This is a genomic window from Candidatus Binatus sp., from assembly GCF_036567905.1.
GTDB lineage: Bacteria > Desulfobacterota > Binatia > Binatales > Binataceae > Binatus.
The window spans coordinates 1-57671 of the sequence record NZ_DATCTO010000094.1; the positions used below are offsets into that span (position 1 = coordinate 1).

The following is a 57671-nucleotide window of genomic DNA, read 5'->3' on the forward strand; positions in this document are numbered from 1 at the left end:
CTCCGTTGTCGCGCGCGGCCCCTGCCACCGGCTTAATACTGCGCTGCCGTCGCCACGGCCAGGGGTGACCCCTGCACGCGGTGAAAAGTGACAAGTGATAAGTGACAAGGGAGGATGCGGGACTTCGTCCCTGTTAGAACAGGTAACGGGGGAAAGTAGGGCGCGCGATGTCTTGGTCCGGTGGCCTCACCTTGTCGGGTCAGAGAAGGCCCCGCAAGGTTCCCGATCGGGGCAGGTTCGCCATCATCCGATGATGTCGGCTTTTCTCGTTCTCACGATTCACCAAGTTGACGGAGCGTAGAACTCGACTAGTCGTCGTCGATCGCGCAAGATTGAAATCCAGCAGCGCCCGACGATGCCTCAGCGAATTTACGAAACTTCGAAACGGCTCGGGCCGATTAGTCATGACCAGCTGAGCCGCGCGTTCGCTCGGTTCGACTTGGGCGATTTGCTCGCGGTCGAGCCGGTGCCATTGGGCCTCTTCGGGCAAAACCTGTTTGTCACCTCGAGCGCCGGCGAGTTCGTGTTCCGCGGAGCGCCGCATGGACCTGCTCAGTTTCCGACCGAGCGCTTCTTCACTCGCCTGCTCCACGAGCGGACGAGCGTGCCCGTGCCATGGCCATATCAGATTGATGATTCCTGTGACTTTTTTCCCTGGAGCTACGTGATCATGCCCCGGATGCCGGGGCTGCAGGTCACGGATCGCAAGCTGCGACGCGAGCTGACGGGAGCCGAGCTGCGCGCGATTGCGCGGGCGATGGCATACAACCTAGTCGCGATGCAGCAGGTCACAATGCCTTACTGCGCGCGCTACGATCCGGACCGGGATATCGTCAGACCGGTGCCGGTAAAGGATCACGCCGATTGGCCCTTCAATCACGGCTACGGTGAAGTGATTCGGCCGCCGTCGCATCGCGAGCTCGTCACCGCGCGCATCCGCCGCATCCTCGAACGAGCGCATACCGCAAGCGATCGCACGACAACGGCTGATGCCGAGTGGGCCGAAGAATTGATCGAACGCGCGAACGCCGCGTTAGCAGCACCTTTTACACCGTGCTTCACGATGGAGGACTACAAGGAAGGCAATGTAGTACTGAGTCGGACACCCGATGGATGGCAGGTCAGCGGAGCCTTCGACTTCATGGGATGCTATTTCGGCGACGGCGAGACCGATCTGTCGCGGATAACGGCCGAATATTTCGATCAGGATCTGGAGGTGGCGCGCGAGTTTCTGGCCACTTACCTGCGGCTCCGCGCGCCGCGACCCGGTTTCCGCGAACGCTTTCCCCTTTACATGCTGCTCGACCGACTGATCATCTGGGAATATATCCAACGCCACGAGGTCGAAGCCGCGGGCAAGATGGGAACCCTGCGCGACTGGGCCGAACGATATACGCAGATCGCGGACACGCTAGGATTCGATGGCTGAGCGAGGTTCTTTCTAGCGACCTTAGAATGCTGATTTCAGGAACTTCAGCACCAGTTCGTTGACGTGATCGGGGCGCTCCTGATGCACGAAATGCCCGGCGCCCGGCACGACCTCGATCTTCAATCCCTTCGGGAACAGCTTCTCCATCCCGTCGAGCGTTTCCGCGCCGATGCATCCGTCGTCGCGCCCGTGAATCATCATCGCGGGCACGTTGATCGGTATGTTCATCGCAGGCGCCAGAGCTTTAAGATCGACCGGCATGCTGAGCACCGGCCCGAGCGTGGCGCGATAGTAGCCGAGGGCCGCCTCGAGCGTGCCCTTGGCGCGGAAGCATCGCTTGAGCGCTTCCATGTCCGCGGCCGCCCATTTCCAGCCCGGCGACCAGTCGGCCCAACACTTTTCCAGGAACGCGAAGTCGTTGAAACTCACCGCGGCCCCGGCAATCGCAGTCTGGAAAAAGAACATGTACCAGGAGCGGCGCTGCTGCGCATAGCTGGTCACCAGCGCCTCGAAAAATTTCGAGCCATAGGGGACTGCCGACGTGACGAGCCGGCTTACGCGATCCGGCGATGCAGCGGCGGCGCCGTATGCCGCGACCGCGCCCCAATCGTGGCCGAACACGATCGCGTCCTTGTAGCCGAGCGCCGCGATCAGCGCGAGCGCGTCCTCCGACAGCGCCGCTGAATCGTAGCGGCCGTCGGGCGCGGGCTCGGTCGGCGAGTAGCCGCGCATGAACGGCGCGACGCAGTGGAATCCCGCCGAGGCCAGCGCGGGCATCTGATGGCGGAACGAATGAGCAGTGTCCGGGAAGCCGTGCAGGCACAGCACCAGCGGACCTTCCGGGTCGCCCATCTCGAGCACCGTGAAATTCAGGTTCGACGCGCGCACAACTCGCTGCTTCACTGGTGATGGCATAGTGGCTCGATTCATACCGCAGGCTTTCGCCAATGACAAAGCACGCCTGCTTGGAATACGCCCGCGATTCGTGATCAGCTAGTCCGCAGTTTCATGGACGAATCGATTCCCCAAATCAGCGAGCCGCCAACCGCCGGCAATCCCCCAATGCGCCGCGATGCGCTGCGGGATCTCGCCGCGCTGTTTCTTCGACTCGGCACGATCGCGATGGGCGGTCCGGCCGCGCACATCGCGATGATGGAGGACGAGGTCGTTCGTCGCCGGCGATGGATGACGCACGAGCGCTTTCTCGACATGCTCGGCGTCTGCAACCTGATTCCCGGCCCCAACTCGACCGAGATGGCGATTCACATCGGTCAAGAGCGGGCAGGATTGGCCGGCCTGGTCGTCGCCGGCGCGTGCTTTATTTTTCCAGCCGCCGCGATCGTGTTGATTATCGCATGGGCGTACGTGCGATTCGGCGCGATGCCCCAGGCGGCCGGTCTCCTCTACGGCGTCAAGCCCGTGATCATCGCGGTCGTGTTGCAGGCGCTGTGGGGACTCGGCCGCAGCGCGATCAAGTCGCGCATCCTGACTGCGATCGCGATCGTCGGGCTGGCCGCGTCGATCCTCGAGGTTAACGACATGATCGTCCTGCTCGGCGGCGGAATCGTTATGCTGGCGATTCGCGCCTTCGAGGATCGAAGCAGTGCGCGCGCGGCGATTGCCGCAATCCCGGCCGTTGCCACGCGTGCGTCCGCCGTGAAAGGCGCCGCGCTCGCCGCGACCGTGGCCGGCGTGCCGTTCAGTCTCATCACCCTGTTTCTGTTCTTCCTGAAGGTCGGCGCGGTGCTGTTCGGCAGCGGCTACGTACTGCTGGCGTTCATCCGCACCGACCTGGTCGATCGACTGCGATGGCTCACCGAGGCGCAGTTGCTCGACGCGGTCGCGGTGGGCCAGGTGACGCCAGGGCCGGTGTTCACGACCGCGACCTTCATCGGCTACCTGCTTGGTGGATTTCGCGGCGCCGTGGTCGCGACGCTGGGCATTTTTATCCCGTCGTTTTTCTTCGTTTCGATCAGCGGGCCGCTGATCCCTCGCCTGCGCCGCTCTGCGCTGGCCGGCGCGTTTCTCGACGGGGTCAATGTCGGCGCGTGGGCGTTGATGGCGGCGGTGACGTTGTTTCTTGCCCGGGCCGCGATCGTTGACCTCACCACGATGATCCTCGCGGTATCGAGCGCGTTCATCCTGATTCGTTATCGTCTGAATTCCGCATGGCTGGTGCTTGGCGGCGGACTAGTCGGCCTCGCGATGATTCCGTGGCGGTAACCTTCGCGTGTTCATGCAATCGGACGTAGCAGACAACGTCAGTATCCTGTAGTGTGGTACTCCGCAACGGCTAGCACATTCCGCTCTGCGCCTTACAATCGCAGGGCGTTGCGGTGAAAACTGAAAAAGTGAAAATGTGTTGATGCTGGCGGCATCCAGGAACGCGCATGCACGCGCGCCCGACGCCCGAAGCATCATCATCCGTGCAGCCAAACAGGCGTGTGCGGTGGTGTGGGCAAGTACGACAGGTGGGGAGACGAATGGCAGCAGCTTTCACGACGACGAGCACGACAGAAGCCGAAAAAACCACAAAGATCGCGCCGTGGGAGATGCCGTGGTGGCACGCCTCCTCGGGGCGCGACCTTTCGATCCTGTTGTGGATTTGCCTCATCCATATTACCGCCGCGATCGGACTCGTGCTTTATCCGATTCCCGGATGGCGGGTGTTGCTCGGCGCGATAGCGCTGGTATTCATCGGCGGATTGGGCACCACGGTCGGGTACCATCGCGCGATCGCGCATCGCTCGCTCACGCTCAATCCGTGGGTGCGCGGAGTGTTGATTTTCTTCGCGATGTTCAACGGTTCCGGTGCGCCGACCACCTGGGCTGCGGGCCATCGCCTGCATCACGCCAAGGCTGACACCCCGGAAGACATCTCGAGCCCGATTTGGGGTGGTTTCTGGTGGGCGCATCTACGCTGGCTTTGGCAGGCTGACGAGCCGTCCGTCGATCGTTACTGCCCCGATCTCAGCGGAGTTTCGTATCGGGCCTGGCGATGGTTCCAGACGCCGATCCTCGCGCTGTCATACCTCGGCGGTTTGTATTTCAGTCCGGCCGCATTTTTCTGGCTGGGAGCGATTCGCTTGTGCTTCGCACTGCACGCGCAATGCTTCGTCAACAGCGTTTGCCACACCGAACCGGGCATCACGGTGGGCCAGGATTCCAGCCGCAACGTAAAATGGCTGGCGCTGATGCATCTGTTGCAGGGCGAGAACTGGCATCGCAACCATCACGCGCGCCCCGGTTCTGCCCGTCTGGGATGGAACTGGCGCCAGCCCGACGCCGGTTACATGGTCATCCTGGCGCTCGAGAAGCTCGGCCTCGCCACCGACGTCCGCCATGGCACGCCCAGCGGCATCGCCAGCCAGGCCGGCGCGAAAGATCTGCTGGGCAGGCCCGATATCCTCGATCCCGCCGCATAATCGTCAAGCGGATAAGGGCTTTTGTTCGCGTAACCGACGGTCACGCGGTGCGTATTCCTTGTTAGAGGAATACACATGAAAACCGTCGGCTTCATCTTTGCCGCGATGCTTTGCGCAGTCATCATGCTGGGAACGGTAATGGCAGCAACGAACGCAGGCATGACCCAAATTGCATCGTCGTCTGTCGTAACGACGCTATAATTCGATTCAGAACGTCGATATCCCCTCAGGCGACTTGTCCTGCTCAAGGGCACCTGCCGCGCCTGAGCCTTGCGGATTCCCTGTTAGAGTCATAATCGGACACTCCGCAGTCATCTTAAGACGGATTGCGGCGCATGCCGTAGCGATCAGAAGACAAATTTGACGGCATGGATGGTGCTTTGCAGGAGGAATGCACATGAAGACCGCCGAGTAGCAACTTTATAGCTCGATCTTGCTGTCCTGGGGGGGCAACTCAATGAGAGAGCATTTCAAAGGCGCGAGTCTCAGCGCCATCTCCGCCCTGATACTTCTGACGTGCGGCTGGACCGCTATTAGTGCCGGCTCGCGAACGGCGCCGATGATTACCGCCGCGATCGACGAGAATGCGCTGATCGCGCTCGCGGGCAATACGCGCCCGGAAGCGACGGCGGCCAATGATCGCGGCGCGGTTGCGGACGACGTTGCGATGGAGCACCTGATGCTCCAGTTGCGACGCGCGCCCGAGCAGGAGCAGGCACTCGAAAAATACCTCGATGAACTCGAGGACCCCAAGTCGCCGAACTACCATCACTGGTTGACCGCGCAGGAGTTCGGAGACCGCTACGGACTGGCCGGCCAGGACCTCGCGAAGATCACGGGCTGGCTTCAATCACACGGCCTCACCGTCAATGCGGTGTATCCCAATCGCATCGTGGTCGATTTTTCCGGGACGGCCGGCGAGGTGCGGGAGGCCTTCCATACCGAAATTCACAATCTCGAGGTAAGCGCAGTGGCGCATATCGCCAACATGAGCGACCCGCGGATTCCCGCGGCGCTGGCGCCGGCGGTGGTTGGCGTCGTGTCACTCAACGACTTCAGACCGCGCGCGATGAATCAGCCGCGTCCCGCGTACACCGTCGGTAGCGACACGCAACTGGTCGCACCTGCGGACCTAGCCACCATCTACGACTTCAACCCGCTGTTTGCGGCGGGTTATTCGGGCCAGGGGCAGACGATTGTGGTGATCGAGGACAGCGACCTTTACCGCACCAGCGACTGGACGACCTTCCGTACAACATTCGGCCTTGCAAGCGCCTACCCGGAGGGCTCGCTGAGCCAGGTTAATCCCAGCGACTGTACCGACCCAGGCGTCAATGGCGACGACGCCGAGGCGGCCATCGACGTGGAATGGGCGAGCGCCGCGGCGCCCAGCGCCACGATCGAGCTGGCCTCGTGCGCCAACACCGCCACCACGTTCGGCGGCTTCATCGCGCTGCAGAACCTGCTCAACGCCTCGGGAACGCCACCGGCGATCGTGAGCATCAGCTATGGCGAGTGCGAAGCGGAGAGCGGCGCGGCGCAAAACGCGTCCATCAATTCGTTGTATCAGCAGGCGGTTGGAGCGGGCGTATCGGTGTTCGTGTCGTCTGGCGACGAGGGCGCGGCCAGTTGCGATGTCGGCTCGAACCATGCGACCCACGGCATAGGAGTCAGCGGATTAACCTCGACGCCGTATAATGTGTCGGTGGGCGGCACCGATTTCGGCGATGGTTACGCGGGCACGAACAGCACTTACTGGAGCTCCGCGAACGGGACGGCTTATGGCTCGGCGCTCTCCTACATTCCGGAAATTCCCTGGGACGATTCGTGCGCCAGCACACTGATCTCCGGCTACCTCGGTTATAGCGCCGCGTACGGCTCGAGCGGCTTGTGCAACAGCTCGCGGGGCGAAGCGGATTTCCTGAACACCGTCGCGGGCAGCGGCGGCCCCAGCGGCTGTGCCACTGGAAAGCCGTCGAGCAATGGCGTCGTCGGCGGTAGCTGCGCCGGATATCCCAAGCCTGGCTGGCAATCGGTGCTCGGCAACCCGAGCGACGGCGTGCGCGATATCCCCGACCTCTCGTTGTTCGCCGCCAACGGAGTCTGGGGCCACTACTATGTGGTTTGCTATTCAGACGTGATGGATTACGGATATTCCTGCTCGGGTGCGCCCGATACCTGGGGGGGATTCGGCGGAACCTCGGTTTCCTCGCCGATCATGGCGGGGGTTCAGGCGCTGATAAACCAAAAGACCGGGAGCCGTCAAGGTAATCCCAATCCCAGCTACTACGCGCTGGCCAATGCCGAGTACGGCACGACCGGCAGCGCTTCGTGCGACTCCACGCTTGGCAACGGTGTCGCCAGCTCGTGCATCTTCTACGCCGTGACCCAGGGCGATATGGACGTGAACTGCACCGGCACACAGAACTGTTACACGCCATCGGGCGCCAATGGCGTGCTGTCCACCTCGACCTCGGGGTTTTATCCCGCGTATCCGGCGAAAGCCGGATGGAATTTTGCCACCGGGATCGGGACCGTCAATGTCCTCAACCTTGTGATGGCATCGCGCACGGCCGCACCGACGCCCACTCCGACTGCCACACCCAAGTCGTCGGCCTCCCCGACTGCGACCCCCACTCGGACGGCGACCGCCACTGCGACTGCCACCCGGAAAGCAACGGCTACACCGACACCCACCTCGACGCCAACCGGGGTTCCCAAGTGGCTGAAGGTCAAACCGTCGGCGGGGAATTTCGGCAAAGTGAAAGTGGGGAAGGTCACAAGCGTAACACTGACGCTCAGCAATCCGGCCAAGAAGGGATCGCCGATCGCCTTCGGGAAGCCGATGATGACGGTCCCGGCGACCAGCCCGCAGGTATTTGGGTTTCCGGCGAGTGTCACCAACTGCCCCCCGCAACTGCGGCCGAAGGAAAAGTGCATGCTCAACGTGGAATTCGCTCCGGCATCGCAGGGTGCGGTGTCCTCGACGGTAACCATCTTTGACGACGCGGGAAATGCGAACCAGGTGATCCAGTTGCAGGGCACTGGGAAATGAGCCGGACCCGAGCTTGAGCCATTTTACATCGGCGCGCCGCGATGCTTTTGTAAGCGAGGCTGCTCACCAATCTGAGCGGCTGAGGGAGGACGCATCGTGTCGATACTCTCGGAGTTCAAGCAGTTCGCAATCAAGGGCAACGTGATCGATCTCGCGGTCGGCTTCGTAGTCGGCGCCGCGTTCGGGAAAATCGTCACCTCGTTTACCAACGACATTCTGATGCCGCCGATCGGGCTGGCGCTCGGCGCAGTCGATTTCGCAAACCTGTTCATCAATCTTTCGTCGAAGCATTACCCGACCATCGCGGCAGCCAAGGCTGCGGGCGCACCGACGCTGAACCTCGGATTGTTCATCAATACGATCATCGACTTCGTGATAATCGCGTTCGCGGTCTTTCTACTCGTCAAATGGGTGAATCACCTCGTCGGCGAAAAGCCCGCGCCACCCACCACCAAGCAGTGTCCATACTGCCTGAGCGCGATTGCGCTGGGCGCCACGCGATGCCCTCAGTGCACGTCGGAACTGAAGGCGGCGTGAACTGGGAACAGCATTTCCCGGCAGTGAAGAAGTGAAAAAGTGAAAAAGTGAAAGATGCGGAGGCGCACGCGGACTTGCCGCGCGGCGCCTCCTGCACTGCGACCGCCGATGCTTGCCGCTACTCGCCGGCCTGCGCGACGTCGGCCATCGCCTTCGCCGCGCGCGCGCAAATCTCGCTCAGGACTTCGTCCGTGATTACGGTTGACAGCGCGATCATCCCGCTGGGCGCGAAAAACAAACCCTGATTGAGCGCCGCCAGATGGAAGTTGGCGATCGCGCGGGCGTCCTCGCGTGCGATCGTCGCGGGCGGCGGCTCGTTGAGCAGGAACACGTTCATCAGCGATCCATAGTGCCGCACGGAAAACAGCAGCCCCACTTGGCGCGCCGCGCGCGCCAGCTCGGCGGCCAGCCGCTCGGCCTGCTTGGCCATTTTGTCGATTCGCGCCTGCGTGAGTTCGCGCACCGACACCACGCCGGCCGCGCAGGTGACCGGATTGCCGTTGAAAGTGCCTGAATGAAAAATCCTGCCGCGATTGCGCGGGTCGAACGCCGACATCACTTCCTCGCTGCCGCCGATCGCTCCGACCGGGAATCCGCCGCCGATGATCTTTCCGAACATCGTCAGGTCCGGCTTGACGTTGAAAATCTGCTGCCCGCCGCCCTCGGCCAGCCTCAGCGTGATCACCTCATCGAGGACGAACATCGCACCCGCGCTATGCGCCGCTTCGGCAACCCGCCCGAGAAATTCGGCCGGCGGCTCCACCACGCCCGCCGAGCCGAGGATCGGCTCGAGAAACACCGCTGCAATCTCCGAACCGCGCTCAGACAGCAGCGCCTCGAACACAGTCGCCTCGCCGAAGTCGGCGAGCATGGTGCGCTCGCCGTCCTGGCCGATCAGCCCGACTTCCAAATCGTCGTACGATCCATGATAGCCGTAGCGCGCCATCAGGATGAGCTTGCGGCCGGTAAGCCGCCGCGCGACGTGTGCCGCGAGCATCCCGGCCTCCGTCCCTGAATTGCAAAATCGCACGCGATCCACAGATTCGACCCGCTCGCACAGCAGAGTCGCCAGCTCGATCTGCGCCTCCGATCGCGCCGGCCACGAACTGCCGTCGCGAACCGCCTTGCTCACCGTCTCGACGATTGGCGGATAAGCGTTGCCATGAACCAGGCTGGTGTAGTTGCCAATCAGGTCGATGTACTTGTTGCCGTCAACGTCCCAAACGAAAGGACCTTCGCCGCGCTTGAGCGTAAGCGGGTAGGGCCGATAGTAGGTGGTGGTGCGGGTGTCCCCGCCGGGCATCACGCGCTCGGCGCGCTTGGTGAGTTGCGCGGATTTTTCGGTCGCCGCGCGATAGTGTTCTTCGATACTGTTCATCGTCTCTTCCCCCGACTCTTCATCGTCTCATTCCCCGATGAGATATAATGAGCGTTCGCGCGTCTGCCGACAGCATATTACTCCATCATTTGCGGGTATCTCACCGCCGCGAGTCAAGCTCTCCACCGCCGCCAACGCCGCGGCCGCACACTATCGTTGACCCCGGCCGTTCGAGTGCATCCTTCTCTCCTGGCCGAAGGTTGAAAAACTCAGCTCAACTTTTCGATTTCGTGTCGCCATATTGTAGTACCTGCACCTTCTCGACTGTGATCAGTCCCGAGCCCATCATCTCGTCGAGCACCGGCATGAACGCGTCGATTTTCGCCTGGCTATCGACGATCTCGATGACCATCGGCAGGTCTTCCGACAGCCGCAGAATTTTCGCCGAATGCAGATGGCTGGATTTGCCAAAGCCCATCGGGCCGCGCAGCACGGTCGCGCCGCCGAGCTGAAGTTCGCGCGCCTTGAGCACGATCGCTTCGTACAGCGGCTTGCCGCCCGAGCGTTCGCTCTCGCCGATAAAAATTCGAAGCAACACCGCATCGCGTGGGATTTGCATCGTTACACCCCCCGGTTAAGCGCCGTGGCCGCTATGAAGCCCAGCCATACCGACAGCACGCACAGCAGAACCGAACCGGCGGCGTTCAATGCCGCCGGCATCCACTCGCCCGCGCGCATCAAGTAAAACGTTTCGAGCGAGAAAGTCGAGAACGTCGTGTAGCCGCCGCAGATTCCCACCATCACGAACTGCCGCGCCGGCGTGCCGATGAGCAGGCGCCCGTCGGGGCCGCTCAGCGTCGCGAAAAATCCGAGCACCAGGCACCCCGTGACATTTACCAACATCGTGCCGTACGGAAACGTGCCGCCGGTGAGCGTGGTAACCACGCCCGAAAAAAAATACCGCCCCATCCCGCCGAGCGCACTGCCAATCGCAATCAGGAAATACGCGAGCACCCGCAAACCTCCTGTCTCTCAGACACTTACCCGGCCGCCGATCTCGACAAGTGGCCGTCGTCGGCGAGTCCGTCCACAATCAGATGAAGATAGATGAGTCCGGCGTACCGATGCCACCGCTCGAGCGCCGCCGACAATGGTTACGCCTCGTTGCCGCCGATGCCGACGCGATGCTCCAGCGCGCGCATTCGCCGAATTATTTCGGGCAGCCGCGTCAGCACGGTGGCGTAGCGGCGGAACTTGCGCACGTCCACCGCGGGGATGCCCCCGACGACCGCGTCGTCTTGCAGGTCGTGGTGGATGCCGGCTTTCGCCATGACCATGACGCGATCGCCGATCGTCACGTGGTCGGTGCATCCCGCTTGTCCGCCGAACAGGCACCATTTGCCGATTCGCGTCGAGCCCGAGATTCCCACGTGGCCCGAGAATCGCGAGTACTCGCCGATTTCGCAGTTGTGCCCGATATGCACCTGGTCGTCGAGCTTCACGCCGCGATGCAGCACCGTCGCTCCCATCATCGCGCGATCGACCGTGGAATTCGCGCCGATCTCAACATCATCCTCGATCATTACGCTGCCGACTTGCGGAATCTTGATCAAATCGCCCTTTTCCTCGACGAACCCGAAACCATCGGCGCCGATTACCGCGCCGTTCAAAATCGTCACCCGATTTCCAATCACCGTGCCCTCGCGAATCGAGGCCTGGCTGTGCGCGGTGAAGCGATCGCCGATGCGCACGTTGGGGTAGATCGTAACGTTCGGATGAATCACCGCGTCGCGCCCAATCGTCACGCCCGCACCGATTACCACCGACGCGCCGATCGACGCGTCGGGACCGATCGTCGCGTCGGGCGCCACTGAAGCCCGGGGATCGATCCCCGGCGCGGGCCGGTACGGCGGAAAGAAAATCTCGAGCACGCGGGCGAAGTCGGCGTACGGATTCGCGCTGACCAGCGTCGCGCACTTCGCGCCCGCCGCAAGCTCGGCGGTCGTGATCGCCGCCGATACGTTGGATTGCAGCGCGGGGGCGTACTTCGCGCTCGCGACGAAGACGATCATGCCGGGACCGGCGGCCTCGATGGGCGCCGGCGCGAGAATCTCCACGGCGCCGTCACCGCGGATTTCGAGTCCCAGCTTCGATGCGAGTTCCTTGAGTTTCATCTTGATGCCCTGGTTTTCCGGTGAATGAAAGTTTTCAGTCTTCAGTATTCAACCCGCCGCGCGCAGCGCGAGGATTGCGTCGGCGATCTCCGCCGGTTCGATTTGCGTCAGGCAGTTGTAATGCCCGAAGCGGCAGGTGCGCGCCAGGCACGGACTGCATTCAAGCTTGCGGTAAATCACGCGCGTCTTCGGCCCCTGCGGCCCGGTGCGGCTGGGATTGGTCGATCCGAAAATCGCGACGGTCGGAATTCCCAGCGCTCCCGCCAGATGCATGCAGCCGGAATCGTTGCCGATGAACCCGTCGCACAGCGACAACAATGCGATCAGCTCGCCGACGTTGGTGTGCCCGGCCGCGATCATCGCGCCCGATTTGCTCGCCGCCGCAACTTCTTCGCACTTCGCGCGCTCCGACGACGCGCCAACCAGCACGGCTTCGGCGTCCTCGCGCCGCGCGATCAAATCGATCAGCGCGCCGTAACTGTCCGCGGGCCATTCCTTGGCCGGCCCGTAGGCCGCCGCGGGAGCGATTGCAAAAACCGGACGGCCGGGGCGCCTGCGACTGGTCGCGAGCCATTCGCGCATCCGCTCGCGATGCGGTCCGTGGACGTCGATTGCGAGATCATCGGCGCGGGCGTCGGCAGCGCAAATGCCCGTCGCGCGCACCATCGCGAGCCAATAATTCGCCTGGTGGCCGGTAACCGCTTCGGGCGGCGGCGCCGCTTTCAGCGTCAGCATCGCGCCGCGCGCATCGGCGACAAATCCGGCGCGGCGACGGATTCCGGCCATCGCGATCCACAGCGCCGACTCGAAACTGTTCGGAAACAACACCCCCAGGTCGAATCGCCGCGAGCGGATTTCTCCGACAATTCTGCGGCGATCGAAAAACCCGGAAAGACCGCGCCCGACCGAGTACGGGATCACCTCGTCGAGCCATCGGGCCCCGTCAAAGTAGCTTGCCAGTTCCTTCTTGATCAGCACTGCGAGATGCGCGCCCGGCCACGCGCGGCGGATTGCCCGCAGCGCGGGCGTGCTCATCACCAGGTCGCCCAGCCAGTTGACTTCCTTGACCAGGATGCGGCCCGGCGCAGGCTCGAGCATGAGCGCGGGCGCCGATTGCGCCGGCGCGCGCGAATCAAGCGGCTCATGACGCCGAATATTCTCCGATTCCACCCTCGATGATTCCCCGCAGCGCGCCTTCGATCCCGTCAAAGATTTCATCACGCGCGCGCCGCCAAATAAACCCGCCCGCTGCCGTTCCACCTCGTATGCCAGCTTGACGCGTGTCGTGAGGGTCTTCCCGGCTATACGCACCGCGCCGGGAGAACGCGCGCAAAATTGAGGCGGCGCTGCTACTCGCCTCTTGACCCTGCTAGCATCGAAGGGCGCATGGAAAGCTCCGCCCTCATATTTTCCTCCTTGCTCGCTGGCAGGGGTTGGCCTCTGTCTTCCGCATAGCCGGGATTCGTACTACAATCCGGCTATACCCATCGGGGGAATCGCACGCGAGGGGATTGCTGCGATGGCTGGCTTGAGAGACCGACCGCTGATCCGCGATGCGCTGCTTGCCGGCGGAGTGATCGCCGGGAGTTGCATTGCCGTGTTGATCGCAGTCGATCGCGGCCAGGCCCCTCGTCCTCATTTCGCTTCCATTGTGTCGGCGCCGATACACTCCGACGGCGACGATTCGACATCGAGATTGGGAACATCCGGCGCGGCAACCAAGCTGCGGCGCGCATCTCCGGCCGCGGGTGCGGCGTCGCAACAGATCGGATCCGCGCTGGCTTCACCGAAAAAGAAATCCAGCGACATGACGCTGGTCGTGATGGTTCCGGATTTACCACCGCGCGAAAATCCTGGCGCCCCGCCGCCAGGCGTGTGGAGTGATCAGGGCGCTGCGGCTCCTGTCACCGGCGCCGGCTCGCAAGCTGCGGGCCTGATTGCGATGAGCTCGGTCGGCGGCGCGTCGATGCCCCTGACTTCGCCGACGGGTGGATCGTCGGCCGGTTTGCCCGGCGCCTCGGGCGGCGGGTCCAATCCTTCGGTTGTCTCAAACCCGGGCGGCGGCCATCCCTCGGCCAGACAACCCGATGTGGACCGGTCGCATTCCGGTTTCGTACTGCTGGCGGGCGGGCAGGGTAACGGGCAATTCGCACTCTCGAGCGCGGAGCTTTTCGATCCGGCCAGCAACGCGTTCGCAGCCACGTCACCGATGAAGGACGCGCGCGCGGATCACACCGCGACAGTGTTGCCCGGCGGCAAAATATTGGTCGCGGGCGGCGTAGGCCCCTCGGGCCACTCGCTGTCGTCGGCTGAATTGTACGACCCGGCCAGTGGAACATTTTCGGCGGCTGCGTCGAAGATGAACACCGCGCGCGCCGCGCATACGGCAACGCTGATTTCCGGATGCAACTGCCCGGCGGATGGCAAAGTGCTGATCGCGGGAGGCACCGCCGCCGCAAACGGATCCACTCTCAGGAGCGCGGAACTGTACGATCCTGCCACCGGCAAGTTCACCGCGACCGGCGCGATGAAGGCGACGCGCGCCCGCCATTCGGGCACGCTGCTCGCCAGCGGTCCGCTGGCGGGAAACGTGCTGATCGCAGGCGGCACCAGCGATGAGAGCGGCGGCGACGTCGCCACGGCTGAACTCTATGACCCGGTCGCTGGGCAGTTCACATCGACCGGCAGGATGATTACGCCGCGCGAGACTCACAGCGCCACCTGGCTTTCCCCGAGTGTCGTCGCGGGTACGCTCGCCGGCAGCGTGCTTATCGCGGGCGGCGGCGACGTGAGCGCGCCGAGCGACAGCGCGGAAGTTTTCAATCCTCAGACGGCGACCTTCTCACCGGTAGGCGCGATGACCACCGCGCGCACGCTTCAAGCCGCGGTATTGCTGGCCAACGGCCGGGTGCTGATCGCAGGCGGTCAGGGCAGCGAAACGGAATTTCTGCTGAGCGCCGAGCTTTTCGATCCCGCGCACGCTACTTTTTCCGCCACCGGCCCGATGAACAACGTCCACGCCGGCGCGACCGCAACCGTGCTCGACAGCGGCAACGCGCTGATCGCCGGGGGCAGGTCAAACTGGGCCGACCTCTACAACACCGCGGCCGGAACCTTCTCACCGACGGGCAGGATGGTGACCGACGTCGCCGAATCGACTTCGACGCTAATCAGATAGCAGATTGGCCGGCGCGCTTACTTGCCGACGATGAACACGCAGCTGGTGGTGGCGCTGCCGCCGAGGTTCAGCATCGCAAATTTCTTCGCACCCTCGACCTGGTAGTCGCCCGCGCTATCCGTTATCTGCCGATAGCAATCGAGCATCTGGCGCACGCCGGTCGCGCCGACCGGATGGCCCGCGCCGATCAGCCCGCCGCTCGGATTGATCGGCAGCTTGCCGCCGAGCTCGATCACCCCTTCCTCGATCGCCTTCCACGATTCGCCCGGCTTGGTGATTCCAAAATGATCGATCGCCATGTACTCGGAGGTGGTGAAGCAGTCGTGGGTCTCGATTCCCGAAAGCTCGGCGGTGGAGGCGATGCCCGCGCGCTTGAAGGCGTCGAGGATTGCCTGGCGTGTATGCGGCAACACGTAGGTATTGTCCCTGCTCTCGGCGACCTTGGTGTCGAATTCGAGCGGCGCCGTGTGATGGCCCCATCCGAGGATGCGGGGAAGGTCGGCCAGCCGCTTGCCGTTGCGTTTGGCCCACGCGCTGGCAAATTTTTCCGACGCGAGGAAAAGCGCAACCGAGCCGTCGGTCACTTGCGAGCAATCGCTGACTTTGATGCGGCCGCCGATAACCTGGTTGAACTTGCTTTCGCGCTGCGCGTGACTCTCGCTCATGAACCAGTTGCGGGTCTGCGCGTTCGGATTGCGCTTGGCGTTGGAATAATTCACCGCCGAAATGTGCGCGAGGTGTTCATCCTTGAGGCCGTAGCGCTTGTCGTACTCGTCGCCGAGCCGGCCAAACAGTTTCGGAAACGGGAATTCGATTCCCTTGGCTTCGCGCTCATACCACGCCGCGGTGCCCAGGATGTCGCCGCCGGTGGTGGAATCGACCGTCTTCATTTGTTCGACGCCGACCACGCACGCCAGGTCGTAGCGCGCGGCCTCGATATCGGCCGACGCCGCGATCAAGGCGATCGAGCCCGACGCGCATGCCGCTTCATGACGGCTGGTCGGCAGCCCGGAGAAAGCGGGATCGATCTCGAGGAAAAATGCGCCGACATGGCCCTGCCTGGCGTACAACTCGGCGGCGAAGTTGCCGACGTGAGCAGTTTCAACTTCGCGCGGCTCGATCCGGGTAGCTTCGAGCGCGCCCAAAGTTGCCTCGCGCATCGCCGCCACGAAATGTTTTCCTTCTTTCGACCAGTTGCGGGCAAAGTCGGTTTGCGCTCCGCCCAATACGTACACCGGCGCTGGTTTCGTCATCGCGCGCTCCTATCGGTCATCGAATTGAATTATCCAACAAAGGTCCGGCCGTATTCGAGTATGCCGCCGGAGAACATTCTAGCACCGCGCGCCGCAGCTTGTTCGACGACCGCGGGGACCGTCAGTTTCAGCTTTTGCAGCATCGCCACCGTGTTCTTCGCGCCGAGCAAATCGACGATCGCGGTGGGCGGCGCCCAGTTGAAGCCGTACGACATGATCGTGTCCACGTCGGCCGAACTCGCGGCCACTTCGCCCACGCGGTTCAGCGCGTAGCTGACGTAGCCGAGCACGACGCGGCGGCATAGGTCGGCCTCCGCCCCCTTGGCTTCGGCAAGGACCTTCAACGCCTCGCCGTAGCGGCCCACGTGATGCAACCGTTTCATCTTTTCGACGAATTCGATCGGCGCGGGTTTCTGGTAGTTCTCGTGCCCGCCGGTTTTCGGATCGAGCACGAACACTTGCTTGCCCGCGCGGCGGTAGAAGCCGCCACGCTCGGGCGTCTTGTCGCCCAAGCATCCCTTGTGAAGCGCGGCATTCATATACGCGGGCATTGCGAAGGACTCGTGCGCCTCGTCCTCGCAGTTGGCATGGACGTTGTTGACGATCGCCTTGTGCACGTCCCATCCGACCAGATCGATGGTCGCCAGCGGCGCCATCGCGCGCCCGGTATGCGGTCCGATCAAATAGTCTATAAACGCGACGCCGTGTTCGGCGGCCAGTTGTGCCGTTTCGTTCAGCACCTTGAAGCCGACCCGATTGCCGACGAACGCCGGCATATCTTTGCTGACGATCACCTTGCGGCCCAGCCGTTTCGTCAGCATCCCGACGACGCGCTTCACCACCGCCGGATCGGTGTCGGGTCCGGGAATGACTTCGGTGCCGACGATCACCTGCGGCGGATTGAACAAGTGGACGCCGAGGAAATTGCGGCGAAACGAAGCGCTTCGTCCGCGCGCCATTTCCGCGACCGACAGTCCCGAGGAACCCGACGCCACGATCGTGTCGGGACGCCGGCTGTTGTCGATCAGCTCGAAAAATTGCCGCTTGAGCGGCAGATCTTCGGCCAGCGACTCGAACACAATCGCCGCCTCGCCAACCGTGCGGCTAAGGTCGCTGTCGTACGCGCCCACCGAGAGCCGCTCCGCGATCGCTTCGGCGCGCGCATCGTTCTGCGCGTCGGCGAATCCCAGGGCGGCTTTTTCGCAGGTCCGCGCCAGCAGCGTGACGCTGTATCCTGCCCCCGCTAATACGCATCCCGCGCCCGCGCCCATGGTGCCGTTGGCGCCGATTATTACGACCTGGTTGATGTTGGCCAAGCAGCTCTCCGGTCCTCGTGAAATTATGGTTTCGTCAAGCGGCGCTTATGCCGCCGAACTCTCAATGCGCGCGCGATCATCCGAACTGCCGCGCCTCAAAGCGCGGGTGCTCGAAGCGGTGTTGAGGCTCGTCGAGGCTGCTTGGTGGCGCTGCACCGTCGCAGCCGCGAGCCGCGAGAGATGTTATCCGAGGGCGGCCATCCGTGCCAAGCAGCACGCCCCGGCGCGCGAGCGGCGTCCGCTGCCGCGCGAAAAAATTCCCGGGTCAAGGTTCATGCCACACTCGCCCTGCCGTGCCAATCAACGCGTCGGCCTCTTTGGGTCCCCAGCTTCCCGCCGGATACTCGGCCATCGGCACATGTGCGCCGTTGCTCCACGAATCCGATATCCCCTGCACGAACTCCCACGACTTCTCGACGAACTGCGCGCTGGGGAACAGCGTATGGTCGCCGTCCATCACGTCGAGCAGGAGTCGTTCGTATCCGTCGGGCGAGGCGCCGTCGCCGAACGCAGTCTTGTAACTGAGATTCATCCGCACCGGTTGCAGTACCAGGTCCAGCCCCGGCCGCTTGGTCATCACGTCGAACGAAAAACCCTCGTCGGGCTGAATCCGAATCGTCAGCGCGTTGGCGGGAATCGCCGAATCGCGATTGAACAGAATCTGCGGCACGTCTTTGAACTGGACGTAGATCGAGCTCGCTCGCCGCTTCATCCGCTTGCCGGTCCGAATGAAAAACGGCACCCCCGACCATCGCCAGTTGTCGATATACGTCTTGAGCGCGATGAACGTCTCGGCGCGCGAATTGTCGGGGACCCCCGCTTCATCCATGTAACCGGCCACCGGCTTGCCCTCGGCGTCGAGGCCCGCGCCGTACCGCGCCCGCACCGTATTCGCGCGCGCATGCTGCGCCGTGATCGGACGGAGCGTGCGCAACACGTTGAGCTTCGCGTCCATGATCGCCGCCGCGTCGAGCGACACCGGCGCTTCCATCGTGAGCAGCGACAGCGTTTGCAGGATGTGGTTCTGCACCATGTCGCGCAGTGCGCCGGCACGATCGTAATACATCGCGCGGGTACCCAGCCCTTCCGCCTCCGCCACGGTGATTTGCACGTGATCGACGTTGCGGCTGCCCCACAGGCGCTCGAAAATATTGTTCGAGAAGCGCAGCACCAGCAGGTTCTGCACGGTCTCCTTGCCGAGGTAGTGATCGATCCGGAAAATCTGCGACTCGTCGAGATGCCTCACCAGCACGCGATTGATTTCCAGTGCGCTCGCCAGGTCGTGGCCGATCGGTTTTTCGACGACCACCCTTGAGATGTTCGGCGCATCCGGCCCATTGATCAGGCCGGCCTGGGCCAGCCGCTCTACCGACTCGCCGATCGCTTCGGGCGGGGTCGCCAGGTAGTAAACGCGATTGGGCGGGATACCGCGGGCTTTTTCGATAGCTTCAAGTTTCGCTTTAAGTTTTACGAAGCCGTCGGGACGGTCGAGCCCGGATAGATAGTCGAGGCCGTCGGCGAACGCCGCCCAGCAGGCCTCATCGACTTTCAGGCGCGAGAACCGGGCGGTCCAATCGTGCGCGCTATTGCGGAACTGGTCGAGCGACAATTCGCGCCGCGCAAATCCCAGCACCGCGCTTCTCGCGGGCAGCATGCCCTGGCCGCACGCGGCGAGATTGTACAGCGACGGGATCAGCTTGCGCTTGGCCAGATCGCCCGACGCGCCGAATATCACCACCGTGCACGGCGGCGCCGGTTGGGCTCGTTGTATGCTCAGTAGATCGTCCATGTCGCGGCCTTCCTCATGAGATTGCGCGGCGCGCGGTCCCGCTGGTAACGCAAAGCGATCACTGATAAGTCTGACACGTTCCACGTCTTCATGAAAAAGCTGCGCGCCCGAAATTTCCGCATGACTTCCGCCTGCGCAGCCCCCCGCAGGCATCGCTAATGAAGACGACGGCCACCTAAATGCCGGCAGCGAAATCTTTATCAGAGGGCGCCTCGGAGCCGGCTGCGTTGGGTCAATGGGTCCCGGTAGTTATGTGGGGCGCCTTGATCTTTATTCTCTCGACTTCGGCGTTTACCGCCGCCAACACCAGCCGGATCATCGACCCGATTCTGCGATGGTTGATTCCCGCAATCACCGCCGCGTCGGTTGACGTATGCCACGCGCTGATTCGCAAGGCCGCGCATTTTACCGAATATGGAGTGCTTTTTTGGCTGTTGGTCCGCGGTCCGATGGCGCGGCGGCCCTACCTGGCGTTGATGCTTTGTGTAGTGTACGCGCTGACCGACGAGGGCCATCAGGCGTTCGTGCCCGGTCGCACCCCGTCGCTATATGATGTCGCACTGGATTCGAGCGGCGCGCTCTTCAGCCATTTCCTGAGCACCGCAATCGCCGAAATCGCCTAGCGGACTCATCACCCCTGCTGCTCGAGCACTGCGCTGATCCGATCTACCCGTCCGAAGAACGCGCGCAGATTTTTCATGTCGGCGGGAATTTTCAGATCGCCCGTGAACGCCAGGTAGAACAACTGGCCATAGAGCGCGAAATCCGCCAGGCCGATCCTGCCGGTCAGAAACGCCGTGCCCGCCAATTGCTCCTCGAACGGCGCCAGAGCGGCGCGCGCGCGCTGCCAGTTGGCCGAATGCTCCGAGATGGTTCGATCGACGAAACCCGCGCCGTACTTGCGCTCGCGAATCAGACGCCATAGCGCGGCGCGATCCGCACCCTCCCCAACGTGAAGCGCGAGCTCGTCGCCGAGCGCGACCCGATACAGCGCGTCCTCGAGCTGGTTGTCGATATAATCGGCCAGCACCAGATGCATCCCGCGCCATCCCGCGGGGAAAATCGTCGGCTCGGGATAAAGCTCCTCGAGTCGCAGCGCGATTCGCGCGGAATCGACGATCGTCTCGCCGCCCTCGAGCGTGACCGCCGGCACCATTATCTGCCCCGACGCGATCAGCAATTCCTTGCGCTCGAGGTAGTCAACCTCGACCACTTCGAACTCGACGCCCTTGAACGCCAGCAGCTTGCGCACCTTGGCGCAGAACGGGCTGCCGAGAAACTGGTACAGCTTCGCCGCCATTATTGTGCTCCTATCGGGGTGTTGAAAAAGTGGGATCGATCGTGGTTTTCGATTTCAAGCTTTTCACTCTTCGGCACCCCTGCTAAAGCGCGCGCCCCACGCGTGCACGCTGACCGGTTCGACCTTCACGATTGGATTTTTCTCCGGCGTCAGACTCATCGCGCGGTACTGCAGATACTTGTCGCGCAGATGACGTATCGCGAGCAGGTATTCTTCGGCGTCTTCGACCACGCGCGCGTGTCCGCGAATCAGCACGTACGCGAGTTGCGACCAGTCTTCTTCATAGTGATCGATCACGATTGCGACGCGCGGATTTTCCGCGATATTGCGCATCCGCTTGAGCGCCAAACCGGTTTGACGCTTGGGTTTCTCGTCGATCGCGAAGTAGATGTGCTCGCCGTCGAACCAGTAGCAGAGCGGTACGTTGTGCGGAGCGCCGGCGCCGTCGGCGGTCGCCAGATGGGCGATGCGCGCGCCGGCGACAAACTCCCGCACGTGCGGATTGCCAAGCCGGACGGCCGGATCATTCGCTGCGGCGCGTTGCGCTTTCGTTGCCATCATCGTTTCTCCAGCTTGGCTTTCTCCAGTCGGCCTTTTTCCAGACGATCGAGTGTGCGGCGCGCCGCTCGCGCGAGCGACTCGTCGGCGGGGTCGGCCGCCGCGGACCTAAGCGCCGCCGTGGCGTCGGCGGTGGCGCTTTGAACATTGCCGAGCGCCGAGGCTGCGGGCGCGGCGCACGCCCGCGTCCGGATCGGATTTGAGGCATTCGAGTATGATTCTCGCCGCCGCTTCGGGCGCGTCGCGGAGCCGCGACAGCACTGCCAGCGCCGCCAGCCGCACGTGAGCATCCGCGTCGTGCACGGCGCGCTCGGCGACGGCGAGCAGTTCAGGGCCGGTGAGATCGAGGTCGCGGATGCAGTAGAGCGCCATCTTGCGCGCGTTGCGGCGGCTTAAGGGATCGGCAGCGAGTTTGAGGATGCGCGCGCTGATCGGCGCGGGATTTTCGCGCCCGAGGCGGACCATCAGGTCGGTCGCCGCCCACCTGATATCGCCGTCGTCGTCGGACATCGCCTCGCACAGCGCGTCCGCGCAGTCGATCGCAAACGCGCCCGCACCGATTTGGCCCAGCGCGTACGCAGCCGCCCATCGCACGCGGCGATCGGCGCTTGCGATCGACTCGCGAAGTTTTTCAGTGACGATTGGATTGCCTGACCCGGCAATCGCCACGAGTTCATCGATCGCGCGGCGTTGAACGGTTTTGCGCGCGTCGCCAAGTTCCCGCATCGATTTCTCGATGGCGGCGGTGCCGGTTTGTTTCAACATTGGGTGCAGGGGTCACCCCTGGCCGTGGCGACGGCAGCGCAATATTAGGCCGTTGGCGGGGGCAGCGCGACAGCGGAGCGCGGCCTTAGCGGTGGGTGCAGGGGTCACCCCTACTCAATTCACGCCCGCGATCAGGCGCACGAGATTGGACAGTTCGCCCGCGCCGAGAAAGAAATTGTCGGTTTCGTTGTCGCCAAACGTCTTGGCGACCGCATGTGAGACCGATGCCAGGTCGAGCGGATGGCCGCGAAGTTCGCTTTCGAGTTGGGCGATAGCCGGCGAATTGGCGATGAAATCGCCACTGAGCCGCACGGCCTCGATGGTACGGTCGGCTTTGAGCGCGACCGCAGCCTCGATGGCGCCGAGTTGCGATGCAATTCGATTTCGGAGCGTCGGCGATGCTCCCGCGACGGGCCGGTGCATCGAGTTCGAGTTGGCGAGCGCATCCCCGCGGTGCTGCGCCTGGGCGGATTCGATCGCGGTCAACTCGCGGCGTCGAGTCTGCCCGAGCGAACTGCGGTAGCCCGACGCGATCGCGCCGGCAAGCTCGTCGAAAGAGACGTCGCGAGCAAGCTCGCGCACCACCTTGGTGGCGGACGCGGCGTCATACATGCGGCATGAAAGCGCGCCGTCGGGATCGATGCGTTCCAAATCGTGCACCAATTCTTCCATCCCGCGGTTGTGCGCGATCGCCGCCTCGAAAAGCATCGCGCCCGCGGCGTCAGTCTCGAAAGTGCACATGGCAATCTCGCGCTGCTTGAAGGTTATCGCGTCGCGGCCGGGGTAGAAACAGTCGATTCCGAGCGCCCGCAGGCCGGTCAGGATGCCGCGCGCGTAGCGATTCATGATCTGCTCGGGCTTCAGTTTTTTAACTGGCGCGGCGTCTTCCATCAGCAGCGCGGTGCGCGTCGGAGCAATCAGCGCAAGGCCGAGCCATCCTTGGCCCGCGCCGGCGACGCGGCCGCCGGTCAGACGCCGTATCACGCTGATTCCGTTTTCGCTGTGTGCGGGCGCGGCGCCAAATAAATGATAACGGCCGATCGAGATGCAGCGGCCCGGCGACGCGTAGATCAGCAGGACCGGCGCTGTCTGGCGCGCGGCGATGGCGTCGAGAAAATGAAGCTCGAGGCCGATGAGATCATCGGGAGCCAGCGCGGGCGCGAGGATTAGGTCGAGCTCGGGCACGAGTAGATCGTATCCGCAGTGATTGTGCCGGGGAAGGCTGGCTATCGATTCGAACGCTGAGGCGCGCGGCTTGCCTCGAATTTAGCTGCGAGTATAGTGTCCGCATCGATAGAATAAGGTTGCCGCCCCGGGAATTTTTTCTCGTTTCGATCGCTTCATTGCTTCAATACCGGCCAAGCGGCGGCCCCACTGGAGAATCTTATGAGTGAAATTACTGGAGCAGAGCTGCTTCTGCGATGTCTCGTCAACGAGGGTGTCAAATTCGTGTTCGGACTCCCCTGTCCGGAGGTCGATCCGCTGCTCGCCAAGTTGGAGCAGTACCAAGTGCGATTCGTCCCCGTTCGCCACGAGGCTGCCGCCGTCCACATGGCCGAAGGGCTATACAAGACGACCGGCCAGGTGGCCGCGGTGCTTGGCAACCCCGGTCCCGGGTCCGCCAATCTGATCCCCGGCGTGATCACGGCGCGGCACGAGGGCGTCCCCGTCGTCGTTATCACCGCGCAGCATCGGCTGGGGATCGTTTATCCGTCGTCACCGGCGACCTTCCAGGGTCAGGATCAGCTCGAAGTCTTCAAGCCCGTGGTCAAATGGAGCGGTCCGATTCTGTCGTGGGAGCGCATCCCCGAAGTGATGCGGATTGCCTTTCGCGAAATGTGGATCGGGAGGCCGGGGCCGGTTCATATCGAGATACCGGCGCCCGTCATGTACGCGATGGGTGACGACGCAAAGGTCCGAATGCTGACGCCGGATCAGTACCGGGCAGCCGGTCCGCGAGCCTCGCAATCGCAGCTCGAGGAGGCGGCTCGGATGCTCGCCGGCGCCAAACGGCCGATTGTGATCTCGGGCGCCGGAGTAGATCGCGCCGAAGCGAACGAAGCGATGCTGGCGGTGGTCGAGCTGCTCAAGTGTCCAGTCATCGGTACGATAGCCGGGCGGTCATCGGTGCCGGTCGATCATCCGAACTTCCTCAACGGCTACGGCCCTGGCGCGGACCTGGCGCGCAGCGAGTCGGACGTCATCCTGGTCGTGGGCTCGCGGATGGGCAACCTTGACATTCCTTACGACAAGTACTGGGGCGATCCCGCCAATAAGAAGCTCATCCAGGTAGATATCGATCAGCGCAACATGGGCGTCACGCGGCCGCTTGCGCTCGGGATCGTTTCCGACGCGAAAAGCGCGCTCGAGGGCTTGTTGCGTATGCTCAAGACGGAGCACGCCCGGCCCAAGGGCGGGGAGGACACGCAGCGCTATCGAGAGATTTCGCGCAAATGGTTCGAGGAGCGCTTCGCACCGGTCGCGGCCTGGCGCGGACCCGGGATTCATCCGGCGCTCGCGATGCAGGCAATCGGCAAGGTCTTCGGCTCCGACAGCATCTACGTCGCCGACGGCGGCAACACTTCGTTGTGGGCAGCCTGGTTCTTGCCATCGACCAAGCCGCGGTCGTACCTGAACATTCTTGAACTGGGCATGCTTGGCACGGGAATCCCTTCTGCCATTGGAGCGAAGCTTGGCAACCCGGCGCGCGAGGTGGTGTGCGTCAGCGGGGACGGAGCGGCGGGGTTCAACTTCATGGAGATGCAATCGGCTGCGCGCGAAGGCCTGAAGGTCAGGACCGTGGTGTTCGCCGAAGGTTCCTGGACGATGGAGGAGCCGAATGAACGGATGCTCTTCGGACGCACGTTCGGCACCGAGATGGGGACGGTGCGATGGGACCGGGTCGCCGAGGGCCTGGGCTGCCAGCCGTTTTACGCCGAGCGCATGGAAGACCTCGAAGCGGCGCTCAACGGCGCGAAGGCATCGAACGGACCGGCTGTCGTTTGCCTGAAAACCAATCGCGATGCCAACCTGGCGATCCCGATGGAGCTCGGCATTCGCTTCGCCGAGGTGTACCAGGGTCCAATGGGATGAGGTGGCCGATGAAACTTTCAAATTTTCCGATCATGCTCGCGATCCTGTTCGCGCTTTCGATTCTCTCGATCGCGCCGCTCTCCACGCCGGCGTGGTGCGCCGGTTCACCCGCGATAGCCAGGGTGCTTGCTTCGCCGCCCGCGCCGGATGTCGGCACGAGCACCAAGTGCACCTACTGCGGCATGAAGCTTTATGTGAAGAAAGACACGCCCGCCGTCGAGTATGCGGGCAAGCATTACTACTTCTGCGACACGACGGAGCGCGACGCGTTCATCGCGAATCCCGAGAAGTATCTGCATAAGGCCGCAAACAAATGACCGCCGCTCTTCCGTCAGCGCCCGGATGGCCGCTCAATTAGGGCGAATCCGCGACAAGAATCTGTTCTGAAGGGGAACTCCCTGCGCAACTAGCGCCGGACACCGCCGAGCTGCTTTCGCCCAGAATGAAACGGGCGGCCGCTCGCTACTGGGACGGGTCTACGCGCTTAATAAATCAACATAGCATATCTTGACATAGCCCTCGATCTTCTGCCATGTTCGCTTGGCCGAAGTTTTAAGCTTCTCAGGCTCGCCATGATTGTCGGCGACTCGCATCTGCGCGCTGACCACCTTGGTTGACCGAGATGCGGGTCTTCTATTTGTGAATTTTGAACATCGTGGGCAGACCTGGTGACAGGCAGAGAGCAAAGAAGCGCAGGTGGAGCTAAAAGGGCTAAAGATTGACCACCGGGTTTGAAATACTGCTCACGCCGTTGACTGCGTTTATCGTCGCGGTGGCGATGATGCCGGTGGCAAAAGCAGCGGGCGTTCGCTTCGGGATCGTTGCACAACCTTCAAGCGACCGCCCCCATGCCAAGCCGACGGCGTTGCTGGGAGGCCTGGCCGTGATGGCGGGCTTAATCGCCGCGATCGGATTCGTCGGCGTCCTGTCAGGATTGCCGTACCATAGTCTCCCCTGGCTCGCGGGGTTTGCGGTCGCGATGTGCCTGGTTGGATTGCTCGACGACATCGTCGATCTGCGGCCGCGGCATAAACTGATATTGGAAGTGACTGCGATCTTTATCCTCGGAGGGTGGGGACCCCAGCTCGACATCCTTCCCTACCAGCCGCTCAACATCGCGCTCACGATTTTCTGGCTGATCACGGCGACCAACGCGTTCAACTTAATCGATGGGACCGATGGCCTTGCGGCGGGAGTCGGAATTGTCGCGGCGTTGAGTATCGCGATCGTCGCGGGATTGCATCAACACGCGGGAACGATGGTCGTGGGGCTGGCGCTGGCCGGTGCGCTGGCGGGATTCATGGTTTTCAACTTTCCGCCCGCATCGATTTTTATGGGCGACGAAGGCGCGCTGGCGGTCGGGCTCGTGCTGGGAGTGCTGTCGATTCAAGCCAGTCACCATGGCGAGGGTTCTCTGCCCGCGCGGCTGGCGATGCCGTTGCTGGCGCTCATGGTTCCGCTGCTCGACACGGTGACGGTGACGGTGACGAGGCTGGCGACAGGAAATCCGATATCGAAACGCGGCCTCGATCATTCGCATCATCGGCTGACGCGGCTTGGCATGTCGAGCTGGAGCGCGGCGGCGACGTTGATCGGCCTGCAGGCGATAGCGGGCGGGTGCGCGATCGCGCTGACCGTAGTTCCGGGTTACGACGCGGTGCTGCTGTTGCCGTTCATGGCGCTGTTCTTTGCGCTGGTGGCGTTGTTCCTGATGGATCGATCGTTCGACGGGGAGTCTCCGGGTCAGATCGAAGACCTGCCCGCGATCGCGCGCGTTATCCTGAGCTTCGGCTACAAGCGTCGGTTGGTGGAGTTGGTTCTGGATGTGGCGCTGGTGGCGGCGGCGTATTTTGGCGCGATGATGCTGCGATTCGACTTCGATCTCAGCATCGTGCAGGTGGACCAAATGCTGATCGGCCTGCCGTGGGTTGTGATGATCGGTTGCGGCGCGTTCCTGGTGGCAGGCGTTTATCGCGGGATATGGCGCTACACGGGACTGGCCGAGGGTGTGCGCTTTGTGCTGGCGGCGGTGATCGCGGGCCTTGCCGTGAAGCTGGCGTCGGCGATACTGCCGATAACCATTTCGCGTGCGGCGGTGGTGGTCTTCGTAATTTTGCTGTTCAATTTCCTGGTCGCAACGCGCTGGTCATTCCATGTTTTCCAGCGGCTCGGACGGTTCCTTGCGCATTCGGCAAGGCGCCTGGTGATCGTCGGGGCAGATGCGCGTGGTGCGGCGGCGGTCGAGCACCTGCACTCGACGATCGGAGCGGGCGCCGAACTGCTGGGACTATTGGACGACGACAGTTTCAAGCACGGCAAGCTATTCCACGGCTATCCGGTGCTGGGGTCGCTCGACAGTCTAGGCGAGATCATGGCGCGAACGCCGTTCGACGAAATCGTGGTTGCGCAGGAGACGCTCTCCGCCCCGCAACTGGCGGCGCTCGAGTCGTTCACGCTGAGTCATCGGATAACGCTTCGGCGCTTCTGGCTCGGCGTAACCGACATGAGCGCGCCCGCGATTTCAGATCGCCGGCTCACTACTGCCTGAGTGGGGCGACCCCGAAAGTTGGCGACCCGCTCCTTTACGGTCGCAATGGGTGCGTCGTGCGCACCGGTAAATCCGATGGGCCGACCGTTAGCGGGACCGTCAAGGGCAGGCCTATCGAGCGCGAGGTCTGGTTCCTCAGTTCAGCCGCGAGCAAAATTTCGAGCTCATAGCGGCCGGGCGCATCGGGGGCGAATGCCGACGCTTCGAGATCCATCGAATCGCCCGGAAAGACGTTCAAGTGAAGTTCGCGGCGGGCTTCACTGTCTCCGACCACTCTCCCATCGCGCTTCCATTCCCATCCCAGGCTGACTACGCCGCGTTCATCGGGTGAACGCCCCGTGAGCCATATCGCCTTGCCGGTGTTGGTTGCGCGGATAGAAACGCGGACGCGCGCGCCCGGCGCGGCATCAATCGGAGGCGGATTGAGCACGATCAAGCGGGCGTCGAGCAGGTCGGGAGAGTTGCGGCTGGTCCAACGGTGGCCCAGCGCGATCCTGATCTCGTCGAAAGTCGAGCGCATCGGATCGACGACCGGATTGTCGCTCCATAACCACAGTCGCGTGTCAGCATCGTTGAGCGCCCAACGGTTCCATCCTCGATAGCTGATGAACGCGCCGAACGCATTGGCGGTTATCGACCATGCGCCGAGCACCGCGAACGCAATCGCAAGCGCGCGGCGGTTGCGGATGGAATCTGCGAGCGGAAACAGGGCGAATGCCATTATCGGCGTGAGATCCGCCAGCAGTCGCGGACCGAAAGACTCGCCGCCTGATGTCTTATGCCATTTCGCGACGATCAGGATGCTCAAGATCGCGCCGACTCCCAGGTAGCGCAGCAGCACCTCGCCATTTCGCCGCCACGCCAGCGCCAATCCGGCTAGCGACAGAATAAAAATCGGCGAGTAGAAGAGCAGTCCGCGGCCCGGACTGAGTACCACCGCGGCCAATCCATGCGCGAGCGAAGTGGCCCACAATCCGCCCAGCGGCACGCGCTGGCCGCCCACCGAAGCCGGCTGCGCGAAAAATTGGACTCGAAACGGCGTGCCGAAATAGGCGGCGTTGTACCACAGTTGAAACAGCAGCGGCGCGATCGCGGCCGCGATGAACGTCCAAATCTCGCGGCGATAGCTGACCAGCACATACAGGCCGAGCGGCGCCGCGATCAGCGCATCGACCGGGCGGGTAATCACCTCGAAGGCGAGCGGCAGCCCCGCGTATCCCGCAAAGCGCGGATCGTCGCGGGCGCGCACCAGGCAATAGATCGCCGCCGCCAGCGCGAGCTGAGCGGGACCGTGCTGCCATAACGCCTGGCTGCTTACGCTCAGACTGCTGGTGCCCAACGCGTAGATGAGCGTCAGCACCGTCGCCATCCAGTTGGCGGTCACGCGCGCGGCGGCCATGTACAGCAGCAGGGCGGAGAGCGCCACGATCGTAGCCGCCGAAACTTTTTCGAGCTCGGAGAAAATCCGGCTGCTCGGGCTGACGCCGGACAGGACCGACGGCGCATAGAATGGCAACGCGATCAGCGCGGCGCCGACCGGATAGTCGGACACGTAATGGCCGCCGCTCTCACGCAGATAGTAGGGAATCCTTTTCGCGCCGGGAGTCTTCAGCTGATCGAGGTAGAAGTTCCCGTGCTCCAGGATGCTCAGCGGCAGATTTTTCGCGGGCACCGAATCACCGCCGGAAATCGTGCGGCCATTGGCGAGAAATACGATCAGCGCAACCGAGAAAATTATGAATCCCGGACTTGAGCTCAGCGCGCCTTTGATCGAGCCGTGTCGAAAGATCGTTCGCAGGAGCGCGAATCCGAGCGTCGCGACGATCGCGGGCCATAGCTTGTTGGCCTCGAACCGGACGCCAACGAAAGCCAAATTTACCGCATAGCCGCCCGTCACGAGGATCGAGAGCAGGTAAATCCCGGCAATTGCACAGGCCGCGGCCGCGAGCTTTTGAAGCAACCGAAAATTCACGAGGCTCGGATGCACAACGGTATATCACGCGCGCCGCGCGCGCTTAAGGTCAATTGACTCGGATTGGCGGCTTGAAAAAAAAACGAATCGGCCGCGCGAACGCGAAGCGGCTCAGCGTCCGCCGGCGGGTGCCTGCATCGTCGAAGGCGACGCGGCCGCTACGGGCGTAGCCTCGCCAAGCGGGGTGGATTGAGGCGCGGGTGTCGCCGGCGCTCCGACCGGAGCCATCGCTTCGTGTCCGTAATTCATCGCCTGGAGAGGACGCCCGCTCAGGTTCGCGGTCGCTGGCGCCGGGCTGTCGATCAGCGCCTCCGCCACGCCTTCATTTTCGAACGGGCGGCACACGTCCAGCGCCGCCGGCTCGACGACGTGACCGAGGTTGACGTCCTCGGCGCCGACGCGAATTTTACTGGCGACAATGACTCCGCGTTCGGCGCGGAGATCGTAAAGTCCCGGCGGCAGATCCGCCGTGAATGAGCCGTCGGGCTTGGTCGGCGCGATGTAAATATCGTTGGTGACGCGGTTCTCGTAATGAAGCCAGCGTCGCTCTGCCGGTCTGCCGTCCCGGTACGACATCAAACCGCTCACGTTCGCCGCGCCTGCAATCCGCGCCCCGGCAGCCAGACCCGCGGCGACTGCGAGCGATACAACTACCGCCGCGAAACCAAGCTTGCGGCCCGACCCGACATTGGAAATGTTCTTCACAACGACTCCATGGCAACGTGTCTTGCGCCGGATGAATTGTAGCCGCTGCTGCTAGGCGCTTTTCTTGACCCTGCCCGCGCGGATGCATCGCGTGCAGACCAGGATTCGCCGCACGTTGCCGTTAATCTCGGCGCGCACTTCCTGCAGGTTGGGATTCCAGCGCCGTTTGGTCTTGTTGTTGGCGTGGCTGACGTTGTTGCCGACTGACGGCTGCTTCTTGCAGTATGCGCAATGTCTCATGAGTCTTCCGTTCGAGCCTGGATAATTCTGCTAGGGTAGCCCGACCTGCGGCCGCGTGAAAGAGGGTGAATACTTCGCCTTGAGCAGCGCCCCGCCGACCGCTTCTCCCGTCAGCACCGCGCCCGCGTCGCATCCGCACTTGAGGCTCATCAGCCACGCGCTGCGCCCGAGCGCGCCCGCATAGCTGTCGAGCCGCTGCTTGAGCCCCTGCGGTGCGTCCTTGTCCTCGACGGTCAGGTCCTTGGCGCTGACGATCACTTCGTTGGGGATCGAGCCGGTCTGCTCGCGGAAGAGCTGCTTGATCATCGCGACGAACGCCGCATGGTCGAGCCCGGGCACGTCGCTCCTGATGACGCCGTCGTAAATCGATTCGGCGCGGCGATCGGGCACGCCCGCAAGCACCCTCCGAATCGAATCCGCGCGCGAGCTCTCGGCCGACGGCGCCTTCTCATAGTCGGCCAGCATGATGCGCGCCGCGCCGGCGTTCCCGCCCGCCATCGCTCCCAGCGTGCGTCCCAGCAGTGCGTTGGCCGCACTGCGCCGCAACTGACCCTGCGCGCTCACGATCATCCGCTGAACTTCGGGGTTGTTGATTCCCGCCGATTTGAAGACCGCCATCGCGTCCTCGCCGTCGCCGCGATCGAGCAGATTTTTCGCCGTGTCGAGCGGACTCAGCGGACCGGTGTCGCGAATCGACGCGGTCTGCAGATAGAGCTTGGTCGCCGCGACCAGCTTCGCCTCGACCCGCGCCTGCACCGCCTCGAACGCCTGCCATTGATCGCTCGAAATAAGTTTCTTGCCGGTGGCGCGCTCGGCGAACAACTGCGCCGGCATCGCCAGAATAGCGGCGGCGCCGCCTATCACCGGCTCGCTGTCGGTGAAGGTGAAGCGATGGCGATCCTCGGCCAGTGTGGAAAGATTGAGCGTCCAGATTTCGTAAGCGCCGGTGAATCGCGCCTCGTTCGAGTCGCGCTGCGATTGAAAGGACTCGGGCGGCAGGCTCACCACCATCACCGCGTCGAGCCGATCGTCGGCCTCGCCCGCGACGAATCGCTTGACGCACGCATCGACCCCGCCCGGCGGCTGAATCGGCACCGCCTTCACGTTCGGCAGCGCGCCGACAATCCGGTCGATGTCGGCTTCGGTCTGAGGCGAGATCGGTCCAATCACGCCGACCCCGATCTTGATTGGCGCCGCAATCGCGCGTGGCGCGGCTGCGGCCACAATGATTGCCGCACCGAGCAGCATCGCCGTAATTTTTCTCATCGCTGGAATGCTCCGGCAAGTTCGCCGGGCCCAGAGCTTTTCAAAACCCGCCGCGATCTTCAACCCGTGCAATAGCCATTCCCCCGTTTTGACGCCGGATCGGCGAGTTGCTTGAGTATCCGGTCCGAAAGCTACAATGTCTAGTCAGGTTGCGCCGGAGATTTCCTTGAACAGGCTCCGGCGCCGCGGACCCCGATGCCCGAGCACATAGTTCACATATTGCCCGAGCAAGTCGCCAGCCAGATTGCGGCGGGCGAAGTCGTCGAGCGGCCGGCCTCCGCCGTCAAGGAGCTGGTCGAGAACTCGCTCGACGCGGGCGCTCGTTCGGTAAGCGTCGAGATCCTCGGCGGCGGCTCGGCGCTGATCGCGGTCGCCGACGACGGCTGCGGCATGACTCGCGCCGATGCGATCCTTTCGCTCCGGCGTCATGCAACTTCCAAGATTCGAAGCGCCGCCGACTTGAGCGCGATTCGCACGCTCGGGTTTCGCGGCGAGGCTCTCGCCTCGATCGCCAGCGTGTCGCATCTTCGGATGCAAACGCGTCGCGCCGCCGACGAACATGGCGCCGAGGTCGCCGCCGAGGCCGGCAACATCGAGGATACGCGGACGTGCGCGATGGCGGCGGGAACCCGAATCGAAGTCCGCCAGCTATTCTTCAACACTCCGGCGCGGCTCAAGTTCCTGAAGAAGCTGGCGACCGAGCAGGGCGCCATCGCCGAGGCTTTTCAGCGCAGCGCGCTTGCCAACCATCGCATCGCGTTTTGCCTGACCGCCGACGGCCGCACGATTTTCGATTTGCCGCGCGCCAACTCGGTGCTCGAACGATTCCGCCAGGTTTTCGGTCCCAGGATCGCGTCCCGGATGCTTGCCTTCGGCCTCGATCGCCCCGGCATTCGCGCGCAAGGACTTGCGGCAACCAGCCAGGAGTCGTTTGCCACCGGCAGGATGATCTTCACCTTCGTCAACGGCCGCTCGGTTCGCGATCGAATGTTGATTCGCGCAATCGAGCAGGCCTACCAGACGCTGATCCCGCGCGGTCGCCATCCGGCGGCGTTGCTGTTCGTCGATATGCGGCACGAAGATGTTGACGTCAATGTGCATCCGATGAAGACCGAGGTGCGATTTCGAAATGGCGGCGCGGTTTTCGACGTCGTTTATCACGCGCTTCGCGACCGATTGGCGGATCAGACGGAAAATGCGCCCGTCGCAACTTTGGTTGATGCGCCGGCGGCGGGCGGCGAAGCGCCAGCGCCATCCGCCGATGACGCCGCGATGGGACCCGTCACGACGGCGTCGATGGGCGAGGATGCTCGCGCCGGTGATTCGGCTCCGAATCCGCGCGGCGACGCGCCCCTGCGGCTCGTGCCCGATGCGCCCACGGAGAAAGCGTTTCAGCGCCCGCTCAGCCTCGCCTACGATCGCGACGCGCGCGGCGGCGGCGCGGCGGTGGCGTCTCATGCGCCGGCGCCAATCCCAATGTACTCGAAGCTCAGGGTGATCGGACAAATCTTCGCCGGCTACATCGCGCTCGAGACCGAGGAGGGGTTGCTCCTGATCGATCAGCACGCGGCGCACGAGCGCGTTACCTTCGAAAAGCTGCGCCGCGAACTCCGCGACGGTGGGATTCGCACGCAGGCGATGCTCGCGCCGGTGCCGGTCGAGCTCAATCCCGCGCGCGCGTCGCAGGTTCATGGCGCGTTGAGCGAGCTTCGCGCGATGGGCTTCGAGGTCGAGCCATTCGGGCCGACTACGCTGCTGCTCAAGGGTGCGCCGGCGGTGTTCGGGCCCGAAGGCGGCGCGAAACTGCTCACGGACATGATTGAGAGCATGGGCGACAACGAAAGCGGCTTTCGCGGCGGCGGCGAGGCCGCGTTCGAGAATTGGCTCAAGCAACTCGCGTGTCACGGCTCGGTTCGAGTCGGGCGAGTGCTCGAGCTGGCGGAAATCCATTCGCTGCTCGCCGAACTCGATCGCACCGAGTTCAAGACCAACTGCCCGCACGGGCGCCCGGTGCATATTCAGTTCGGACGCGGGCAAATCGAACGAATGTTTCGCCGATGAGCGCGTTGCCCCAAACAGCGGCGGCGCAAGCCGCGGCGCGGACGCATCCGGCGCGGATAGCGGCCGGCTTTATTGTCGGGCCGACCGCAGCGGGCAAGTCCGCGCTCGCGATGGAAGTGGCGCAGCGCTCGAACTGCGAGATAATCAACGCCGACTCGCGGCAGTTTTATCGCGGGATGGATCTCGGCACGGCGAAACCGTCGGCCCAGGACCGCCGCCGCGTGTCGCATCATCTTATAGACGTGCGCAGTCCCGGCGAGCCGCTTGACGTGGCGGAGTTCGCGCAAATTGCGCGCGCGGCGGTCGAGGAGATTGCGGCGCGGGGGCGAAATCCGCTGGTGGTCGGCGGCAGTGGGCTTTATTTGCGCGTGATCCGCGGCGGGATCTTTCGCGGGCCGGCCGCGTCGGCGGAAATTCGAGACCGATTGGCCAAAATCGCGGCCGAGCGCGGCGTCGCGCACCTGCATCGGCAGTTGCGCGAGGTCGATCCCGACGCGGCGAATCGAATCGGCGTCAACGACCTGTACCGAATCGTACGCGCGATTGAAGTCTTTGAATTAACCGGCGAAAACATTTCGGCGCATCAGCGGCGCCATCGATTCGCCGACAATGGCTACGACACTTTGACCGTGGGCGTCGAAGTCGAACGCAAAAAGCTCTACGAGGCGATCGACCGGCGCTTCGATGCGATGGTGGCGGCCGGGCTGGTCGCGGAAGTGCGCGCGCTGATCGAGGCGGGATACTCGCCCGAGAAGCCGCCGCTGAGTACCATTGGGTATAAGCAGATCGCGGCGCATCTGCGCGGCGAGATCGCGCTGGCCGATGCGATCGCGCGGGCCAAGCAGGAATCGCGGCGGCTGGCCAAGCGCCAAATCACATGGTTTCGCCGCGAGCCGGAGATCGTGTGGCTTGACCCGGAGCGCGGCGCTCAGGATGCTTTTGTATTGTTCGAGAAATTTTTTGCGATGAGCAGGCGTGAAGCAGATTGAAAGGCAATTCGAACGGACATAAGGCGCGCGGCGCGAAAAGCCGCGGCAATGATGCGGCGATAGCCGAGGCGCCGGCGCCGCCGAGCGCGATCGAGCGGGTGCGCCTGGCGCGGCATCCCAATCGGCCGCAGACGCTCGATTACATCGACTTGCTGATGCGCGACTTTATCGAGATACACGGCGACCGGCGCTTCGCCGACGACGCTGCGATCGTGGCGGGACTCGCCTATTTCGGACGCCGGCCGGTCGCCGTCGTGGGTCATCAGCGGGGCCGCTCGACCACCGAGAGAATCAAGCGCAATTTCGGCAAGCCGCTGCCCGAGGGCTATCGCAAGGCGGCGCGCGTTTATGAGCTGGCGGAGCGGTTTGGGCTGCCGATAATCACGCTGATCGACACCCAGGGCGGTGAGTCCGGGGTTGGCGCGGAGGAGCGCGGACAGATCGAGGCGATCGCGCGCAACCTTGAGCTGATGGCGCGGCTGACCGTCCCCACCGTCGCGTGCGTGATAGGCGAGGGCGGCTCGGGAGGCGCGCTGGCGCTCGGAGTGGCCAACGCGGTGCTGATGCAGGAGAACGCGTGCTACTCGGTGATCACGCCGGAAGGATGCGCGGCGATTTTGTGGCGTGCGGGGGGCGAGGAGAATGTTGCGGCGGCGGCCGCAGCGTTGAAGTTGTCGGCGCCCGATTTGCTGGAGCTGGGATTGATCGACGAGATCGTGCCGGAGCCGGCGGGCGGAGCGCATACCGCGCCCGCCGAAGCTGCTCATCTGCTCGGCGCGGCGCTCGCGCGCCATCTGGAGCGGCTGGTCAAGCTCAAGCCGGCCGAGTTGCGCCGGGCGCGCGAGCGGAAGTTCGCGACGATGGGATCAGCATTTCTGACGCGCGGGAGCGCGGACAGCGATCATTCGATCGATTAGCAGGGGTGACCCCTGGCCGTGGCGACGGCAGCGCAGTATTAAGCCGTTGGCAGGGGCCGCGCGCGCCAACGGCGTGCGGCCTTAATACTGGGTGGAGGGGTCACCCCTGTCGTTGAAAACGGGCCGGCAGTAGGGTACCCATTCTGGTTCGATGTCGTCACGGATAGCCAGGAAACCGGCCGCGGCCGCCACCACCGCAGAGCCGCCGTCGATTGAGACCCTGCGCGCGCGGATGGACGAGATAAACCTCAAGATCCTGCGGCTGGTGTCGTTGCGCGCAAACCTCGCGATGGAGATCGGCCGGCTCAAGCATCATCACGGCGAGGTTTATCAGCCGGCGCGCGAGCGTGCGATTATCGAAAAGATGATCGCCGAAAACCAGGGGCCGCTCACCGGCGAACAGCTCAAGCGAATTTATGTCGAGATAATTTCGGCCTGCCGCGCGCTCGAGCACGAGCCGCGAGTGGCATTCCTCGGCCCGGAGCATACCTACTCGCACGAGGCGGCGCGGATGCGCTTTGGATCGAGCGTCGAGCTGATACCGCTGGAGTCGTTCGCGGCGGTGTTCCAGGCCATTGAGAACGGACGCGCCGATTTCGGCGTGGTGCCGGTGGAGAATTCTACCGAAGGATCGGTGACGCTGACGCTCGATCTGCTGATCGACACTGCGCTGGTGATAATCGGCGAAGTGCTGCTGCCGATTCGGCATTCAATAATGTCGCTCGGCGGCGTGGCGGGCGAGGTCAAGCGGATCGTGTCTCATCAGCAAAGCCTCGCGCAATGCCGCGGCTACCTGAGCTCGAATTTCCCCGATTGCGAGACCGAAGCGGTCGCCTCCAATGCGCTGGCGGCAAAGCGCGCCGCCGGGGATTCCTCAATCGCGGCGATCGCGTCGGCGGCGGCCGGCGAGGCGTACGGGCTCAAGCTGATCGCGTCGAACGTGCAGGACGTCGCGGCCAACACGACGCGATTCCTGGTGATGGGGACGCGGCCGGTGGCGCGCTCGGGCAAGGACAAGACGACGCTGCTGTTCGCGGTTGCGGACCGGGTGGGCACGCTCAACCAGGCGCTGAACCTGTTTTCGCGCAACGCGATCAATATATCGAAGATCGAATCGCGTCCGCTGCGGGCGCGGCCGTGGGAGTACCTGTTCTTTGTTGACGTTATGGGCCATCGTGACGACCCCAAGCTGGCGCGCGCGCTCAAGGCGCTCGAGCGCAAGGCCCTATTCTTGAAGGTCTTAGGATCGTATCCTGAAGGCAGGTCGGCCGCTGCCTGAGCCGGGCAGCCGGAAAAGCGTTTTTACTTTTTCACTTTCCAATCGCCGTTCACCTCTTTGATCAAAGCTCAAGATCTCGTACTCCCATCGGTCGCCGCGCTTGCTCCCTACGAGCCGGGCAAGCCGATTGAGGAGTTGCAACGCGAACTCGGAATCGAGGATCCGGTAAAGCTGGCCTCGAACGAGAATCCGCTGGGGCCGTCGCCGCGCGCGATAGAGGCAATCAAGGCGGCGCTGCCGGAGCTCAATCGCTATCCCGACGGCGCCAGCTACGAGCTGCGGCGCAAAATCGCGCAGCATCACAAGCTTGGAGTGGAGCGGGTGTTCGCGGCGTCGGGATCGGTCGAGGTGCTCCACCTGCTCGCCTTTCTTTATCTGCGGCCCGGACTGAACTCGGTTTACTCGGAGCATTCCTTCGCCATTTATCCGCTGGCGACCGCCGCCGCCGGCGGCGAGCATCGCGTGGTGAAGACCAGCGACGGATTCTCGCACGACTTGCCGGCGATCGCGGCGGCGATCGACTCCAACACGCGAATAGTTTTTCTCGGCAATCCGAACAATCCGACCGGCACGATTTACCGGCGCGCCGAATGGAAGCGGTTTTTGGATCGCGTTCCGGACAACGTGGTGATCGTCGCCGACGAGGCCTACTTCGAATTCGTGCGCGACCCGCAGTATCCCGACTCGATCGAGGACCACGACGATCGCCGGCTGATAATCACGCTCAGGACGTTCTCGAAAATTTTCGGGCTGGCGGGAATGCGCGTCGGCTACGCGGTGGCGCGGCCCGACCTGATCCAGATGCTGCATAAGGTGCGCCAGCCGTTCAACGTGACCTCGCTGGCGCAGGTGGCGGCGATCGCGGGGATGGACGACCGGGCGCATATCGCCAGAACACTGCAAGTCAACGCCGAGGGCATGGATTACCTGGAGCGTGAGTTCCGGCGGCTCAAGGCGCCGTTCGTGCCGAGTCACGCGAATTTTTTCCTGGTCGAGGTCGGCGACGGGCGCGCGGTTTACGAAAAGCTGCTGCGCAAGGGCGTGATCGTGCGCGCGATGAACGGCTACGGCTATCCGCGCCACGTGCGAATCAGCGTCGGCCTGCCCGAGGAGAATCGCCGCCTGGTCGCGGCACTCGGCGAAGTGATGGGCGGGTAGGCTGATGGCGCAGTTATTTCGGCAAATGACCTTGTGCGGAGTCGGCCTGATCGGAGGCTCGCTCGCGTTGATCGCGCGCCACGCAGGCCTCGTGGGCAAAGTGGTCGGGCTGGGACGCTCGCAGGCGAACCTGGACGTTGCGATCCAGCGCGGCATGATCGACGTCGCGACGCGCGATCCGGTCGCGGCGGCGCGCGGCGCGGACCTGATCGTGCTGGCGGTGCCGATATTGACGATGCGATCGACGCTGGAAAAAATGATCGAACACACGGCGCCCGACGCGGTGGTGACCGACGTCGGCAGCGTGAAGGGATACGTGGTGCGCGAGCTGGAGCCGCTGATCACGGGAAACAGATCGCTTGTCGCGGCGCATCCTGTCGCCGGCAAGGAAACTACCGGCGCCGCCGCGGCGGACCCCGGCCTGTTTCGGGACCGGCGCGTGATTATCACGCCGTCGGCGAAAAGCACGCCCGCGGCGATCGCTAAAATCGAGCAGCTTTGGGACGAGACCGGCGCCTGCGTCGAGATGATGGACGCTTCCACGCACGACCAAATCCTCGCGCGCTCCAGCCATCTGCCGCAGATAGTATCGAGCGTGCTGGCGGCGTCGCTTAAGGGCGAGAAGGTCGGGGACAAGCTTGCGGCGGAGTACGGCGCGGGAGGACTGCGCGATACGACGCGGCTGGCGGCGTCGTCGTGGGAAATGTGGCGCGACATCTTTGTGGCTAATCGCGAGGCGATCGCGGCGGCGCTCAAACTCTACAGTCGAACCTTCGCGGAGTTTCAGCGGCTGGTCGAGGCCGGCGACATGCAAGGGGTCGAGAAGATTTTCAATCGCGGCAGAGCGATGCGGGAAGAGATCAGGTGAATCCAAAGCGGCCGATAGTTGCGATCGATGGCCCCGTCGGTGCGGGAAAATCCGTGGCGGCGCGCCGGCTGGCGCGCGAGCTTGGGTTTTCGTACCTGAACACGGGCGCAATGTACCGCGCGGTCGCGATCGCGGCGCGCGTGGCGGGCGTCGGCCCGGACGACGCAAACGTCCAGGCGCGATTGGCGCCGCTGCTGGCGGCGATAAAGATCAGGTTCGAGGGCGAAAAGATAATGCTCAACGATCGGGACGTGAGCGCGTCGGTCGGAGAGCCGGAAATCGGCGACCTCGCGTCGCGGTTCTCGGCGCTCGGCGCGGTGCGCGCGCGGATGCGCGAGCTGCAGCGCGCGGCGGGTGCGGACGGCGCAGTGGTGATGGAAGGACGCGATATCGGCACCGCGATTTTTCCCGACGCCGAGTTCAAGTTCTTTCTCGACGCGGACGTAAAGACGCGAGCCCGTCGCAGATTTGAAGAACTCAAGCATCAGGGCGCGTCGATCGCCGAGCGCGAAGTGCTCGAGCAGCTGATCGAACGCGACCGCCGTGACAGCGGGCGCGAGCTGGCGCCGCTCAAGCGCGCGGACGATGCGATGGTGATCGATTCAACGAACCTTTCAATCGACGCGGTGGTCGCGGCGATGAAAGCGCAGATTAACGCTCGAATCAACGCCGCCAAGGGCTTGAAACGAGCCTAGCCCGGTTGTAAGGATTGCACAGCCTCGAAGTCCCGGAAGGTCCCACTAAATGGAGAAAGCGTTGCCTGAACAAATGAGCGGAGGAGATAATGACTTTGAGTCGTTGATGGAAGAGAGTTTGAAGGCTCCCCGTCCCGGCGATGTCCTGGTTGGAAGAGTGCTTCTGATCAGCCGCGACAGCGTCATCATCGACATCAACTACAAGTGCGAAGGGCAGGTCCCCCTCGTGGAATTTCTTGACCATGAAGGACATCCCACGGTCAAGGAGGGCGACGAGGTTGACGTGTATTTCGAAGGCACCGAGACCGATAACGGCACGGTGATGCTTTCGCACGCGAAGGCCGAGAAGTTCAAAGTCTGGCGCGAACTCGACAAGGCGTTTCAGTCGGAGACCCCGGTCGAAGGCGTGGTGCTCGGCAAAGTCAAAGGTGGACTGAAAGTCGATATCGGGGTGCCGGCGTTCCTGCCGGGATCGCATGTCGATATTCGTCCGGCGCGCAACCTGGACCGATACGTCGGGCAGCGCGGCCGCTTCCGAATCCTCAAGTTCAATCGCGCGCGCGGCAACGTGGTGGTCTCGCGCCGCAGCGTGCTCGAGCGCGAGCGCGCTTCGCTCAAGGAACAGACGCTCAAGGTGCTCGAAGAGGGCGTGATCCTCGAAGGCACCGTGAAGAATATTACCGACTACGGCGCGTTCATCGATCTCGGCGGAATCGACGGCCTGCTGCATATCACCGACATGGCATGGGGCCGATTGCAGCATCCGTCGGAAGTCTTGAAGGTCGGGGACAAGGTCAAGGTCGTCGTGCTGAAATACGACCCCGAGCGCGAGCGCGTGTCGCTGGGAATGAAGCAGATCATGCCCGACCCGTGGACCAAGGTCGCCGAAGCGTATCCGCCGGGCACGCGAATCAAGGGCAAGGTCGTCAGCGTCACTGACTACGGCGCCTTCGTCGAGATCGAAAAGGGTGTCGAGGGTTTGATCCACGTCTCCGAGATGAGCTGGAGCAAGCGCGCGGTTCATCCGTCCAAGGTCGTCAATCCCGGCGACCTGGTGGAAGTGCAGGTGCTCGGGGTTGACGAGGCGAATCGAAGAATTTCGCTCGGACTCAAGCAGACCGAGGCGAATCCGTGGGAAGAACTCGGCCACAAGCATCCGATCGGCAGCCAGGTCAAGGGCAAGGTCAAGTCGATCACGGACTTTGGCGTGTTCGTCGAGATCGAGCCGGGGATCGACGGGCTGGTGCACATTTCGGACTTGTCGTGGACCAAGAAGATTCGGCATCCGAGCGAAGTCTGCAAGAAGGGCGACGAGCTGGAGGCGACGGTGCTCGGTATCGACGTCGAGAACGAGCGCGTCAGCCTGGGCGTCAAGCAGCTCTCGACCGACCCGTGGGATACGGTGGCGGAGCGTTACCCGCTCAACACGCGAATTCACGGCAAGGTCAGCTCGGTGGCGGACTTCGGCGTGTTCGTCGAGATCGAGGAAGGAATCGAAGGGCTGATCCATATCTCGCAGCTCAGCAACGAGCGCGTGGACAAGCCGTCGTCGCTGTACAAGGTCGATGACGAGCTGGAGGCGCTGGTGGTGCAAGTGGACCCCAAGGAGCGCCGCATCGGGCTGTCCATCAAGGCGCTCAAGCAGCACGAAGAGCGCGAGGAAATGCAGGCCTACCTCAAGCGCGAGCATGAGGCGGCGCGGTTCTCGATGGAAGATATCCTCAACGAAGAGCTCAAGCTCGATCGCGACGACGGCGAACGGCGCGCGGCGCGCGGCGGCAAACCCAGCTAGGCCGGGAGCGCTTCGATCAAAGCGGGGCGCCGACGGCGGCGAGATCGATGACCAAGCGGGAAATCATCGAAGAACTTCTGGCGCGCCGCCACAAGTTTACCCATCGCGAGTCCGAGACGATCGTCAATGCGATGTTCGACGCGATGGCCAGCTCGCTGACGCGCGGCGAGCGGATCGAAATCCGCGGCTTCGGCAGTTTCGCGGTGAAGCGGCGTCGCGCGCGGCAGGGCCGCAATCCCAAGACCGGGCAGTTGGTCAGAGTGGACGCCAAGCAGATTCCGTTCTTCCGGGCGGGCAAGGAACTCCGAATCGAAGTTAATGGCGCCGAAGAAGCGGGTCGTTAAGCGGCGCGACGCGGCGCAGCTCTCCGCAGCAGGTCTGCGGCTGTGGGCGCCGTGGCGGTACGAGTATATGCGCAGCATCCGCCCCGGCCACCAGGCTTGCATCTTCTGTTTCACCACGCTGTCCGCCTCTGAGCGGCGCGAACGCCTGGTGCTGTTCGAGAATCGCCACGTGCTCGTGATGCTCAACAAGTATCCCTACAACAACGGACATATCATGGTGGCGCCGCGCAGCCATGTCGCCTCGCCGGAGTTGCTGGCGCGAGCGGATCGAGCGGTGCTCGGCGACGCGGTGGCGGCGTCGATAAAGGCGATGCGCGCTAGTCTGCATCCGGCCGCATTTAACCTCGGCGCCAACCTGGGCAGCGCCGCGGGGGCCGGATTCGCCGAGCACATGCATTGGCACATCGTGCCGCGCTGGGTCGGCGACAACAATTTTATGCCGGTGCTTGCCTCGACCCGCGTGCTATCACAGAGTTTGAAGGACAGTTACGGGCAATTGCGCCCGATTTTCAAAAATCTCGGCGCTGAATTATCTTAAAATCAAGTAATCAACCTGCGGGATTCGCGATGAATGAAGGACTGCTGAAAATCCGGACGCTGGGCGAACTCAAGAGCGCGGGCTACCAGACCATGCCGGTGCGGATGGAGATGCGCAAGAATTTGCTCGAGCGGCTGCGCAGCAAGGAGCAAATCCTGCCGGGGATCGTCGGCTACGAAGATACGGTAATTCCGGAGATCGAGAACGGCGTGCTCGCGGGACATCATATGATTTTTCTCGGCGAGCGCGGGCAGGCGAAGTCGCGAATAATTAGATCGCTGGTCGGATTGCTCGACCAGTATGTGCCGGCGGTCGCGGGATGCGAAATCAGCGACGACCCGTTTGCGCCGATATGCCGCCGATGCGTCAAGCTCAAGGAAGAAAAAGGCGACGCGCTTGAGATTGGATGGATCGGACGCGACAGCCGATACGCGGAGAAGCTGGCCACGCCCGACGTTTCGGTGGCGGACTTAATCGGCGAGATCGATCCGATCAAAGTGGCCGAGGGGCGCTACCTGGCCGACGAGGAAACGATCCATTACGGACTGATCCCGCGCACCAATCGCGGCATCTTCGCCATCAACGAGCTGCCCGACCTGACCGAAAAGGTGCAAGTCGGACTGTTCAACCTGATGGAAGAAAAAGATGTCCAGATCAAGGGTTACAAGATTCGGCTGGCGGTCGATGTGGTGTTCGTGGCGAGCGCGAATCCGGAGGACTACACCTCGCGCGGGCGGATTATCACGCCGCTCAAGGATCGTTTCGACATCCAGATTCGCACCCATTACCCCAAGACGCTCGAGCACGAGATTGCGATCATGGAGCAGGAAGCGATGCATCCGCCGCGCGCGGGCGTGGAGGTGCGGACCCCGCAATTCATGAAGGACATTCTGGCGCAGATTACGTTCGAGGCGCGGGCGTCGAACGAGATCAACCAATCGTCGGGGGTGTCGGTGCGGGTTACGATCAACAATTTCGAATCGGCGATTTCCAACGCGGAGAAACGCGCGGTGCGAAACGCGGAGAACGAGATCGTGCCGCGGATTTCAGATTTGCATTCGCTGTATGCGTCGACGGCCGGGAAGATCGAACTCGAGTATGTCGGCGAAGACAAGAAAGAAGACGATTTGATCGAGCGGCTGATCAACCGCGCGGTGCTGAAGGTTTTCGATCGCTATTTGAAACTCGACGATTTGAAGAAGGTCTCGAGCTACTTCGACCAGGGCTGGGGGGTCGAGGTTTCGGACAGCGCGCCGTCGTCGGAATACATGGAACCGCTGCGCGAGGTGACGGGACTGCGCGAAGCGATCACGCTGCTGGGACCGTTCGAGACGCCGGGGCTGATGGCGGCGGCGAGCGAGTTTATTTTCGAGGGCCTGCATCTGCATCAGAAGCTCAACAAGGATCGCCAGGGCGGACGCTTCGCCTATCACGCATGACGCGCAGGCAATTGGGCATGGTCGCCACCCGCTACACGCAGTGGGACGGGACGCAGCGGCTCAAGCTCGACGCCGACAAGGTGTTCGAGAAGCTGGCGGAGTATCTGTCGTACACCGACGACATGCGCCAGGCGATGGACTGGATGATGCGGCAGGGGATGGACTTTGACGGCGTGCGGGTGATGGGGCTCGAGGAGTTTATCGAGCAACTGCGCCAGGAGATGCGCCAGCGCTATCGCGACTTCAACCTGAAGAACGCGCTCTCCGAGATGGAGCAGAAGCTCGAGGACATTTTGAATCGCGAGCGGGCCAAGCTGGAATCGCTCAAGGGGAAAAAGCCCGGCGTCGAGGAAAAGCAGCGCGAGTTGTCGCGCCTGCCGCGGCGTTTGTCGGAAGCGATGCGCAAGCTTGAGAGCCACGAATTCGAGGACGCGCAGGCCAAGGCGGACTTCGACGAGCTGCTCAAGGAATACGAAAATATTCGCGACCTCGAGAATTTTCGCGATCGCAATCAGCACATGTTTCACGGTCCCAAGAGCCTCGGCTACGACGAGGCGCTCGAGTTGATGCGCGAAATGGAGCGGATGCGCCAGCTCGAACAGGACCTGATGTCGGGCAACTTCGAGACGATCTCGATGGAAGACCTGCAGCAGATTTTAGGCCAGCAGGCGGGCAAGGATTTTCAGAATCTCAAGCAGGTGATGGTGCTGCTGACGCAGTCGGGCTACATGGCGCCGAAGGGCGATCATTTCCAGCTCTCGCCCAGGGGCGTGCGGCGAATCGGGCAACTGGCGCTGCGCGACATTTACCAGAACCTGTTGAAGGATCGTTCGGGCGGCCACCTGACCGACCATCGCGGCGTCACGGAGATGCGTCCGGAGCAGACCAAGCCATACGCGTTCGGCGATCCGCTGAATCTGAACCTGGTCGCGACGCTGAAGCATGCGCTGGCGCGCAAGGCGGGCGTTCCGCTGGAGTTGCGGCCGGAAGATTTCGAGATTTACGAAAACGATTACGCCAGTTCGTCGTCGACGGTGCTGTGCCTGGACATGTCGTGGTCGATGAGCTGGGAAGGGCGGTTTGCGGCGGCGAAGAAAGTCGCGATGGCGATGGAGACGCTGATTCGCTCGAAATTCCCACGCGACTTTTTTGCGATCGTCGGCTTTTATACGCGCGCGGTCGAGTTGAAGCTCAAGGACCTGGCCGAAGCGTCGTGGAACATGGGCGATCCGTTCACCAATCTGCAGGACGGGTTGCGGCTCGCTTCGGATTTGCTCGGGCGCCATCCGTCGCGCAATCAGCACATCATCGTGATCACCGACGGACAGCCGACCGCGTACTTCCTGAACAAGCGGCTGTACTGCGAATGGCCGCTGTCGTTCGGCGGCATCAGCATGCGAGCGGCGCAGGAGACGCTCAAGGAAGTCGAGCGGATCACGCGCAAGGGGATCACGATCAACACGTTCATGCTCGATGATTCGCCCAGCCTGCGCGCGTTCGTGGACAAGATGACGCTGATCAATCGAGGCCGCGCGCTGTACACCCGTCCCGACCGTCTCGGCGAATACATGCTGGTCGATTATCTTGCCAAGAAGCGCAAGCGTGTCTGAACAGCGCGTGCGCCAGCGATTGCGTCCGTCAAGCGAAGAGCGGGCAGATGCCGGCGCGTCGGAGCCGGCGCGGCCGGGCACGATTTATCCGGGCGATTGCGTCGAGGTGATGCGCACGTGGCCCGACGCGTCCTTCGACGCGTGCATCACGGATCCGCCGTACAACATGAGCCGGCGCAAAGGGCTCAAGTGGGCATTCAGCTCGCACGTCACGATGGATGAGCAGTGGGATCGGTTCAGCAACGATGACTACTTCGAATTCACGCGGCGGTGGCTTTTGGAAGTGTGCCGGCTGGTGCGCGCCAACGGCAACATCCTGGTGTTCGGCAGCTTCCACAATATCTACCTGATCGGATTTGTGCTGGAGCACGTGCTGGGCCGGCGCATCCTGCAGCAGATCACCTGGTTCAAACCCAACGCGCAACCCAATATCACGGGACGGCTGCCGACCGAGAGCACCGAGTACATTATCTGGGCGTGCAACAATACGCCGGAGCGCGCGGCCAAGTGGACATTCGACTACGCGAGGTCGAAGGAAATCGGCGGCGGCAAACAATTGCGCAACCTGTGGCAGATTCCATGCACGCCGCGCTCGGAGCGCCGGCTTGGCAGTCATCCCTCGCAGAAACCAGTGCAACTGCTCGAACGGATCGTGACGTTGTGGACCAAGCCACAAGACGTGATTCTCGATTGCTTTCTCGGCACCGGTACGACGGCGGCGGCCGCGACTCGACTGGGCAGGCGCTGGGTGGGAATCGAGCGCGACGCGGGATATATCGAAATCGCCAAAAAGCGGCTCGGCGCCAGCGCGTAGAGCGTCGAAAGATTCAGCGGCCGGCGGCCTGACGCGTCTCGATCGACGCGGGCAGAGTCCAGCTCCCGCCGATTTGACGTATCGCAATTCGATCCTGCTGAATCCCGGCCGCGGCGATTAGCCGTTGCAGCGGTTCCTGCATCGGCTCCTTCGACAGCCTGAACGTGCCCCAGTGAATGGGAATCAGGTAGCGGGCGCGCGTCTGCTGGAACATCGCCCAGGCCTGTTCGGGATTGGCATGATTGTAGATCCACGGGTCGTAAGCGCCGATCGAGAAGGCCGCCACGTCAGGCGGCGTCGATGCGAGACTGGCGAAGAGATCGGTCTGGGCGCTGTCGCAGGCGAGCAGCATCCGGCGGCCGTGTTTTTCCAGCACGTAACTGTTGAAGCCATAGCCTTCGCCGAACGGAGGCCATCGCCGACCCCAGTGCCGCGCGCCCATCGCGCGGATGGTGAGTCCTTTGACAATGGTGGTCTCGCCCCACTTGAGTTCGCGGATATCGTTGAAGCCGAGCGGCGCGATCAGCTCCGCGCACTTCTCGCACGCGACCACGACCGCGGTCTTGGGCAGCGCCTCGAGCGACGGCAGATCGAGATGGTCCATGTGTGCGTGCGTAATTAGAATGAGGTCGATTTGCTGCAATTGCGCAGGGGTCAGCGGCGGATCGACGAATCGTTTTGGTCCGATCGTGAGGATCGAGCCGAACGACAGGCCGACGCGCGAGAACAGGGTTGGGTCGGAGAGCACGCGCGTGCCGAAGAAATTCATGAGCAGGGCGGCGTGGCCGAGATTTGCGATCGTGAGCGAGTTGTCGGGCCACGACGCGGGCTCGAGCAGCGGAGGCGAATGGCCGGGCGCGGCGTTCACGTCCGCAGAGTACGACCTCGCGGCAAACAGCGCCAGCGAAAACAGGGCAACGGCGGCGGGCACTGGTGGCAGGAATCGCATCAGGCGCGACGGATGGAACGAAATCGAATTCACTTCTCCATCGCTGGCTTGAAGCAGGGGAGTTCCTTGACCAGCACGAAACTGTAGGGACGATCGCGCCAATTGAACGTTCCGACGCCGGCGCCGAACGCCCCGGTCATCGAGTCAAACTGTTCGCTGTCGGAAACTTTAACCACGGTGGCGGGAGCGTAGGCGAGATATTGCGGCTTGTCGGGCTCGAGCATCTGATAGAGCGGCGGATTGAAGAGGAGCTGGGTGATGCCGGGCTTCCGCTGCCAGCCGTCCGCGGGCGCGCCTTCGGTGCGAACGATCATCCAGGCCGGGCCGCCGGTGCTTTGAGAAATCACCCACTGGCGTGACTTGATCAACCCGTCTTTGTTCTTGCGGACTTCCTCGACGCCGGGCTGAACGCGCAGCAGTTGATCGCATTTGTCGGAGTTGTCTTCCTTGGAAGCTCCGGTGCCGCCGGACTGTCTCATCGCAACCTGGGAGCCGATGAGCTGGGCACTGCCGGCGGCGACCATCGGGACGACGGAGCTCACTATGCTGACGGCGCCCGCCGCGCATCCAGAGCATGCGGCCGCGAGCGCGATTACGATCGCCATGTACGCGATCGCGCGCGCGATGAAATTGCTCACTTTTTCACTTTTTGCTTTTTCACCTTTTCACTTTTCCACTGGTTCACGGTTTGCGCGCGATCACCATCGAAGAGGTGAACGGGGGGCTTGGCAGCGCCTCGTGGCTGATATCGACGAAGCCGGCGTCGCCGAGCCATCGGGAGACTTCTTCAAATGAATAATCCCGCCCGCGCGTGGCCAGCAGCAGGTAGAGGGCGAAAATCGCGCCCGGCCTGGGCTCGGTAAGGTCGGCATTCATGATGTGATCCTTGATGATCATCATGCCGCCTGATTCGAGCGCGCGAAAGCACTTGCGCAAGAGTTGAGCGTTGGCGGTTTCATCTTCGTTGTGAATTATATTCGACATGAACAGGGCTCCGCATGGGCCCGGGAGCTCATCGTACAGGTAATCGACGCGGACCAGGTCGATTCGCGCCAACGCCGCGGGCTCGCGCTCAGCGAGGATTCTGCGCGCAACTTCGAGCGTGGCAGGCAGATCGTAAATCGCAGCGCGCAGACGGGGCCATCGGCGGAGCATCGCCGCGGCGTAGGTCCCCGGACCGCCGCCGATGTCGGCGATCATCGAGACGCGGCTGAGATCGAGCCGATCGGCGACGTAAGTCGGATCGCCGCGGGCGCGCGTGAGGCTATCCATGGCGCGGATGAATCGTTCGGTCTCCTCGGGGCGGTTTTGAAACATGTCGGTCGGGCGCGCGGGAGCGCCGGTGCGAATGGTTTGTTCGAGATGCGTCCAGGTTTCAAAGATCGCTTCGTCGAACAGAATCAAGTCGCCAAGGTATTCGGCGGACGAGCGGAGCAGGTAGCGCCGCGACGTATCAGTGAGCGCGTAGCGATTGGCGCGTTTGGCGAGCAAGCCGAGCGCCACCATCGCGTTGGCTATCAGAACCGTCGCGCGGCGATTGGCGGAGATGGCGGCGGCGAGCGCGGCGTCGTCGAGCGGCGACGACTCGAGAAGTTCGAAAATTCCCAGCTTGAGCGCGGTTTGGATCGCCCGCGCTTCGGCGTGACCCGAGGCCAGCGCGGCGAGTTCGGCGAAATCCATCGCTGCGCGTCCGCCTTTCAGCGCAGGAAGTCTTGCGCGACGCAAGTGTTGCCGCCGGCGGATTGAGCGATTCCACCGCCGCACGCGGTGAACCTGGCGGAGATGATGTTGGCGGCGCGAGCGCGTTCCTGGTTTGCCAGGCCCGGGATTTCGGTTTCTCGCCCGGTCAAACCGGATACCTTTTCGGGTGAAGGAGGCGCGATGTGCCTCAAGTAAAACCGGGCGATTATCGCAGCGAGGATCGAGAGCACGAGCAGGCCGAGTCCCGCCTTGATCGCCCGGCGCCGGCGGACCACTGTGGGAGTTGGCAGCCTGATGACCTTGGCCGGACCATTGTGGCGTCCGGGCGGGCGTCGGCGCGTTGCTGATCTTGCGCTCATATTTCGCTCACGATGGAACTTGGCGGCGGCGGTGCGGGTTGTTACGCATGGCATCCATAGTTGAACTCCGAACTTGAAACACCGGCGTTCGCAGGCGCCACTGCTTTCACCGATCGCGACGTGATGGTCGCCGGGCGGCGTCGCGCTTCAATTTCCAGCTATCGCGCCATCTGCCGGATGTCAACGCGAGCAATTCTTGCGTCAGTCGCGATCCTTTGCTTGCTGAATACGCGGGCGGGCGCCGGATCGGAATCGGCAAATGCGCTGCCGGCCGGTGCGCTCAAGTCGTCGCCGAGCATGTACCTTCGCGAGGCGTCGTCGAGCGCGATTCGATGGCAGGCGTGGAGTCCGCAGACGCTCGCACTGGCGCGGTCGCTGAACCGTCCGATCCTGATCGACATCGGCGCGGTCTGGTGTCACTGGTGTCACGTGATGGACGAGACGACGTACGCCGACAGGCAAGTTGCGGCGGCGCTGAACAGCAACTTCGTGCCGGTAAAGGTCGATGCCGACGAGCGTCCGGATATCGACGGGTACTATCAGAATGCCGCCGCGCAGTTGACCGGCGCGGGCGGTTGGCCGCTGACGTGTTTCACGACGCCCGATGGCGCGCTGTTCTTCGCGGCAGGATATCTGCCACCGCGGCCGGGGTTCGGAACCAACGGGAGCGGCGGAGAAAACTCGTCGATGGCGCCGCTGCTGAAGCGGATTTCGCAGGTGTACGCCGCGAATCGTGTGGGACTCGAGCGTGCGGCGGAAGCGACTGCGGAGAAGCTTAAATCCATGTCCAGCAGCCGAAACGCGCCCGCCCACGGAGGGCTCGACGGCCTGCGCGCGCAAATACTCGCGGGGCTGGCGGCATCGTACGATCGTGAGTGGGGAGGATTCGAATCAGGTTCGGGGCCGCGATTTTACGATTTCCCGGCGATCGAGCTTGCGCTTGCGCACGGCTTTTACGGCCACCCGGAGTTCACCGCGATGGCGCTCGATACGCTCAAAAAAATCGCGGCAGGGGGAGTGTTCGATCAGCTTGGCGGCGGTTTTCATCGCTACTCGACCGATTCGCATTGGCTCGTGCCGCATTTCGAGAAGCTCGGATACGACAACGCGATGGCCTTGCACGCGTACAGCGACGCGTACGAAGCTGGCGGCGATCCGGAATTCGCGCGGGTCGCGAAGTCGATCGTCGGCTACGTGAACCGCGAGTTGCTCGATCCGAAGACGCACGCGTTCTACTCGGATCAGGACGCCGATTCGTTCAAGGGCGACGACGGCAGCTACTACACGTGGACGGTCGAGGAAGTGAAGCGCGCGCTGCGGCCGGATGAGGCGCGCATCGCGATTTTATTTTACGGCATGGAAGACGCGCCCGCGCGAGCGCCCGATGGACGAATCGTGCTGAGGCGCGCGATGAGCCCGGAGCAAGCAGCGGCCAGGCTGAAGATCCCGGCGCAAGAAGCGCGCAGGATGATCGCCAGGGCGGCGGATGCGATGCTCGCGGCGCGCTCTCGCCGCAAAAAGCCGCAGGTCGATCGCGCCGTGATGACCGATCGGAACGCATTGATGGCGGATGCGTATCTGACGGCGTCGGCAGCGCTTGACGACCAGGGTCTTCAACGCACGGCGCTCAACGATTTGGACTTCATCCTCGGCCATATGCGCGCGCCCGATGGGAGTTTCTTTCACGTCTGGTCGGATGGACGCGCGCAGGTGGCGGGTCTGGCCGCCGACCAGGTTTACCTGCTGGGCGCGATCATTGACGCCTATCAGTTCTCGGCCGATGAGAAATATCTGGTCGAAGCGCGCACGCTCGCCGCGATTATCCTGAAGAACTTCCGAGCTGATGGTCCGAGCTTGTTGGTGAATCGCGAAACCGAAGACGCGGGCACGGTGATTGCGCGGTCTCAGGCGAGCGGGCAGGTGTTTTACGACATGCCGACTCCGTCGGTGCAAGTGATGATGGCGATCGCGGCGGCGACGCTCGGGCTCATCACCGGCGACGGCAGTTATACCAGGGCCGCGAACGAACTGATGGCGAGCGCGCCGGCGATGGCGGGATCGATGCTGAGCAACTCAGTCGCGACGGTCGGGCTCGGGCTGGAGTATCGCGCAAACGGCGACGCGATGGTTGCAGTAGCCGGGCCGCAGGCCGACGCGCGCGCGGCAGCCTTATGGAAGACGGCGTTGGCGAGTTATCGTCCCGGAAAAATCGTGATGCGGATCGGATCGGATCGCGGCGCCGCCAAAGCGATGCCGGCCGCGGTGCAGGCGATGCTCGCGTCCAGCGCCGAAAAAGGAGTTCCACTCGCGTTCGTATGCGCAGGAACGGCGTGCGCCACCCCGGTCGGGACGCCGGCGAAACTCGCGGAGGTCATCAGGAGATTCGGCGCCCCAGGGAACGACAAGACAACGCTTGCCAACGACAGACCGGCCCTCGCACGACCGCCGATGTGATCCGGTTTGAAAGATCAGTCGATGGACTTGTGGAAGCGCGCCACGCTGATCATCATCAGAAGCGATGTCAGCAGGGCGAGCGCCAGCATCTGAGGCCACAGGATGCCGAGGCCCACGCCTTTGAGGAAAGTGCCGCGCAAGATAACCAGAAAATACCGTAGCGGGTCGACATAGGTGATCATCTGCATGGCCTTGGGCATGCTCGTGATCGGGAAGGCGAAGCCCGAGAGCGTGAAGGCCGGGTTGAGGAAGAAGAACCCCAGGACGAAGGCTTGCTGCTGGGTCGATGAGAGTGTGGAGATGAGCAGGCCGACGTTCAGTGTGCTGAGAAGAAACAGTACGACTCCGAGCAGCAAGACCAGCACGTTGCCGCGAAAGGGCACCTGGAACCAGAGGGTTCCTACCACCGCCACCAGAATCACGTCCGCCAGGCCCACCACGAAGAAAGGAATGGTCTTACCGAGGATGAACTCGAAGGGCCTGATCGGAGTGACCATGACCTGTTCGAGCGTGCCGATCTCGCGCTCGCGGACGATCGCGAACGCGGTCAGGGTCACTACCATCATAAGCGTGATGCTGCCGATAACTCCCGGGACGAAAAACCATTGACTGTTGAGGTCGGGATTGTACCAGGGTCGTTGCTCGAGGCTTATCTGCGGAACGGTTGCAGCCATTGCGGGCGTCATCTGATTGAGTCGATCGCGCGCGTAGTCCTGGGAAAACTGATCTGCGATCTGGTTGACGTATCCGACGGCGATGAGGGCCGTGTTGGAATTGGTCCCGTCGACGATGACCTGCAAATGCGCGGTCTGTCCCTTGCGCAGCAGTTCGGCGAAGCCGGGTTCGATCTTGAGCGCCATCGGGATGTCGCTACGGCCGATGAGTGACTTCAACTCCCGCTCATTGGAAAGGATCTTCGCGACTTCAAACCGACCGGTAAACGTGAAGCGGCTCAAGAGGTCGCGGCTTTCCTGGCTATGGTCAAAGTCCATCACCGCGATCTGGACCCGGTTCACATCAAATGTGGCGGCATAGCCATAGACCAGCATCTGAACGATCGGCGGAACCAGCAATCGAAACCGCGCGTACTTGTCGCGCCTTAGCTGGAGGAACTCCTTGACGATCATGCACCAGATGCGGTCGAACATGACTTTCCTTTACTGCAAGCTCTTGTGAAACGCGCGCGTGGCAAAAAAGCCGATGACCAGCGCGTAGATGGTCATTGCCACGACCTGCGGAACAAGATCGTTAATGCTCGCGGCGCTGAGAAAAATACGTTTGAGGGCGCTCACGTAGTAGCGGCTATAAACCAGGTAAGTGATAGCTCGTATGGGCGCCGGCATCTGATCGATCGGAAAGGCGAAGCCCGACAGCATCGAGGTAGGCAGCAGCGTAACCAGCAGCGCGTACTGGCTTGCGCCGAGCTGACTCTTGGTCGCAACCGAGATCATGTAGCCGATGCCGAGAATCACGATCAGGAACAAGGTTGTAGCGAGAAAGAACGCCCCCAATCCGCCGCGGAAGGGCACCTCAAACCAGCCGACCGCGAAGACCGCGCACAGCACGGCGTCGGCCAATCCGATACCCAGGTAGGGAACCAGCTTTCCCACCATTATCTCCAGCGCGGTTACCGGAGTGGCGATCAGCTGCTCCATGGTGCCACGTTCCCACTCGCGCGCGATGGTAAGCGATGACAGCAAAGCGCCCATCAGTGCCATCACCAGCGCGACAGTTCCGGGAATGATGAAATTTTTGCTTTCCAGGTCTTCGTTGAACCAGGTGCGGTAGTCGACGCTGATAGGGCTGGTTACCTGCTGGGAAAGACCATAACGTGCGAACCAGTCAAGCTGTACGTTGCTGGCATAGGTTGCCACCACCGCCTGGGCGTAACCCTCGGCGAGTTGGGCGCTGTTGTCGTCGGTCCCGTCAACTAGAGCTTGGACGCTGGTGTGGCCAGCATCGGCAAGACGCTTGGAGAAGTCCCAGGGAATCACAATCCCGAGCTTGCATTGGTCGGCATCGATGGCTCGCACGAGGGCGTGGTAGTTGTTAACGGCCTTGATCACATCGAAGTAGGGTGAGGCTTGAAATGCCTTGAGCAGCGCCTGGCTGTCCTGGCTGCCTTCCTGGTCCAGGACGTACACCGGTATATGGTTGGCATCGAGCCGCGCCCCGTAGCCGAGCAACAGGATCTGAATCAGGGGCAGGAAGAGCACAATGATGAGGCTATACGGATCCCGCCGAATCTGGATGAATTCCTTGCGGCTTATGGCCGCTGTTCGTCGGAGATTCATTGAGAAGCTTCACTGCTGAGAGCCCGGCTTCCAGTAAGGGAGACAAAGGCATCTTCGAGCGACGGGGAGATGAGTTCGATGCGATCGACTCGAACGTCGTGAGCCGCCAGGAAGGCGGGAAGTTCGGTCACAGGCTCCCGCCCGGTGCTGACTACCACATGCAGGGCGGCGCCGAAGACCGAAGCCTCGAGCACTCCCGGCGCCTGCTTGACGGCCGCGAGTCCGCTACCGAGCGGGCTGCATTCGATCAAGAACAAATCGCCTTTTATGGCGGTTTGCTTGATCTCGGTTGGGGTTCCCATCTCAACGATTAGGCCCTGGTCTATCAGGGCCAGCCGATTGCAGTATTCCGCCTCGTCCATGTAGTGGGTGGTGACCAGGATCGTGACTCCTTCGCGCGACATCTGGTGAATCAGCTCCCAGAACTGACGGCGCGAAAGCGGATCGACTCCGGCCGTGGCTTCGTCGAGAAAGAGCACCCGCGGGCGGTGCAGTACGGCGCAGCCCAAAGCGAGTCGCTGTTTCCAACCGCCTGACAGCTCGCCCGTCAGCAATTGCTCGCTGCCGGCGAGCCCGGACATTTTGATTGCCCACGCGATGCGCTCGTCGAGCGCGCGCCCCGTGACCCCGTAGAGGCCGCCGAAGAATTGAAGGTTCTCGATCGCAGTCAGATCGTTGTAGAGAGAAAATTTTTGCGACATGTACCCGATGTGCCGGCGGACCTCTTCAGCCTGGCGCGCGACGTCAAAGCCGACGACGCTCGCGCAACCCGAACTCGGAGTCAACAGACCGCATAGCATGCGTATGGTGGTGGATTTCCCCGACCCGTTGGGCCCCAGCAAACCGAAAATCTCGCCGGAGCGGATTTGGAAGCTCACCTGGTTCACTGCGATAAAGGCGCCGAACCGCTTCACCAGATGATCGACTACGATTGACGCCGCGTCGTCCATTGTTCACGAGCCTGGTTGCGCTTGCTGCTGCGAGATGACGTAAACAAAAACGTCCTCGACGCTTGCCGGTATCCGGCGCGGCTCGCCGAACGGAACTCCTGCGTGTTCAAACCCGCCGCGCAATTGCGCAAGCCGGCGATCAGGATCATCGACCACCACATGCAGCACGTCGCCCATCGCCGTTGCGCTCAAAACACCCTGCTCACCGGCGACGGCCGTTTGCAGCGCCTGGGGATCGGGCGAGCTAATCGACAGGACCGCACCGGGCAGCATGTTCTTAAGCTCGTCGGGCGTGCCAAAGAAGAGACGGCGGCCTTGATGCATCAGCAGCAGCCGGTGGCAGCGCTCGGCCTCATCGAGATAAGCGGTCGAGACCAGCACCGTTACCCCCTCGAAGACCAGCGAGTAAAGGATGCTCCAAAGCTCACGGCGTGAGACGGGATCGACTCCGGTAGTGGGCTCATCGAGCAGCAGCAGTTGCGGCGTGTGGATCAGGGCACAGGCAATGCCAAGCTTGCGTTTCATGCCTCCCGAGAGCTGGCCGGCCATGCGGTCCCGAAACCGGCTCATTCCCGACGCTTCGAGCAACTGCTGCTCTCGATGTCGGCGCTCTGTCCTGCTGACTTCGAAGATATCAGCGTAAAAGCGGATGTTCTCGGCGACGGTGAGATCCTCATAGAGGCCGAACTGCTGCGGCATGTAGCTGATTCGGCTCTTGACCGCTTCCGGCTGGAGCACAACGTCCTGCCCGGCGACCAGGACGGCGCCGGCATCGGCAGGCATAACTCCCGCGAGAATCCTCAAGGCCGTCGTTTTCCCGGCGCCATCGGGACCCACCAATCCAAGGATCTCCCCTTTGCGCGCGTTGAAGCTCAGGTTGTCGACGGCGGTGACCTCACCGAAACGTTTCGTCAACCCATCGACCTGTACGATTTCGTCGCTCATGGCGATCCCGGCGGGCTCAGTTCAATAGTGGCGTCGGCCGGCATTCCGGGCTTGAACTCGTGGCTCTGGTTCTCGATGTCGATCCTGATGCGGTAGACCAGGGTCACACGCTCGGCGTGGGTCTCGACGCTCTTGGGGGTGAACTCGGCATTTTCCGAGATCATCGAGATGCGGCCGAGGTACTTGTGCCCCGGATAGCTGTCGGTCGTGATCAGCGCCGCCTGCCCGAAGCGAACCCGCCCGATATCGGTTTCGTTGACATAGGCGCGCAGCCACACGTGGTCGAGGTCGGCCAGGGTGAATACCGGCGTGCCCGGCTGCATGTTTTCGCCCAGTTCCGCATTTCGCACCAACACGACGCCCGAGAACGGGGCGTATAAGGTTGTGTACCCAAGGATGATCCTGGCGAGTTTCAGGCTCTCTTGCGCGTTCTTGATGTTGGCCTGCGCGACGGTGACGCTTTCATCGCCCGCCGCTTGCAGAGCCTGGTCGCGCTCGAGCGCCGCGCGCGATTGCTTCAGTGCGGTTTCAGCAAGGTCACGGGTCTGAGTCGGAATAATGTTACTTCGCCAAAGCTCCTGGTCGCGCTGATAGTCTATGGTCTTCTGCCAAAGATCGGCCTGATCGATGGCCACCGTGCGCTTGGCGGCTTCGAGATTGCGCAAAGCGAGTGCGAGTTGCCGTTGCTGGACCAACAGAGACGCCTCGTCCACCGCAACCTGCTGCCGGTAGTCGTGGTCCTCCAGGCGCGCCAGCAGCGTGCCGGCCTTTACCCACTGCCCCTCGTCAAACGGGAGCTCGACGATCCGCGACTGCACCGTCTTGAAGCTGAGCACGCTTTCGTGCGCCTCGATGTTGCCGGAAACGAGCAGACGGTTGGCCGAGCCGCCGTGCTCGAAGAACAGCGAATAGGCCGCCCATGCTCCCGCGCCAAGTATCAGGACCGCAACCACGAGGACAGTTCGTTTCTTCATGTGAGTTGACCGGGCTTTTTGAAGGGCCGGCCGCGATGAACGGCGGGTTGCGACGGCGCCACTGGATTGCGCCGGCGCCGAGACCCAATCCGGACACGCTCTGTGGTGTGCTCCAAACGATCTCCAAGCCAACGCAAAAAATTCGCGCGCTGACGCATGAAGCGCGGGTCGGTCGGTTCCATGCCGTGGATCAGACGGATCAACTGGGGCATGACCAGCGGGAACAAGGCCAGCGACAACATCGAAATGAAAAGTTGACTCAGATTGACGCCGCGGGGAATCGATCCTCTGCGCTGCAGCGCGCGAAGCCGGGCGACTGCTTTCTCAAACAGCGCGCGGCGCTCGGCTTCGGCGATCCGCTTTCTGCCGCCGCTGTCGATCGCCTCCCATTCCATCAGCCGCACGAAGTCGATATCCGTACCGACGGCCAGGTAGATGTGCGCCAGCGCACCGGCGAAGTCGTCGGGTATGGATTCGATTATTCCGGCCCGCTCGTCGATTTTGCGGCGCAGGATTTCGCGATAGAGGTCCTGCTTGGCGCCGAAGCAGTAATAGAGCATTCGCTTGTTTACCCGCGCGCGCCCGGCGATCGCATCGACTCGCGCGCCGGCGAAGCCGCG

Annotated in this window: 51 protein-coding genes (1 of these 51 running past the window's edge); 24 read left to right on the top strand and 27 right to left on the bottom strand. The window is 62.9% G+C overall.

Annotation, left to right across the window (positions count from 1 at the left end; translation table 11 throughout):
- Positions 1-355: 355 nt before the first annotated feature.
- Positions 356-1429: an aminoglycoside phosphotransferase family protein gene (locus VIO10_RS14400; protein WP_331965643.1), complete on the top strand. Its 1074-nt coding sequence runs from the start codon at positions 356-358 to the stop codon at positions 1427-1429.
- Between the two features lie 21 nt (positions 1430-1450).
- Here the strand turns inward: VIO10_RS14400 and VIO10_RS14405 are convergent, their stop codons facing one another.
- On the bottom strand, positions 1451-2344 hold the full coding sequence (locus VIO10_RS14405; protein WP_331965646.1) for an alpha/beta hydrolase: 894 nt from the start codon (positions 2342-2344) through the stop codon (positions 1451-1453).
- A 93-nt stretch (positions 2345-2437) separates the two neighbouring features.
- Here VIO10_RS14405 and chrA point away from each other — a divergent pair, with 93 nt between their 5' ends.
- The 4 genes from chrA (at position 2438) to mscL (ending at position 8446) form a co-directional block, all read left to right on the top strand.
- Positions 2438-3652 (top strand): chromate efflux transporter, encoded by a 1215-nt coding sequence (gene chrA / locus VIO10_RS14410; protein WP_331965649.1) that lies wholly within the window; start codon positions 2438-2440, stop codon positions 3650-3652.
- 260 nt (positions 3653-3912) lie between these two features.
- On the top strand, positions 3913-4854 hold the full coding sequence (locus tag VIO10_RS14415; RefSeq protein ID WP_331965652.1) for an acyl-CoA desaturase: 942 nt from the start codon (positions 3913-3915) through the stop codon (positions 4852-4854).
- 559 nt (positions 4855-5413) lie between these two features.
- Positions 5414-7909: a protease pro-enzyme activation domain-containing protein gene (locus tag VIO10_RS14420; protein WP_331965655.1), complete on the top strand. Its 2496-nt coding sequence runs from the start codon at positions 5414-5416 to the stop codon at positions 7907-7909.
- A gap of 102 nt (positions 7910-8011) precedes the next feature.
- The gene (mscL, locus tag VIO10_RS14425) at positions 8012-8446 is read left to right on the top strand and encodes a large conductance mechanosensitive channel protein MscL (RefSeq protein WP_349259254.1); all 435 of its coding nucleotides are present in this window, start codon (positions 8012-8014) and stop codon (positions 8444-8446) included.
- Between the two features lie 118 nt (positions 8447-8564).
- Here mscL and VIO10_RS14430 read toward each other — a convergent pair whose 3' ends face one another.
- The 5 genes from VIO10_RS14430 to waaF form a co-directional block, all read right to left on the bottom strand.
- The gene (locus tag VIO10_RS14430; protein ID WP_331965661.1) at positions 8565-9824 is read right to left on the bottom strand and encodes an aspartate aminotransferase family protein; all 1260 of its coding nucleotides are present in this window, start codon (positions 9822-9824) and stop codon (positions 8565-8567) included.
- Positions 9825-10038: 214 nt separating this feature from the next.
- The gene (locus VIO10_RS14435) at positions 10039-10383 is read right to left on the bottom strand and encodes a DUF190 domain-containing protein (protein WP_331965664.1); all 345 of its coding nucleotides are present in this window, start codon (positions 10381-10383) and stop codon (positions 10039-10041) included.
- Between the two features lie 2 nt (positions 10384-10385).
- On the bottom strand, positions 10386-10778 hold the full coding sequence (gene crcB, locus VIO10_RS14440; protein WP_331965667.1) for a fluoride efflux transporter CrcB: 393 nt from the start codon (positions 10776-10778) through the stop codon (positions 10386-10388).
- Positions 10779-10918: 140 nt separating this feature from the next.
- Positions 10919-11938, bottom strand: coding sequence for a UDP-3-O-(3-hydroxymyristoyl)glucosamine N-acyltransferase (gene lpxD, locus VIO10_RS14445; RefSeq protein WP_331965670.1), 1020 nt, complete (start codon positions 11936-11938; stop codon positions 10919-10921).
- A 48-nt stretch (positions 11939-11986) separates the two neighbouring features.
- Positions 11987-13108 carry a lipopolysaccharide heptosyltransferase II gene (gene waaF, locus VIO10_RS14450; protein WP_331965673.1) on the bottom strand — a complete coding sequence of 374 codons (1122 nt, stop codon included), beginning with the start codon at positions 13106-13108 and terminating at the stop codon, positions 11987-11989.
- Between the two features lie 349 nt (positions 13109-13457).
- On the opposite strand from waaF, the gene VIO10_RS14455 reads away from it, so the two are divergent.
- Positions 13458-15116: a Kelch repeat-containing protein gene (locus VIO10_RS14455; protein WP_331965676.1), complete on the top strand. Its 1659-nt coding sequence runs from the start codon at positions 13458-13460 to the stop codon at positions 15114-15116.
- 17 nt (positions 15117-15133) lie between these two features.
- On the opposite strand, the gene VIO10_RS14460 is transcribed toward VIO10_RS14455, so the two are convergent.
- The 3 genes from VIO10_RS14460 to zwf all read right to left on the bottom strand — a co-directional run bounded on the left by VIO10_RS14460 (position 15134) and on the right by zwf (position 19474).
- Positions 15134-16369 (bottom strand): acetyl-CoA acetyltransferase, encoded by a 1236-nt coding sequence (locus VIO10_RS14460; RefSeq protein WP_331965679.1) that lies wholly within the window; start codon positions 16367-16369, stop codon positions 15134-15136.
- 29 nt (positions 16370-16398) lie between these two features.
- Positions 16399-17685 carry a 3-hydroxyacyl-CoA dehydrogenase family protein gene (locus tag VIO10_RS14465; protein WP_331965682.1) on the bottom strand — a complete coding sequence of 429 codons (1287 nt, stop codon included), beginning with the start codon at positions 17683-17685 and terminating at the stop codon, positions 16399-16401.
- Positions 17686-17950: 265 nt separating this feature from the next.
- Entirely contained in the window at positions 17951-19474 is a 1524-nt protein-coding gene (zwf, locus tag VIO10_RS14470) for a glucose-6-phosphate dehydrogenase (RefSeq protein WP_331965685.1), read from the bottom strand.
- A gap of 227 nt (positions 19475-19701) precedes the next feature.
- Here zwf and VIO10_RS14475 point away from each other — a divergent pair, with 227 nt between their 5' ends.
- A complete protein-coding gene (locus tag VIO10_RS14475; RefSeq protein ID WP_331965688.1) occupies positions 19702-20097 on the top strand; it encodes a VanZ family protein in 396 nt (131 codons plus the stop codon).
- Positions 20098-20105: 8 nt separating this feature from the next.
- Here VIO10_RS14475 and VIO10_RS14480 read toward each other — a convergent pair whose 3' ends face one another.
- From VIO10_RS14480 to VIO10_RS14495, 4 genes are all read right to left on the bottom strand, one after another.
- A complete protein-coding gene (locus VIO10_RS14480) occupies positions 20106-20774 on the bottom strand; it encodes a glutathione S-transferase family protein (RefSeq protein ID WP_331965691.1) in 669 nt (222 codons plus the stop codon).
- A 63-nt stretch (positions 20775-20837) separates the two neighbouring features.
- Positions 20838-21332: a TIGR03668 family PPOX class F420-dependent oxidoreductase gene (locus VIO10_RS14485; protein ID WP_331965694.1), complete on the bottom strand. Its 495-nt coding sequence runs from the start codon at positions 21330-21332 to the stop codon at positions 20838-20840.
- Positions 21333-21440: 108 nt separating this feature from the next.
- A complete protein-coding gene (locus VIO10_RS14490; RefSeq protein WP_331965697.1) occupies positions 21441-22097 on the bottom strand; it encodes a HEAT repeat domain-containing protein in 657 nt (218 codons plus the stop codon).
- A 114-nt stretch (positions 22098-22211) separates the two neighbouring features.
- A complete protein-coding gene (locus VIO10_RS14495) occupies positions 22212-23282 on the bottom strand; it encodes a lipoyl protein ligase domain-containing protein (RefSeq protein ID WP_331965700.1) in 1071 nt (356 codons plus the stop codon).
- A gap of 201 nt (positions 23283-23483) precedes the next feature.
- Here VIO10_RS14495 and VIO10_RS14500 point away from each other — a divergent pair, with 201 nt between their 5' ends.
- From VIO10_RS14500 to VIO10_RS14510, 3 genes are all read left to right on the top strand, one after another.
- Complete coding sequence (locus VIO10_RS14500) at positions 23484-25190, top strand: thiamine pyrophosphate-binding protein (protein ID WP_331965703.1); 1707 nt, start codon at positions 23484-23486, stop codon at positions 25188-25190.
- A gap of 8 nt (positions 25191-25198) precedes the next feature.
- The gene (locus VIO10_RS14505; RefSeq protein WP_331965706.1) at positions 25199-25507 is read left to right on the top strand and encodes a hypothetical protein; all 309 of its coding nucleotides are present in this window, start codon (positions 25199-25201) and stop codon (positions 25505-25507) included.
- Between the two features lie 401 nt (positions 25508-25908).
- On the top strand, positions 25909-27738 hold the full coding sequence (locus tag VIO10_RS14510; protein ID WP_331965709.1) for a hypothetical protein: 1830 nt from the start codon (positions 25909-25911) through the stop codon (positions 27736-27738).
- Between the two features lie 34 nt (positions 27739-27772).
- On the opposite strand, the gene VIO10_RS14515 is transcribed toward VIO10_RS14510, so the two are convergent.
- From VIO10_RS14515 to VIO10_RS14530, 4 genes are all read right to left on the bottom strand, one after another.
- Positions 27773-29698: a hypothetical protein gene (locus VIO10_RS14515; RefSeq protein WP_331965712.1), complete on the bottom strand. Its 1926-nt coding sequence runs from the start codon at positions 29696-29698 to the stop codon at positions 27773-27775.
- Between the two features lie 123 nt (positions 29699-29821).
- The gene (locus VIO10_RS14520; RefSeq protein WP_331965715.1) at positions 29822-30415 is read right to left on the bottom strand and encodes a hypothetical protein; all 594 of its coding nucleotides are present in this window, start codon (positions 30413-30415) and stop codon (positions 29822-29824) included.
- A 51-nt stretch (positions 30416-30466) separates the two neighbouring features.
- Entirely contained in the window at positions 30467-30655 is a 189-nt protein-coding gene (rpmB, locus tag VIO10_RS14525) for a 50S ribosomal protein L28 (protein ID WP_331965718.1), read from the bottom strand.
- 30 nt (positions 30656-30685) lie between these two features.
- Positions 30686-31921 carry a hypothetical protein gene (locus tag VIO10_RS14530; protein ID WP_331965721.1) on the bottom strand — a complete coding sequence of 412 codons (1236 nt, stop codon included), beginning with the start codon at positions 31919-31921 and terminating at the stop codon, positions 30686-30688.
- Positions 31922-32116: 195 nt separating this feature from the next.
- Here VIO10_RS14530 and mutL point away from each other — a divergent pair, with 195 nt between their 5' ends.
- From mutL to VIO10_RS14595, 13 genes are all read left to right on the top strand, one after another.
- Positions 32117-33982: a DNA mismatch repair endonuclease MutL gene (gene mutL, locus VIO10_RS14535; protein ID WP_331965724.1), complete on the top strand. Its 1866-nt coding sequence runs from the start codon at positions 32117-32119 to the stop codon at positions 33980-33982.
- On the top strand, positions 33979-34971 hold the full coding sequence (gene miaA, locus VIO10_RS14540; protein WP_331965727.1) for a tRNA (adenosine(37)-N6)-dimethylallyltransferase MiaA: 993 nt from the start codon (positions 33979-33981) through the stop codon (positions 34969-34971). The genes mutL and miaA overlap by 4 nt, the downstream gene beginning before the upstream one ends.
- Complete coding sequence (locus VIO10_RS14545; RefSeq protein ID WP_331965730.1) at positions 34968-35888, top strand: acetyl-CoA carboxylase carboxyltransferase subunit alpha; 921 nt, start codon at positions 34968-34970, stop codon at positions 35886-35888. The genes miaA and VIO10_RS14545 overlap by 4 nt, the downstream gene beginning before the upstream one ends.
- Positions 35889-36039: 151 nt before the next feature.
- Positions 36040-37167, top strand: a complete 1128-nt coding sequence (pheA, locus tag VIO10_RS14550; RefSeq protein ID WP_331965733.1) for a prephenate dehydratase — start codon at positions 36040-36042, stop codon at positions 37165-37167.
- Between the two features lie 57 nt (positions 37168-37224).
- Positions 37225-38325 (top strand): histidinol-phosphate transaminase, encoded by a 1101-nt coding sequence (gene hisC, locus VIO10_RS14555; protein WP_331965736.1) that lies wholly within the window; start codon positions 37225-37227, stop codon positions 38323-38325.
- A 4-nt stretch (positions 38326-38329) separates the two neighbouring features.
- A complete protein-coding gene (locus VIO10_RS14560; RefSeq protein WP_331965739.1) occupies positions 38330-39193 on the top strand; it encodes a prephenate dehydrogenase in 864 nt (287 codons plus the stop codon).
- Positions 39190-39888 carry a (d)CMP kinase gene (gene cmk / locus VIO10_RS14565; protein ID WP_331965742.1) on the top strand — a complete coding sequence of 233 codons (699 nt, stop codon included), beginning with the start codon at positions 39190-39192 and terminating at the stop codon, positions 39886-39888. Before VIO10_RS14560 ends, cmk begins: the two co-directional genes overlap by 4 nt.
- A 49-nt stretch (positions 39889-39937) precedes the next feature.
- A complete protein-coding gene (locus tag VIO10_RS14570) occupies positions 39938-41680 on the top strand; it encodes a 30S ribosomal protein S1 (RefSeq protein WP_414645332.1) in 1743 nt (580 codons plus the stop codon).
- A gap of 47 nt (positions 41681-41727) precedes the next feature.
- Entirely contained in the window at positions 41728-42024 is a 297-nt protein-coding gene (locus tag VIO10_RS14575; protein WP_331965745.1) for an integration host factor subunit beta, read from the top strand.
- Positions 41999-42562 carry an HIT domain-containing protein gene (locus VIO10_RS14580; protein WP_331965748.1) on the top strand — a complete coding sequence of 188 codons (564 nt, stop codon included), beginning with the start codon at positions 41999-42001 and terminating at the stop codon, positions 42560-42562. The genes VIO10_RS14575 and VIO10_RS14580 overlap by 26 nt, the downstream gene beginning before the upstream one ends.
- Positions 42563-42591: 29 nt before the next feature.
- Positions 42592-44001, top strand: a complete 1410-nt coding sequence (locus VIO10_RS14585; RefSeq protein ID WP_331965751.1) for a hypothetical protein — start codon at positions 42592-42594, stop codon at positions 43999-44001.
- A 17-nt stretch (positions 44002-44018) separates the two neighbouring features.
- Positions 44019-45611, top strand: coding sequence for a VWA domain-containing protein (locus VIO10_RS14590; protein ID WP_331965754.1), 1593 nt, complete (start codon positions 44019-44021; stop codon positions 45609-45611).
- Complete coding sequence (locus VIO10_RS14595; protein WP_331965757.1) at positions 45604-46425, top strand: DNA-methyltransferase; 822 nt, start codon at positions 45604-45606, stop codon at positions 46423-46425. Before VIO10_RS14590 ends, VIO10_RS14595 begins: the two co-directional genes overlap by 8 nt.
- Before the next feature lie 13 nt (positions 46426-46438).
- On the opposite strand, the gene VIO10_RS14600 is transcribed toward VIO10_RS14595, so the two are convergent.
- Genes VIO10_RS14600 through VIO10_RS14615 form a run of 4 tightly spaced genes read right to left on the bottom strand, consistent with a single transcriptional unit; the run spans position 46439 to position 49434 of the window.
- The gene (locus tag VIO10_RS14600; RefSeq protein WP_331965760.1) at positions 46439-47407 is read right to left on the bottom strand and encodes an MBL fold metallo-hydrolase; all 969 of its coding nucleotides are present in this window, start codon (positions 47405-47407) and stop codon (positions 46439-46441) included.
- The gene (locus tag VIO10_RS14605) at positions 47404-48012 is read right to left on the bottom strand and encodes a hypothetical protein (RefSeq protein WP_331965763.1); all 609 of its coding nucleotides are present in this window, start codon (positions 48010-48012) and stop codon (positions 47404-47406) included. The genes VIO10_RS14600 and VIO10_RS14605 overlap by 4 nt, the downstream gene beginning before the upstream one ends.
- A 43-nt stretch (positions 48013-48055) precedes the next feature.
- Positions 48056-49054, bottom strand: coding sequence for a methyltransferase (locus VIO10_RS14610; protein WP_331965766.1), 999 nt, complete (start codon positions 49052-49054; stop codon positions 48056-48058).
- Positions 49055-49071: 17 nt separating this feature from the next.
- Positions 49072-49434, bottom strand: a complete 363-nt coding sequence (locus VIO10_RS14615) for a hypothetical protein (RefSeq protein ID WP_331965769.1) — start codon at positions 49432-49434, stop codon at positions 49072-49074.
- A gap of 60 nt (positions 49435-49494) precedes the next feature.
- Between VIO10_RS14615 and VIO10_RS14620 the strand changes: the two genes are divergently transcribed.
- On the top strand, positions 49495-51888 hold the full coding sequence (locus VIO10_RS14620) for a thioredoxin domain-containing protein (protein WP_331965772.1): 2394 nt from the start codon (positions 49495-49497) through the stop codon (positions 51886-51888).
- A 14-nt stretch (positions 51889-51902) separates the two neighbouring features.
- Here VIO10_RS14620 and VIO10_RS14625 read toward each other — a convergent pair whose 3' ends face one another.
- The 6 genes in view from VIO10_RS14625 to VIO10_RS14650 are tightly spaced (at most 9 nt apart) and all read right to left on the bottom strand, a layout consistent with a single transcriptional unit that may run on beyond the window.
- Positions 51903-53036: an ABC transporter permease gene (locus VIO10_RS14625; protein WP_331965775.1), complete on the bottom strand. Its 1134-nt coding sequence runs from the start codon at positions 53034-53036 to the stop codon at positions 51903-51905.
- A gap of 9 nt (positions 53037-53045) precedes the next feature.
- Positions 53046-54182 (bottom strand): ABC transporter permease, encoded by a 1137-nt coding sequence (locus tag VIO10_RS14630; RefSeq protein WP_331965778.1) that lies wholly within the window; start codon positions 54180-54182, stop codon positions 53046-53048.
- Positions 54179-55132, bottom strand: coding sequence for an ABC transporter ATP-binding protein (locus VIO10_RS14635; protein WP_331965781.1), 954 nt, complete (start codon positions 55130-55132; stop codon positions 54179-54181). Before VIO10_RS14635 ends, VIO10_RS14630 begins: the two co-directional genes overlap by 4 nt.
- A 3-nt stretch (positions 55133-55135) precedes the next feature.
- Complete coding sequence (locus tag VIO10_RS14640; protein ID WP_331965784.1) at positions 55136-56077, bottom strand: ABC transporter ATP-binding protein; 942 nt, start codon at positions 56075-56077, stop codon at positions 55136-55138.
- Entirely contained in the window at positions 56074-57051 is a 978-nt protein-coding gene (locus tag VIO10_RS14645) for an HlyD family secretion protein (protein ID WP_331965787.1), read from the bottom strand. Before VIO10_RS14645 ends, VIO10_RS14640 begins: the two co-directional genes overlap by 4 nt.
- Positions 57048-57671, bottom strand: the 3' portion of a protein-coding gene (locus VIO10_RS14650; RefSeq protein WP_331965790.1) for a TetR/AcrR family transcriptional regulator. It continues 84 nt past the right edge of the window; the window shows 624 of its 708 coding nt (coding positions 85-708); the start codon falls outside the window, past its right edge; it ends in the stop codon at positions 57048-57050. Before VIO10_RS14650 ends, VIO10_RS14645 begins: the two co-directional genes overlap by 4 nt.

Coding starts and splice junctions, on each gene's coding strand:
- mutL (WP_331965724.1), top strand. CDS start 32,117: ATGCCCGAGCACATAGTTCACATATTGCCCGAGCAAGTCGCCAGCCAG.
- VIO10_RS14630 (WP_331965778.1), bottom strand. CDS start 54,182: ATGAATCTCCGACGAACAGCGGCCATAAGCCGCAAGGAATTCATCCAG.
- VIO10_RS14505 (WP_331965706.1), top strand. CDS start 25,199: ATGAAACTTTCAAATTTTCCGATCATGCTCGCGATCCTGTTCGCGCTT.
- VIO10_RS14585 (WP_331965751.1), top strand. CDS start 42,592: ATGAATGAAGGACTGCTGAAAATCCGGACGCTGGGCGAACTCAAGAGC.
- VIO10_RS14645 (WP_331965787.1), bottom strand. CDS start 57,051: ATGAAGAAACGAACTGTCCTCGTGGTTGCGGTCCTGATACTTGGCGCG.
- pheA (WP_331965733.1), top strand. CDS start 36,040: ATGTCGTCACGGATAGCCAGGAAACCGGCCGCGGCCGCCACCACCGCA.
- VIO10_RS14400 (WP_331965643.1), top strand. CDS start 356: ATGCCTCAGCGAATTTACGAAACTTCGAAACGGCTCGGGCCGATTAGT.
- VIO10_RS14500 (WP_331965703.1), top strand. CDS start 23,484: ATGAGTGAAATTACTGGAGCAGAGCTGCTTCTGCGATGTCTCGTCAAC.
- zwf (WP_331965685.1), bottom strand. CDS start 19,474: ATGGACGATCTACTGAGCATACAACGAGCCCAACCGGCGCCGCCGTGC.
- VIO10_RS14415 (WP_331965652.1), top strand. CDS start 3,913: ATGGCAGCAGCTTTCACGACGACGAGCACGACAGAAGCCGAAAAAACC.
- VIO10_RS14480 (WP_331965691.1), bottom strand. CDS start 20,774: ATGGCGGCGAAGCTGTACCAGTTTCTCGGCAGCCCGTTCTGCGCCAAG.
- miaA (WP_331965727.1), top strand. CDS start 33,979: ATGAGCGCGTTGCCCCAAACAGCGGCGGCGCAAGCCGCGGCGCGGACG.
- VIO10_RS14580 (WP_331965748.1), top strand. CDS start 41,999: ATGGCGCCGAAGAAGCGGGTCGTTAAGCGGCGCGACGCGGCGCAGCTC.
- VIO10_RS14435 (WP_331965664.1), bottom strand. CDS start 10,383: ATGCAAATCCCACGCGATGCGGTGTTGCTTCGAATTTTTATCGGCGAG.
- VIO10_RS14530 (WP_331965721.1), bottom strand. CDS start 31,921: ATGAGAAAAATTACGGCGATGCTGCTCGGTGCGGCAATCATTGTGGCC.
- VIO10_RS14610 (WP_331965766.1), bottom strand. CDS start 49,054: ATGGATTTCGCCGAACTCGCCGCGCTGGCCTCGGGTCACGCCGAAGCG.
- VIO10_RS14615 (WP_331965769.1), bottom strand. CDS start 49,434: ATGAGCGCAAGATCAGCAACGCGCCGACGCCCGCCCGGACGCCACAAT.
- VIO10_RS14485 (WP_331965694.1), bottom strand. CDS start 21,332: ATGGCAACGAAAGCGCAACGCGCCGCAGCGAATGATCCGGCCGTCCGG.
- VIO10_RS14625 (WP_331965775.1), bottom strand. CDS start 53,036: ATGTTCGACCGCATCTGGTGCATGATCGTCAAGGAGTTCCTCCAGCTA.
- VIO10_RS14570 (WP_414645332.1), top strand. CDS start 39,938: ATGGAGAAAGCGTTGCCTGAACAAATGAGCGGAGGAGATAATGACTTT.
- VIO10_RS14460 (WP_331965679.1), bottom strand. CDS start 16,369: ATGACGAAACCAGCGCCGGTGTACGTATTGGGCGGAGCGCAAACCGAC.
- chrA (WP_331965649.1), top strand. CDS start 2,438: ATGGACGAATCGATTCCCCAAATCAGCGAGCCGCCAACCGCCGGCAAT.
- VIO10_RS14420 (WP_331965655.1), top strand. CDS start 5,414: ATGATTACCGCCGCGATCGACGAGAATGCGCTGATCGCGCTCGCGGGC.
- VIO10_RS14455 (WP_331965676.1), top strand. CDS start 13,458: ATGGCTGGCTTGAGAGACCGACCGCTGATCCGCGATGCGCTGCTTGCC.
- VIO10_RS14635 (WP_331965781.1), bottom strand. CDS start 55,132: ATGGACGACGCGGCGTCAATCGTAGTCGATCATCTGGTGAAGCGGTTC.
- lpxD (WP_331965670.1), bottom strand. CDS start 11,938: ATGAAACTCAAGGAACTCGCATCGAAGCTGGGACTCGAAATCCGCGGT.
- VIO10_RS14490 (WP_331965697.1), bottom strand. CDS start 22,097: ATGTTGAAACAAACCGGCACCGCCGCCATCGAGAAATCGATGCGGGAA.
- VIO10_RS14560 (WP_331965739.1), top strand. CDS start 38,330: ATGGCGCAGTTATTTCGGCAAATGACCTTGTGCGGAGTCGGCCTGATC.
- VIO10_RS14430 (WP_331965661.1), bottom strand. CDS start 9,824: ATGAACAGTATCGAAGAACACTATCGCGCGGCGACCGAAAAATCCGCG.
- VIO10_RS14575 (WP_331965745.1), top strand. CDS start 41,728: ATGACCAAGCGGGAAATCATCGAAGAACTTCTGGCGCGCCGCCACAAG.
- VIO10_RS14405 (WP_331965646.1), bottom strand. CDS start 2,344: ATGCCATCACCAGTGAAGCAGCGAGTTGTGCGCGCGTCGAACCTGAAT.
- VIO10_RS14640 (WP_331965784.1), bottom strand. CDS start 56,077: ATGAGCGACGAAATCGTACAGGTCGATGGGTTGACGAAACGTTTCGGT.
- rpmB (WP_331965718.1), bottom strand. CDS start 30,655: ATGAGACATTGCGCATACTGCAAGAAGCAGCCGTCAGTCGGCAACAAC.
- VIO10_RS14590 (WP_331965754.1), top strand. CDS start 44,019: ATGGTCGCCACCCGCTACACGCAGTGGGACGGGACGCAGCGGCTCAAG.